We start from the raw sequence: 42,793 nt of genomic DNA on the forward strand, positions 1-42,793 counted from the left end.
AGCTCACCACCCAGTGCAGCATCAACGAAGCTTATCGGCACTTCGCAGAACAGGTGCTTGCCATCACGCTGGAAGATCGCGTGCTCGCGCACATTGATGACCACGTACAGGTCGCCAGTCGGCCCACCCTGAGTACCCGCTTCACCTTCGCCAGACAGGCGAATACGGTCGCCGGTGTCAACGCCAGCCGGCACTTTTACCGACAGGGTTTTGGATTCTTCGACACGACCCTGGCCATGGCAGGAGTCGCATGGATCGGCAATGACCTTGCCTTGGCCATGGCAACGCGGGCAGGTTTGCTGCACCGAGAAGAACCCCTGCTGCATCCGCACCTGACCAATACCACCACAGGTCGAGCAAGTGATCGGCGAGGAGCCCTTCTTGGCACCGGAACCATCGCAAGGCTTGCAGTTGACCAGTGTCGGAACACGGATATTCACGGTCGTGCCGCGCACCGCTTCTTCCAGGTTCAGCTCCAGGGTGTAACGCAGATCGCTGCCGCGCTGAGCGCCGCCACGAGAACCGCCGCGACCACCGCCGAAGAAATCACTGAACACATCACCAAAGATGTCCGAGAAATTCTGACCGCCAAAACCGGCACCGCCGCCCCCCATGCTCGGGTCAACGCCTGCATGACCATACTGATCGTAGGCAGCACGCTTGCTGGAATCGGACAGCACTTCATAGGCCTCATTGGCCTCCTTGAACAGATCTTCCGATGCTTTGTCATCGGGATTACGGTCCGGGTGGTGCTTCATCGCCAGACGACGGTAAGCCTTCTTCAGGTCCGACTCGCTGGAGCCGCGCTCCACACCCAACACTTCGTAATAGTCACGCTTTGCCATAATTCTTTGCACTCTTAAGGACGTTCGGCAAACCCCTCCTGAGCCTCGCCAAACTCGTTGAGCCCCAATACAGGCCCGGACCCAACTCACGTCAATTCAACGATCCTGGTCTTTGATTTGCGGCCAATAAACTGGCCCGCGGGTGCGGTATTTGTTGACCGAAAAGCAGGAGCATCCCGACCGTACCGCCAGCACCCGAACGTTGTCGCATGCTGTAAAAAATTCACTTACTCCAGACACGCCAACGCGGGAGCAAGCTCCCGCGCGGCGACATCCTACCAGTCACCGCCCGAACGCAGTCAACCGGCCGACCAACAAGCTAGCTTACTTGTGGTCTTTTACTTCTTCGAACTCAGCGTCGACAACGTCGTCAGCTTTTCCAGCGGATTCAGCTGGCTTGGCCGCTGCGTCCGCCGGATTGGCTTGCTCTGCGTACATTTTCTGAGCAATCGGGGCAGACAGCTTGGACAGCTCTTCAACCTTGGCATCGATGGCAGCCTTGTCGTCGCCTTTAACAGCGGCTTCAAGTGCAACCAGAGCAGCTTCGATCGCAGTCTTCTCTTCAGCAGTCACTTTGTCGCCAGCGTCTACGATCATTTTACGAGTCGAGTGAACCAGGGCATCACCCTGGTTACGGGCACTGGCCAGCTCTTCGAACTTGCGGTCTTCGTCAGCGTTGACTTCAGCATCGCGAACCATCTGCTGAATTTCGTCCTCGGACAGACCGGAGTTGGCCTTGATCACGATCGACTGAGTCTTGCCGGTAGCCTTGTCTTTGGCGCCTACGTGCAGGATGCCGTTGGCATCGATGTCGAAGGTCACTTCGATTTGCGGCACGCCACGTGGAGCTGGTGGAATCTCGGCCAGGTCGAACTTGCCCAGAGACTTGTTCTGCGCGGCTTGCTTACGCTCGCCCTGCAGTACGTGAATAGTCACTGCGCCCTGGTTGTCATCGGCAGTCGAGAACACTTGGGATTTCTTGGTAGGAATCGTGGTGTTTTTCTCGATCAGCGCAGTCATTACGCCGCCCATGGTTTCGATACCCAGCGTCAGCGGAGTGACGTCGAGCAGCAGAACGTCTTTCACATCACCAGCCAATACCGCGCCCTGGATAGCAGCACCCATGGCTACAGCTTCGTCCGGGTTAACGTCTTTACGAGCTTCTTTACCGAAGAACTCGGTCACCAGCTTCTGAACCAGTGGCATACGGGTCTGACCGCCGACCAGGATCACGTCGTTGATCGCGCCTATGTCGATACCAGAATCCTTGAGTGCAATACGGCATGGTTCGATGGTGCGCTGAACCAGGTCTTCAACCAGCGCTTCCAGCTTGGCGCGAGAGATTTTCACGTTCAAGTGCTTGGGACCGGTAGCGTCTGCGGTGATGTACGGCAGGTTGACATCGGTCTGCAGGCTGGAGGACAGCTCGATCTTGGCCTTTTCAGCAGCTTCTTTCAGGCGCTGCATCGCCAGCGGGTCACCCTTGAGGTTCATGCCGCTTTCTTTCTTGAATTCGTCAACGAGGTAGTCGATCAAACGAATATCGAAGTCTTCACCACCGAGGAAGGTGTCACCGTTGGTGGACAACACTTCGAACTGGTGCTCGCCATCGACTTCAGCGATTTCGATCACGGAAACGTCGAAAGTACCGCCACCCAGGTCATAAACGATCACGGTGTGATCGCCCTTGGCCTTGTCCATACCGTAAGCCAGAGCGGCTGCGGTTGGTTCGTTGATGATACGTTTTACGTCCAGACCCGCGATGCGACCCGCATCTTTGGTGGCCTGACGCTGACTGTCGTTGAAGTAGGCCGGAACGGTGATCACCGCTTCGGTCACCGACTCACCGAGATAGTCTTCGGCAGTCTTCTTCATTTTCTTCAGGATTTCAGCCGAAATCTGAGGCGGAGACATTTTCTGGCCGTTGACTTCGACCCAAGCATCGCCGTTGTCAGCCTTGACGATCTTGTAAGGGACCATCTGGATGTCTTTCTGTACGACTTCTTCGTCAAAACGACGACCGATCAAACGCTTCACCGCATACAGGGTGTTGTGCGGATTGGTCACAGCCTGACGCTTGGCCGATTGGCCAACCAGGATTTCACCGTCGTTGGCATATGCAATGATCGACGGCGTGGTACGCGCGCCTTCAGCGTTTTCGATGACTTTGGCTTTGCCGTTTTCAAGAACGGAGACGCAGGAGTTGGTGGTCCCCAGGTCGATACCGATAATTTTGCCCATGTTAACTCTCCTGAAACTTTGGATTTGGTTGCCGCAGCAGTGGTGGCTAACTGCGGTAGCACTAAAACGTTTGACTTCTAAATGGGGGCCTTGCGGCTAATTTCAAGCTTGCTCGTCAATCGAAGGCGAAACTGCCGCAGGCGCCTTGCTGACCACGACCATGGCCGGACGCAGCAAACGACCATTGAGCTGATAACCCTTTTGAAACACCTTGAGCACGCTGTTTGGCTCGACGTCGGCGCTTTCCTGCATGGCCATCGCCTGATGAAGTGCCGCATTGAAAGGCTCGCCTTCAGGATCAATCGCTTCCAACTGATAACGCTTCAGGGTGTCCTGGAACATTTTCAGGGTCAGTTCGATCCCTTCGCGCATCGGACGGATGCTTTCGTCGTCCGGGTTGGACATCTCCAGACCACGCTCGAGGCTGTCGATGATCGGCAGCAGATCGCCAGCAAATCTTTCCAAGCCAAACTTGTGGGCTTTTTCCACGTCTTGCTCGGCGCGACGGCGGACGTTCTGCAGATCGGCAGCAACACGCAAAGCCTGATCATGGGCGCCAGCCAGTTGCTCTTCGAGCAGTTGCACACGAGCCGCCAGGTCATCACCCGAAGCCTCGGGAGCCTGATCGGCGTCTAGATTTTGCGTATCCAGCGTCTGTTCGTCAGCCATAGTTTTCTCCTTTCAATTTCGTCCGCGAGCTCGACTCGCTCTTCTGCCCCGGTATATGGGGTCGCAATTTTCAGCTTCAAGGGCTGACAGAGCGGCAAAAGCCCTTAACCCTTCATAAAGCCCGGATATCACAATTCCCGAGTGCGCTAAAAAACATCGCGACTCAAACAAATCAAGCTAAGGGAGGGCATTGTCAGCCAGAAACAAAACACTGTATAAATATCCACACCTAAAGCCTGGGAGCGGCCTCTATGCTGGTTCACCTGTCTGTACATAACTACGCCATCGTTGAACATCTCGATCTGGAACTGGATCGCGGGATGAGCGTAATCACAGGCGAAACCGGCGCCGGCAAGTCGATCATGCTCGACGCCCTGGGCCTGACCCTGGGTGATCGCGCCGACAGCGGCGTCGTTCGCCCGGGCGCAGACAAGGCCGATATTCTGGCGACCTTCGACCTGGTGGACATTCCAGAAGCCAGCGCATGGCTGGCCGAACGCGACCTCGACAGCGACGGCCCGTGCATTCTACGCCGGGTAATCACTGCCGAAGGGCGATCGCGCGGCTACATCAACGGCAGCCCCTGCCCGCTCGGCGACCTGAAAGCCCTCGGTGAGCTGCTGATCGACATTCACAGCCAGCATGAACATCAGTCCCTGCTGAAAACCGACACCCATCGTCGCCTGCTCGACGAATACGCTGGCGCCACTGATCTGGCCCGCCAGGTACAGCTCGCCGCCCAACGCTGGCGCCAGACACGACAGGAACTGGAGCATCTCTCCAATTCTGGCGATGAACAGCGTGCCCGGCATCAACTACTCAGCTACCAACTCGAAGAGCTGGAAAACCTGGGTCTTGGCGAGAATGAGCTGGAGCAGCTGGAACAAGAACACAAAAACCTGACCAATGCCGAAACCCTGCTGGGCATTTGCCGGCAAGTTGTCGAACAGTGCAGTGAAAGCGATTCAGGAAATGTCCTCAATGCCCTGACGGCCAGCCTTAATCGTCTGTCGAGCGTGAATAATTCAACAGGCGCCTTGGGCGAGGCAACCAATTTGCTGACGAGCGCGCAGATTCAGGTTGAAGAGGCCGTTGGCGAACTGAATCGGTTTCTCGATCACTTCGACGCCGATCCGGCACGCCTTCAACAACTCGAGGAGCGCCTCGATGCGATTTACACCCTGGCCCGCAAACACCGTATCCAGCCCACCGAAGTCTCAGACATGCAGCAAAAGCTGCTGGATGAGATCGAAACACTGAACGCCAACGACGAATCCATCGAGCGACTGAGTGATGAGCTGGCGTCATTCGCCCGGCATTATCAGGAGAAAGCCAGAGAGCTGAGCGATTTGCGCCATCAGGCTGCAACGAGCCTGGCCAGCGCCGTCGAAATTGAAATTCAGCGCCTGGGAATGCCCGGCGGACGCTTCACCATTGAGCTGCACCCCAACACCAGCAATGAACTACTGCCTAATGGCCTGGAACAGGTGGAGCTACTGGTCAGTGCCAACCCCGGGCAACCGCTCAAGGCGCTGGCCAAAGTAGCGTCAGGTGGTGAGCTTTCACGCATCAGCCTGGCAATCCAGGTGATTACCGCGCAAACGTCCCGAGTGCCGACGCTGGTGTTCGACGAAGTGGACGTGGGTATCGGCGGGCCGACAGCCGAGATTGTCGGCCAGCTGCTGCGCCGACTGGGCGAGCGCGGGCAAGTCCTGACCGTCACCCACTTGCCGCAAGTGGCTGCCCAGGGCCATCAACACCTTTTCGTGCACAAAGTACGCGGCAGCGATGCCACCCACACCGCTGTATCCAGACTGGGCAAAACCGAACGGGTCGAAGAAGTGGCGCGCATGCTGGGTGGCATCGATCTCACCAAGGAGTCCCTGGCACACGCGAAAAAGATGGTTGTCACCGCCAAAATCTAAGACAGCAGAAAGCACGAAGGCGACCCTAGGGTCGCCTTCGATCGTTTCGCGGTTTCCCACGCGACATGCTTACTTTTTCTTGCGTACGTACAACACCAGATTGTGATCCACCATCTCGAAACCATGCTTCTCAACGATCGCCTTCTGAAGCTTTTCGATTTCTTCGTCGAAGAACTCGATCACTTCGCTGGTCTCAACGTTGACCATATGGTCGTGATGTTTGCCGTCATCGAGCTCGAATACCGCGTGACCGCCGTCGAAATTATGACGGACCACCAGTCCAGCTGCTTCGAACTGAGTCAGAACACGGTAAACCGTGGCCAGACCGACATCCTCGCCAGCTTCCATCAGCGCCTTGTAAACATCTTCGGCGCTCATGTGTCGCTGCTCGGCAGAATCGAGCATTTGTAGAATTTTGACCCGTGGAAGGGTCACTTTAAGGCCGGCTTTACGTAGTTCGCTATTTTCAACCATGGTCAGCTTTCTCGCGGATGCTGCTTCGCAGCTTCTCTTAATGCGGGTATGATCGGGGTTTACGTTGTCCCAGCCAAGATAGTGGAAGTCGCCCACCGATGCAAAACACCAAGCTCCTGCTAACCAGTTTCACCTTCGTGGGACTGCTCGCACTCGCCGGTTGTTCATTCCCCGGGGTTTACAAAATCGACATCCAGCAGGGCAATGTCGTCACACAGGACATGATAGACCAGTTACGCCCGGGAATGACCCGTCGGCAAGTACGGTTTATTATGGGCAACCCTCTGCTGACCGACACGTTCCACGCCGATCGCTGGGATTATCTGTATAGCCTGCAGCCAGGCGGCGGTGAACGCCAACAGGAACGTATCAGCGTAATCTTCAATTCCAACGACCAGCTCGTCAGCCTTTCAGGTGATTTCAGGCCTGGCGTAAGCCGTGACGAAGCCATTCTCGGCAAGAGCAGCGGCACTACGGTGGCGGCTCCAGCGGAAAACGCCGAGAAGCCGAAACCAGAGAAACCAGAAAAACCGGTCAAGCCGGGCTCCCTGCTGGACCAGATCCAGAAGGACGTGGACAAAGTAGAAACCACTCCAGTCCCGACTCCAGAACCACTGGGAACCTCGCCGCAATAATTTGCGACAGACAACAAAGCCCGGCATGCCGGGTTTTTTGTTGCCTGTCGTAAAATAAAAGCTATTGGTCCCGCGCTTTCACTTGCGCGGCCTTGGCTGCACGCAATCGGCGGACCTCTTTGGGATCGGCCAGAAGCGGACGATAAATTTCTATTCGATCCCCCGCCTGCACCGCACGACTGTCCGGATCGGCGACCACCTTGCCGAAAATCCCCAGCGGACAATTCATCAGATCCAGCTCGGGAAACTGCGCACCGATCCCGGAACGCAACAGGACCGCCCGCACAGTAGAACCCGCCGGCACACCGACCTTGAGTAACACCTGACGATCTACAGCGGCATACACCACCTCGACCTCAATCAATGACTCAACCATGCAGTTGCTTGGCGCGCTGGCAGAAAGCATCGACCAGGGTATTAGCGGCCTGGTTGAACAGCGGCCCCAAGGTTGCCCGGACAATCGGGCCGGCATAGTCAAAGGCCAGATCAAGACTGATCTTGCAGGCCTTCTCACCCAACGGTTTGAACACCCAGACACCGTGTAGCTGATTGAACGGGCCTTCTTCCAGATTCATCTCAATCGAATGCCCCGGGACCAAGGTGTTGCTGGTTACGAAATGCTGGCTAAGCCCGCCCTTTGCGACGGCAAGGCTGGCGCGCATATGCTCGTCACTGGCCTCCAGAACCTCGGCAGAAGAGCACCAAGGCAAAAACTCCGGATAACGCGCCACATCATTGACCAGGTCATAGAGCGCTTGCGCCGGATACGGCAGCAGGGCCGAACGTTGAATATGTGTCGTCATGTCAGCGTCACTTCCACAGCTGTTTGTTGCCAGATATTGAAGGAGAACACCGTCCCCAAACCAACGAACCAGCAGATAAATGCCAGCCAGAAAGTCACCCAACCGCGACGGATGCCGGTCGCAACGAGTATAGAGTCCCAGCGACTAGCCCATCCGCCGTGGACAGAAACCTTGCCTGTCGACATCGTTAACACGCCCAACCGATCAAAAAAGAGGGCGCATTGTCCGGGATTCACTCAACGTGCTCAAGCACGCAGCTTCACCGTAGCCGACACGCGTGCAACTCCCTATAATGCCGCCCCTATGGCTAAACAGAAGAAACACCCAACAGGGACCATCGCGCAAAACAAAAAGGCGCGTCACGATTACTTCATCGAACATCGGTTCGAGGCTGGCATGGTCCTGGCCGGCTGGGAAGTAAAGAGTTTGCGTGCGGGCAAGGCACAACTGGTCGACAGTTATGTGCTGCTCAAGGATGGCGAGGCCTGGCTGCTCGGTAGCCATATCTCTCCCCTGACCACCGCCAGTACGCATGTCATCGCCGATCCTACTCGCAGTCGCAAACTGCTGCTCAACCAGCGTGAGCTGGAAAAGCTGTTTGCCGCCGTGCAGCAAAAGGGTTACGCCTGCGTCTGCCTCTCGCTTTACTGGAGCAAGCACTTGATCAAGTGCGAGATCGCTCTGGGCAAGGGCAAGAAGGAATACGACAAGCGTCACACCGAGCGCGAACGCGATTCCGATCGTGAATTGCAGCGTGCAGTGCGATCCAAGGGTAAGGAAGATTAATCTCCTTACCTGATCGTTCCCACGTTCTGCGTGGGAATGCCGCCATGGACGCCCTGCTTCCGCTTTGTGGCGCGCAGCGTTACGGGATGCATTCCCACGCGGGCGCGTGGGAACGATCATGAGCCGAACCTACATCCCCTTACGCCGCTCCGCCCGCGCCATGCGCTGCACTTCCTGACGCACTTCTTCCAGCACTTCTTGCACATACAAAATGTGTCGGCTGGAGACTTCCCGCGCCTGCTCCGCTCGCCCTTCGATAATCGCCAGATACAATTCCCGGTGCTGACTGATCAGCATGTCGCGGGTTTCGGTGCGCTGTTTGTACATGCCGCCGATGTTGGTCACCACATTGCGCTTGAGCAAATCGAACAGACCGCGAATGGTGTGCAGCAACACCGCGTTATGACTGGCCTCAGCAATCGCCAGGTGGAATTTCGCGTCAGCTGCGCCCTCTTCCGCCCGGCTCACTTCATCAGAACGCGAATAGCAGTCCTGCAATTCGTCGAACGCCGCAGCCAATCGTTCGCGATCGACTTCGGTCGCCCGCAATGCCGCGTAGTAAGCACATGACCCTTCGAGGGTGTGCCGGAACTCCAGCAGATCGCGTTGCGCTTCGGGATTGCTTTCCAACAGATGCAACAGCGGATCGCTGAAGGTCGAACCCAGCGATTCCACCACATAATTGCCACCGCCCTGACGGCTGACCAGCAGCCCTTTGGCTGTCAGCTTCTGGATCGCCTCGCGCAATGAAGGACGGGACACACCAAATTGCTCGGCCAGCGCCCGCTCGGCCGGAAGCCGCTCACCCGACTTCAGCGTGCCCTCAAGGATCATCCCCTCGAGCTGCTCGACAATATCGTCAGACAAACGGCGCTGACGAATCTGATCAAACCCCATAACTCACTCCCCACCATCCCGACGACTCGCCGGGCTCTCTATTCTGGCCTATTGGCGCCGAGCCAGCACCTACCAGACAGCGCTTGATCGAGCTGCTCAGCAGGCACTTGCGCAGCCCCTACGACAAAAGTTTCAGGGCGACAAATTGACACGCCACTCATAAGGCTTTTAACCTAGCCCACAGCGATTGTAAATTGGTATTACCAATTATCCAAGAACGCTGACCAGTGCCTGACCAACAACAACTAGGGGCCATCCCATATGCAAACCTGGCAACAGCTCTACAGCCCGCTCGGCAGTCTCGGCTTGTCTGCTCTCGCGGCAGTTATCCCCATCGTATTTTTCTTCCTGGCCTTGGCCGTGTTCCGCCTCAAAGGACACGTCGCCGGGAGCATTACCCTGGCTCTGGCTATCCTGGTGGCGATCTTTGCTTTCCAGATGCCGGTAGACATGGCGTTCGCAGCGGCGGGCTATGGATTTGCCTACGGCCTCTGGCCTATCGCCTGGATCATCGTCGCCGCGGTTTTCCTCTACAAGCTGACGGTCAAAAGCGGACAGTTCGAAGTGATCCGCAGCTCGGTGCTGTCGATTACCGACGACCAACGCCTGCAAGTGCTGCTGATCGGCTTCTGCTTCGGCGCGTTCCTGGAAGGTGCCGCCGGTTTTGGTGCACCGGTCGCCATTACCGCGGCGTTGTTAGTAGGTCTGGGCTTCAACCCGCTGTATGCCGCCGGCCTGTGTCTGATCGCCAACACTGCGCCAGTCGCCTTCGGCGCACTGGGGATTCCGATCATCGTGGCCGGGCAAGTAACCGGTATCGATGCCGTCAAGATCGGCGCCATGGCCGGTCGCCAACTGCCACTGTTGTCGGTGTTCGTGCCGTTCTGGCTGGTGTTCATGATGGACGGCCTGCGCGGCGTCAAGGAAACCTGGCCGGCAGCATTGGTGGCGGGTTTGAGCTTTGCCGTGACCCAGTTCTTCACCTCGAACTTCATCGGCCCGGAGCTACCGGACATCACCTCGGCACTGGTCAGCCTGGTCTCTCTGACCCTGTTCCTCAAGGTCTGGCAGCCCAAGCGTTCGTTCGCCGAAGCGACCGCCAGCGTCGGTGCCGCAACCGTGAGAAGCGCCGGAGGTTTCGGCCAACCGCGTACGACCCAGCCTTCGCCCTACAGCCTTGGCGAGATTTTCAAGGCCTGGTCGCCGTTCCTGATCCTCACCGCGCTGGTGACCATCTGGACCCTCAAGCCCTTCAAGGCGATGTTCGCCGCCGGCGGTTCGATGTACAGCTGGGTGTTCAACTTTGCGATCCCGCACCTTGATCAACTGGTGATCAAGACTGCCCCGATCGTAGCCGCCCCGACCGCGATTCCAGCGGTGTTCAAACTCGACCCGATTTCCGCGACCGGTACGGCGATTTTCTTCTCCGCGCTGATCTCGATGCTGATCCTGAAGATCAACCTTAAAACTGGTCTGACCACTTTCAAGGAAACCTTCTACGAGCTGCGCTGGCCGATTCTGTCGATTGGCATGGTGCTGGCCTTCGCCTTCGTCACCAACTACTCCGGCATGTCGTCGACCATGGCCCTGGTGTTGGCCGCGACCGGTGCGGCATTCCCGTTCTTCTCGCCGTTCCTCGGCTGGCTGGGCGTGTTCCTGACCGGTTCGGACACCTCGTCCAACGCCCTGTTCAGCTCCCTGCAAGCGACCACCGCGCACCAGATCGGAGTCAACGACACCCTGTTGGTTGCGGCGAACACCAGCGGCGGCGTAACCGGCAAGATGATTTCGCCGCAATCGATCGCCGTGGCCTGCGCCGCGACCGGTCTGGTGGGCAAGGAATCCGACTTGTTCCGCTTCACGCTCAAGCACAGCCTATTCTTTGCCACTATCGTCGGCCTGATCACCCTGGCTCAGGCTTACTGGTTCACCGGCATGCTGGTGCATTAAGAGCCACACGCATTACGGTAAAAACCGACGCCCTGGGCGTCAGCTATTCACAACCCGGTCTGCAAGGCTGCTGAAAGCTCCACACTCTACATTTCAGCAGCTGCGCCAGACAGATAACCGGGACCACCCGGAGACGCGCCTGATGAGCGAGCTTTTTTACAACGCAGTGCCAAACGCGACCCGCCTCGCCCCGCCGCTGCCCGAACCGCGCCAATACCCGAGCGAGAAACCGCAAAAGGTTTATCTGTTCGGAACGTGCGTGGTTGACCTGTTTTATCCCGAAGCCGGGATGGACGCGATTCACCTGCTCGAGCGCGAAGGCATTCGTGTCGAGTATCCGCAAGGGCAAAGCTGCTGCGGGCAGCCGGCCTACACCTCGGGTTACACCGAGCAGGCACGGCAGGTCGCGCGCGCGCAATTGGCGCTGTTCGCCGGGGACTATCCCGTGGTGGTGCCTTCGGGCTCCTGCGCAGGAATGTTGCGTGAACACTACGCCGACTTGTTCAAGGATGAGCCGGACACCTTGAAACAGGTTCAGGCCCTGGCGGCGCGGACTTACGAATTGGCCGAGTTCCTGTTGTTCGTCTGCAAGGTGCAGCTCAAGGACCGCGGCCAGCCGGTCAAGGTGGCGCTGCACACCTCGTGCTCGGCGCGTCGTGAGATGAACACCCATCTGCACGGCCGGGAGCTGTTGGCGCAATTGAGCAACGTGGAACGGGTAGAACACAGCCACGAAAGCGAATGCTGTGGCTTTGGCGGGACTTTCAGCGTCCGAATGCCGGACATCTCCGGTGCGATGGTCGCCGACAAGACCCGTGCATTGAAGGAATCCGGCGCGCACCAGGTGCTGAGTGCCGACTGCGGTTGTTTGATGAACATCAACGGCTCGCTGGAAAAACAGAACGAAGCGTTACGCGGGCAGCATCTGGCCAGCTTCCTCTGGCAGCGTACCGGAGGTGCGAGATGAGCACGCCAAGGCTGATTCCTGTTCACCAGGAGCACGTAGAAACGCAGGAAGATTTCCGCGCCCGGGCTCGCCAGGCGTTGGGGGACACGCAACTGCGAAACAACTTTCGCAATGCGATGGATTCACTGATGAGCAAACGTGCGGCGTCGTTCAGCGACGCCCACGAAAGAGAACACTTGCGAGCGCTGGGCAATGCCGTCCGCGCTCGTGCGTTATCCAGGTTGCCCGACCTGCTCGAGCAGCTTGAACAGAACCTGACTCGCAACGGTGTGACAGTGCACTGGGCGGAAACGGTGGACGAGGCCAATGACCTCGTCCTCTCGATCATCCGGGCTCACGAGGCGCGGCAAGTGATCAAGGGCAAATCGATGGTCAGCGAAGAGATGGAAATGAACCATGTCCTCGCGGCTCAAGGCATTGAATGCCTGGAGTCGGACATGGGCGAATTTATCGTCCAGCTCGACCACGAGAAGCCTTCACACATCATTATGCCGGCGATCCACAAGAATGCCGGTCAGGTCGCGTCCTTGTTCCACGACAAACTTGGCGTGGAGTACACCAAGGACGTTGACCAACTTATTCAGATCGGTCGTAAGGTCTTGCGGCAGAAATTTTTCGAGGCGGACATCGGTGTCTCCGGCGTCAACTTCGCCGTGGCCGAAACCGGCACCCTGCTGCTGGTCGAGAACGAAGGCAACGGCCGCATGTCGACCACCGTTCCGCCCGTGCACATCGCCGTCACCGGGATCGAGAAAGTCGTCGAGAACCTGCGCGACGTGGTTCCCCTGCTCTCGCTGCTGACCCGATCGGCCCTCGGCCAGCCGATTACTACTTACGTCAACATGATCTCCGGCCCGCGCAAAGCCCATGAGCTCGACGGTCCGCAAGAAGTGCATTTGGTGTTGCTGGACAACGGCCGCAGTCAGGCCTTTGCCGACAGCGAATTGCGTCAGACCCTGAACTGCATCCGCTGCGGCGCCTGCATGAACCATTGTCCGGTTTACACCCGCATCGGCGGCCATGCCTACGGCGAGGTCTACCCCGGCCCGATCGGCAAAATCATCACCCCGCACATGGTCGGTCTGGCGAAAGTCCCCGATCATCCGAGTGCCTCATCGCTGTGTGGTGCTTGCGGTGAAGTCTGCCCGGTGAAGATTCCAATCCCGGCATTACTGCGCCGCCTGCGCGAAGAAAACGTCAAAGCCCCCGACAGCCCAAATCAAGTGATGCGCGGCCAAGGCAGCAAGTACTCGCGCAAAGAGCGCTTCATCTGGAACACCTGGGCGCGGCTCAACAGTTCGCCGACGCTGTACCGACTGTTTGGCTTCTTCGCCACCCGCCTGCGCGCCCTCACACCGAGCAATGTCGGCCCCTGGACGCAAAACCACAGCGCACCCAAGCCTGCCGCCCGTTCACTGCACGACATGGCCCGCGAGCACCTGGCCAAACAGGGAGATCGTTGATGAGCGCCAAACAGAACATCCTCAACAAACTGCGCAAAAGCCTGACCGGCACCACGCCGCTGGCCGACAACTTCGACGAAGCGCTGGTGACCGAGCCGTGGACTTATCCACCAGAACAACGCATCGCCCAACTGCGCAAACAGATGGAAGCGGTGCACACCGAAATCCACCTGACGTCCGAACAGGCGTGGCCCGAGCTGCTCGCGCAACTTTTGCGTGACCGCCAACTACCAAGCCTGTTGATCGCGCCGACGACGCCACACGGCAAGCGTGTGACCGAGCACTGGGCGAGCAAGCCGCAGCCCTCGACGCTCAAAGCCTATGACCGTCCCGTGGAAGAATGGAAAGCCGAGCTGTTCAACGACACTCCGGCCAGCCTCACCACCACCCTCGGTGCCATCGCCGCCACCGGCAGCCTGATCATCTGGCCGACCCGCGAAGAACCCCGCTTGATGAGCCTGGTGCCACCGGTGCATTTCGCCCTGCTCAAGGCCAGCGAAATCCATAACAACTTCTATCAGGTGCAGCAGCAATTCGAATGGGCCCAAGGCATGCCGACCAACGCCCTGCTGGTGTCCGGCCCGTCGAAGACCGCCGACATCGAACAAGTACTGGCTTACGGCGCCCATGGCCCGAAAGACCTGGTGGTACTGATCCTGGAGGACCAATGAGTCTGCCAGCCGCTTTTGTGCGTGATGCACAGCTACTGATTCCTCAAGATCGGCGTTTCGATGATCCGCTCTCGACACTCGCGTTCGGCACCGACGCCAGCTTCTATCGACTGATCCCCAAACTGGTGATCCGCGTCGAGTCTGAAGACGAGGTGGTCGCCCTGCTGAAACTGGCCCAGCGCGACCAGGTACCGGTGACCTTCCGCGCGGCGGGCACCAGCCTGTCCGGCCAGGCCATCAGCGACTCGGTGCTGATCGTCCTCGCAGACACCTGGGGCGGCAAAGAGATTCGCGGCCAGGGCACGCAGATCCGTCTGCAACCGGGCGTCATCGGCGCGCAAGCGAATGCCTGGCTGGCGCCGTTCGGACGCAAGATCGGCCCGGACCCGGCCTCGATCAACGCCTGCAAGATTGGCGGCATCGTCGCCAACAACGCCAGCGGCATGTGCTGCGGCACCGCGCAAAACACCTATCACACCCTGGCCGGCATTCGTCTGGTGCTGGCCGATGGCAGCTGTCTCGATACCGAAGACGCCCACAGCGTTGCGGCCTTCCGTGACAGTCATGCCGAGCTGCTGGAACGGCTGGCGACCCTCAGCCGCGAGACTCGCGCCAACACCGAACTGGCCGCGAAAATCCGCCACAAATATCGCCTGAAAAACACCACCGGCCTGTCGCTCAACGCCCTGGTGGATTTCGATGAGCCGCTGGATATTCTCAGCCACTTGCTGGTGGGCTCCGAAGGCACGCTCGGGTTCATCAGCGCGGTGACCTACGACACGGTCATCGACCATCCGAACAAAGCCTCGGCACTGATCGTGTTCCCTGATGTCGAGACCTGCTGCAACGCCGTCACCGTACTCAAAAGCCAACCGGTCTCGGCCGTCGAACTGCTGGACCGTCGCAGCCTGCGCTCGGTGCAGGACAAACCCGGAATGCCAGCATTCGTTCAGCAATTGTCCGCCAACGCCTGCGCCTTGCTGATCGAATCCCGCGCCGCCACCTCAACGCTGCTGCAGGAGCAACTGGCGCAGATCATGGCCTCGCTGGCCTCATTCCCGGTGGAAAAGCAGGTCGACTTCACCGAAGACCCTGTGGAAAACGCCAAACTCTGGGCGATCCGCAAAGACACCTTCCCTGCGGTCGGCGCGGTGCGCAAAACCGGCACCACGGTGATCATTGAAGACGTGACCTTCCCGGTGGAACAACTGGCCATCGGCGTGAACCGTTTGATCGAGCTGCTCGACAAGCATCACTATGACGAAGCGATCCTGTTCGGCCACGCGCTGGAAGGCAATCTGCACTTCGTCTTCACCCAGGGCTTCAACAGCGCCGAAGAAGTCGCGCGCTACCAGGCCTTCATGGACGACGTCGCGCAACTGGTGGCGGTGGAGTTCGGCGGTTCGTTGAAAGCCGAACACGGCACCGGGCGCAACATGGCACCGTTCGTTGAACTGGAATGGGGCAGCGACGCCTACCAACTGATGTGGCAGCTCAAACGCTTGCTCGATCCGCACGGGATTCTCAACCCGGACGTGGTGCTCAGCGAAGATCCACAAATCCACCTCAAGCACCTCAAGCCGCTGCCCGCCGCCGACGAGATTGTGGATAAGTGCATCGAGTGCGGTTTCTGCGAACCGGTCTGCCCCTCGAAAGGCCTGACCCTGAGCCCACGCCAGCGCATCGTGATCTGGCGTGATATCCAGGCGAAAAAACGCGCTGGCATTGATACCTCGGAGCTGGAGGAGGCCTACCAATATCAGGGCATCGACACCTGTGCCGCCACCGGTCTGTGCGCGCAACGTTGCCCGGTGGGAATCAACACCGGCGAACTGGTGAAGAAGCTGCGCGGCCGCAGCGCTAACCACACCAAAACCGCCGAATGGCTGGCGACGAACTTCAAGACTGCGCTGCAAAGTGCCCGCTTCACTCTGCACGCCGCCAACGGTGCACGCAGGTTGCTGGGTGCGCCGCGGCTGGCGAAGATGTCTGCTGCGCTGAGCAAACTGTCCAAAGGCAAAGTCCCGCAATGGACCAACGCCATGCCGCAACCGGAACGGGCGATTCGCTTCAGTCCGCCAGTGACGGATCAACGTCCGCGTGTTGTGTACCTGGCCGCCTGCGTGTCTCGAATCATGGGGCCAGCGGCGGGCGATAAAGAGCAGATATCGCTCTACGAAAAGACCCGCAGCCTGCTGGAAAAGGCCGGTTACCAAGTAGTGTTCCCGGACAATCAGGACAACCTTTGCTGCGGTCAGCCGTTCGCCTCCAAAGGCTACACCGAACAAGCCGAACACAAGCGTCAGGAACTGATCGGCGCTCTGCTGCACGCCAGTCGCGGCGGGCTCGATCCGATCTACTGCGACACCAGCCCCTGCACCTTGCGCCTGGTGCAAGACCTCGGCGATGTACGGCTGGACCTCTACGACCCGGTGCGTTTTATCCGCACGCACTTGATGGACAGGCTCGACTTCACGCCTCAGGAAGAACCCATCGCGGTGCATGTCACGTGCAGTACTCAACACCTTGGGGAAAGCCAGGCGCTGATCGATCTGGCCCGCCGTTGCAGCAACAACGTGGTCATTCCCGAAGGCATACACTGCTGTGGTTTTGCCGGCGACAAGGGCTTTACCACGCCAGAGTTGAATGCTCATTCACTACGCACATTGAAGGATGCGGTGCGGTATTGCAGCGAAGGCATCTCCACCAGCCGCACCTGTGAAATTGGCCTGAGCCTGCATGGCGGGATCGATTATCATGGGCTGGTCTACCTCGTGGACCGGGTCACCCAGGCCAGAGCGGTCTGAAAGCGAGGCACTGAAAAAGGGGCATTTTTGCCCCTTTTTCGTACCCGCTCCCCGGAAAAATCTTCACCTCATCGCAAGCAAAACAGAACCCTTACACGCCGCCACAGTCCATGTGTTAAGCCTCAACGAGTGTGGCTCAAAGACCATCTGTTCCAGGAGATACCCATGAAGCGTTCTGCCCTGGCTGGACTGCTCATCACCGCAACAATGCTGGCCTCGCCGGCATTCGCTTCAAACGATAGCGATCAATGTGTGATGAACCTTCAAGCAGTCAATAACAAGCTGGCCAGCACTACCACGCTGGACGCTGCCACCAAAGGTGTCGTCGTCACCAAAACCGAACAAGCCAAGGCCGCCCACAACGCAAACAATGACAAAGAGTGTGTTTCCCTGGCGCAGCAGGCGCTCCAGGACATTCAAAGTCACACGAATGGCCAATAGGGCCGGGCCAGAGCCAATCCAGAGCAGGCCCTGACGCACAGGCGCAGACAGAAGGTCGACTCGCCGCGCGCATTGGCGTACACTGCACCTACCTGCTGGTTATGCACAGCAGGTTCGGGGCCGTTTAGGATTCGACGCCGGTTGCGAAACTCTAGGTGCATGCCGAGTTGGTAACAGAACTCGTAAATCCACTGTTGCAACTACTTATAGTTGCCAATGACGAAACCTACGGGGAATACGCTCTCGCTGCGTAAGCAGCCTTAGCCCTTCCCTCCTGGTCACTTCGGTGCCAGCAATCATCAGGGGATGTCTGTAAACCCAAAGTGATTGTCATATAGAACAGAATCGCCGTGCAGTACGTTGTGGACGAAGCGGCTAAAACTTACACAACTCGCCCAAAGCACCCTGCCCGTCGGGTCGCTGAGGGTTAACTTAATAGACACGGCTACGCATGTAGTACCGACAGCGGAGTACTGGCGGACGGGGGTTCAAATCCCCCCGGCTCCACCAAACGAAGCACCAACGAAGCCCGCCTTGTGCGGGCTTCGTTGCATCTGGGGTTTAGGTGATCCCCGTACAGGAGCGAGGCTTGCCCGCGAAGAGGCCCGTACGGCTGGCATCCATCGTCGCCAACACAAGCCGCTGACGTTTACTTGCGTCGGCGGTCCGTTGCGCTCTGGCCAAAAGCACCGGTGACGACTGGCAGAGCTGGGCCAACAACCGTCTCTTACCCTTGAGTATCTTTCGCAGGGGGCGATCATGAAGCGATTCATTGAAGGTGACGGTACCTGCAAATCGACCGGCACATTCTCGAATGGGTTGTTGCCGACAACCCACCAACTACCGCGAAAGTGTTCGCGGCAGTTGGTACTGATTGACAGGCGAAACTGCACCACGACCCCAGTTGGGATGTTGCCTATCAATTAAAGGTGAACCTTCAGGAAGGCTTGCGAAAATGGGCTCCCTTAAAAAGGGGTGTCGTGTCGATTAGTACCGATATGTTGCCTGCACTGAAATTCCATTCGCACTGTTTTCGTAACTGGCACTGTATGCAGGTTGAAGACCGGAGGTGTTCCGCTGATTTACCGAGACTTTGGAATCCCAGAGATAACCATAAGCGAAGTCTATCGTCAGATCGGGATTCGGCAAATAAGCGCCGCCCAAGGTCACGGCTTGGCGGTTGCCAACCGGAATGCGCACGCTGCGATCGGCATTTCCTACTGGCGACGGATCATAGGCGTAGCCTGCGCGCATCAGCCATTGCGGGGTCAATTGATAGGATGCGCCAACCGCGGTGGACCAAGTGTCGTGCCAGTTCAATGGTTCGCCCACACTCCCCAGGCCGACACTCTGACCAGCGGCGGAAACATCGCTGTTGATTGCTTCGAACTTGTCGAGCCGGCTCCAACGTTTCCAGGTGGCCCCCAGGTATCCGGTCCAGCGACTATCGAAATGATGGGTGATGGACGTATCCACTGATTCGGGCATAACAATAGCTATCTTGGCGGGATAACTTCCGTCCACCGGGAGAACAGCCGGGGAGCCGGAAACCGTAGTATGCCCTTTGAGTTGATAGCTCACCTTCGAGTGATAGTTAATCCCCCAACTCGTTGCATCACTCAAGTCGACCAAGAGGCCGACGTTGTAGCCCAATGCCGTGTCATCGCCCTTGATGGTGACCCGTGTGTCCTGGCCGTTGTTCAGGGCGCCGGTGGCCAAGTAGTTCTCAAGTTTTGCATCGAAATGGTTTATGGTCGGTCCGCCACCAATGGACAAGTAATCATTGATCCGATAGGCAATGGTGGGCTGCAGGGTCACCTCCTTGGTCGAGCTATAGGAACCATGGTAGCGGCCCTGAAAAGTGCTCTCGTAGTCATTGATCAGTCCACTCGGAGCATAGAGGCCAAGACCAATCGAAAGACGATCATCAAGCGGCGTCGACATATAGAAGAAGGGCACTACCCCCAAAGGTACCGAGTTCCCCTTACTTGTTCCTGCAACTCTGCTCTGCGCATCACTGATGTCGTTGCTCACCGAGACGACCGCGGCCCCGCCGGAAATTTCACTGCGCTGCAACTTGGTCAAACCTGCAGGGTTTCCGTAGATGGTGCTGGCGTCCAGCGCGGATGACGACCTTCCCGCATAAGCAGTTCCCGCACTGCTGGCACTTTGTTCGTTAAGGGCAATGCCATTGGCTCCTGCAATTGTAGAGGCGCTGAGTAGTGCCATGGTACTGGTGAACTTAATCCACGCAGCACACTTTCGCTGAGCAGAGAGACACGGGATCGCACGGCTATTCAGTTTCATATTCCACCTCTTATTTATTGTTTTTGTTGATTGCACGCAGGCAAGGCTTCGCCTTCCTGTGCACTTGTCAGTGCCGGTTGGAGTTGATCGAAGTTGTGTAAAAGGCCCTGACTGATTAGTACCAGGGCATGTTTGCTGGACTTACGGAAGCGAATCCGGGCTCATTTAAGCCATTCCACTTGAAAGCTGTAGCGACCTAGAAGGAGGGCCAGGTTTTCCTCATCGGCCCCGGCCCGGATACATGCGACTAGCCCACGACGACCATCCTGTACCACCTCTACCGCAATCTCCCGCAGACACAGGCGCTCCACTTCCTGCTGGACTACCCTGCCAATCTCACGCTGCTGCAAGGCGGGCTTGAATATCTTGCCCACGGCAGTCAGTGGCAGCGTTTCGAGGATTTCAATGCGCTTGGGAACTGCAGCCCGCTCGCTGATGTTGAGCTGAGCGAACACCTGAAGGTCTTCGGCGTTGCAGGCTTGCCCGGGTCGCAGTTGAACGTAGGCGACCGGCACCTCGCCCGAGTAGGCATCCGGGCTGCCGATTGCAGCGGCTAAGGCTACGGCGGGATGTGCCTGCAGCGCCTCCTCGATTTGCTTGGGATCGATATTGTGGCCGCCACGGATGATCAACTCTTTCTTGCGTCCGGTCAGCCAGAAGTAACCCTGTGCATCCTGGCGACCCAAATCGCCCGTATTCAGCCAGCGCTGACCGTCGATATCGATCCAAAGACCCCGGTTATGACTCTCCTCCAGATAGCCATCGAAGAGGTTCGGACCACTGATCGTGATGACGCCGATTTCATCCACATTGGCGTCACGCAGGTACTCTCCAGAATCATTGAGCAAGACCGCGCGCATATTCTGATGGGCGATCCGTATCCCGATGGAGCCCATACGGCGCTCGCCATGGGGAGGATTGACCGAGGAGACACAGGCGCCTTCCGTGAGGCCATAGCCTTCGAGGATCTTCACCCCGGTCCGGCGCTCGAATTCTCGGAAAAGCTCCGCTGGCATTGGGGCGGCGCCACACATTGCATAGCGAAGACTGGATAGGTCGCGACCCTGCCATTCATTTTGCAAAAGTGCAGCATAGACAGTTGGCACGCCGGAAAAGAAGTTGATACCGAAGTGCTCGACCATCTCCCAGAATCGTGGGATCACCCCCTCGCCACGATACCCGTGAGGCGTCCCAAGGATCACATGGTCGCCTTGAGTCCAAGGCATCAGTCCAGTCACCAGTTGTCCATTGACATGAAATAGTGGCAGACCACAAAAGATAACCTGGCCACCATCGCGCGGCTGCAAGTGAGCGGCCACGGCCCATGCATTGAATACTTCAGAACCATGGGTGCGCGCGGCGATCTTGGGAAGCCCGGTGGTGCCACCGGTACAGATATAGGAGGAGCATTCATCCGGGCAGATTTGCCGACCGCTCTTCAGGTGCGTGTGCGGCTGAGTATTCATCAGCGATTGCAAATCGTGGATCGCGATACCGCTGTGTAAGTCTCGCTCCTTCAGGGCCGCTGCTCTCAGGGCCTCACGCACAGGTTCGACGACATAGTCCTGCATGCTGACCCAAACGACATGCCTGATTGTTGGTAATTGATCCAGCTGCGAGGCCAATTTGGGCCATAGATCGCTGCCCGCAGTCGGCGCAAGCGTCACCACCACGGTTGCCTTGGCGGCATTCAGCAAGCCAGCCATCTGCTTGGCCTCGAGCAGAGGATTGATCGCCATGACGATGCCTGCCGCCTCGCCGCCCCATATAGTGAAGTGAGTTTCCGGCAAGTTGGGCAGGATGAAGGCAAGCACCTCGCCTGGTTTAATCCCCAGGTCGTGGAAAGCATTCGCCGCGCGGGTTATATCCGCGAAAAGCTCAGAATAGGTCCACTGGTAGATGCGCCTGAAATCGGCGGCATCGGCGAAGAAGCTGAGGGCTGGCGCGTGGGGAGTGCGTTCGACCGCTTGTCGCAACGCGTCGTAGGTACTGGCCGCCAAGCCGCGCTCCGACAAGGGGACTCGTTCGAGACTCTTGATGTCGCTCAGGGTCTGTACCGTCATCAGACTTCCTCCACGACTCGGTTGCGTTGTACGCCGAGGTCGATCACGCCATCGGCGCTGCGAATGCGCGCCTCGACCATGTCACCTGGCTTGAGATACTGCGGCCGGCTCTCCTGCGCCTTGAGGAACAGCTTCCACTTGGTGGCTTCTGGCATCAGGGCCGCAATGCGCTGTTTGGCAGGCGAAGGTACCGTTAGAGCACAGCCGGCAGGAGTGCCGGTGGCGATCAGGTCTCCAGCGGCGAGATCTTGCAGGGAGGAGAGCTCGGTAAGGGTTTCAGCCGGGCCGTAAACCAGGTTGGCCGTGCTGTCGTTCTGTCGTACCTGATCGTTGACCGTCAGGCGCAGTTGCAGTGCTTTCAGGTAATGCATGTCCTTGGCACCCAGAAGGCAGAGGTAGGGGCCGACCGGGCCAAAAGTGCGGAAGCTCTTGCCCTTGTAGAACTGCATCTGGGGAATCTGAATGTCACGAGCCGAGTAGTCATTGACGATGACGACGCCTGCGATGAACTCATGCAGATTGGCGTCGGTGACAGTAACAGCGCCGGTGATCGCGCGTTTCATCACCAGCCCCAGTTCGATCTCGTAGTCAAGGAAGCGCACAGTGCGCGGCTTGATCAGGTCGCTGTCAGCCGCCACCAGGCAACTCGTCGCCTTGGTGAAGATCATGTTGAATTTCTTCGCATCCGGGTCCATGCCCGACTCGATCATGTGCTGACGGTAGTTGGCGCCCTGGCAGACGAACTGCTGGTTACGGGTCACCGGCGACAGCAGTTTCACTTCGCCTTCATCCAACTCCGCACCTTTCATTCGAGCGAGGTCGTCGAGACTGTTCTGGCGAATGAAGTCACCGGTGGTTTCAAAAGCACCGGGGACAACAGTGATACGGCCTTGGCGTAGCACGCCCCAGTGGATACCGTTCTGAAACTCAAAGCGGACTACGTGTACAGCAGACATTGAAGGTACTCCTGGAGCAGCGTTGTCCCGCGCGCGGCGGCGCGAGAACTGTGGTGTTGTTCTGAGGAAGGGCTGGCGGATCTACCCGAACATCCGCATAAGCGTTATCAACTTGCGAACTGTCAGGTCCGGGCTGCGTCGCAGGTTACGGATCAGCGCACGCAGATTGGTCAAGTTCATCTTGGGTTTTGTAAAACTCTTGGGCATGCGCTGCCCCCACTGCGCCATTGCCTCGGGGCTCACGGGATGAATGCCTGTAGGCTGTACGGCCGTGAAGATATCCCCGTCGCAGTAATGCTCGTGCTTATCGCCCCAAGGGTCTTGCCAGTAATCGAAGATCTGACTGCCCAGGATGTGCCGGCCAATTCCCCATGAGTGCTCCCAACCCCGCTCCCGCAGGACGCGCTGCCCCATGCCCACCGCGTCTGCATCGACGACCTCATAGGCGCTATGGCTATAGGTAGCCATGAACCCTTGCGCTATCGCGAGCGTATGGTGAGCCGTTGGAATATCACCGAGGTCAAGGCGCATGAAGGCGACGATAGGTGTGCCGTCGGGGAGTACCTGCACATCGCTGGGAATAAACCCGAAATGCTGCGTATACCAGGCACAGGTCGCCTGGTAGTCGGCCACTTCAATCACGACGTGGCCAAGTTTGAGTACTTCAGGCGGTGCAATCGGCGGGCGCTGCGTGGAGTTGATGCGCGGCTGCTCTTGCGCCAGATTCCAAGGAAGTGGGGCTCTGTGTACCAGCGTTTTACTTTGAGCCTGGTCGCAAACAGCTTCCACAATGAACCCGGAAGGATCGGTCAGCCTGACGTAATGTCCGCCTCCAGGATGTACCGATTTCTCGACCGCTGACGCGCCTGGGATTCGAGCCAGCTTTTCCAGATCCTTGAGAGACTGGACTGCCAGTCCGAACCCGACAAAGCGAGCATGTTCTGCACGATGAACACGGTAACAATAGGGAGCCGGTTCAGAGGCGCGCAGATAGAGCGTATCGGCGTTCTGATGACTGACCGTCAAGCCGAAGTCAGTCAGGAAACGCGCCGCCTCGCTCAAGTCCGGCCGTTGAAAGATCAAGTGAGTCAGATCCTGGGCCTTCACCGTCGGCTGCGGATGCCGGGCAGGATGTTGTGTCGCCAACTGGGGCATTTCATTTTTGTTGTTCATTGTTCTTGTTTTCCGGTTTTTCAGGGCAAAGCGATCCCGACCCCCTGAAAATGCCAGAGGTGTTTTTTGTTGAGTCGGTTACCGCGCTCAGTCGAGAGGGGGAAGTGCCGGCAACTCTTTGGTCGCCAGCGCTCGCGCCTCCCCTGCCGGCACACCCAATGCCCGCAGCACTAGCTCGGCCGTGTCAGAGCCCGATTCGCGCCACGTTCTGTGCCCTTCCAGCACCAGGAAAATTGAGCCGAGGACGCTGCTCGATATCAGCGTCAGCACTGAGAGCAATTGATCCTGCGCAAACGTGTACCGCCCACTGGATAGTCCGCTCAGAAGATCCGTAGTCGCTTGGCTGCTAAACATTTCGCGCAACGAAGAGTTGCTCATGGCGAATTTATGTATGAACGCCCCCCACTGGGGGTCCTCGTGAGCTCGACGAATGAAGAATCGAATGCCATTGGCAAGGCGCTGAGCCGGATCGGAGAGGGAATTGAAGCTCTTGTTGACGCGCTCATGCATCTCCCTCGCGAGATAGCCCGCGACCTCCTCGAACAGGTTTCCCATGCTGTCGATATTGCTATAGATCGTTCCGCGCGCCACTCCTGCCTCTTGCGCAAGGTCGAGGATGTTCACCTGAGAGGTGCCTTTTTCAGCGAACAGGCGGAAGGCGGCTTGATGAATGCGGCGCTGTATCGGATTTAGGGATTTCACGCTCTCTCTCTCCAGAATTACCTTATGGCTGAATTGAACACTCGTGTTCAGCTGCCGTCAACAAGGATTTTTGAATCAAGAGCGCGTCTCACAATAAAAACCGTTCTATGCCTCATGAATCTGGATGTTATGAGTGATATGGCAAGGTCCATGGAGGGTCTTTAGATTTCTACATATTGACTTAAATGAACACGCGTGTTCATCTGCGTCGTGCTTCTGGCCCATCTTCTCGGTAGGGCCATCAAACCGGCCCATCGATGTAAACCAGGACCTCAATAAACCTGAGGAGCACCGTGCCTGTGTTGCTCCTCAGGTATTGCCCCTTCGCGACGGCTGGCCGATTTTTCATTAACTGAAGGACAGAACATGACCGGCTCAAAGCTCTTCGAACCGCTTCGATTGCCTAACGGCACGGTGATTCCAAACCGAATCGCCAAGGCTGCCATGGAGGAGAACCTCGCCAATGAGGATCACGCTCCAGGGGAAGCGCTGGCCAGGCTCTATCGGCGTTGGGCGGACGGTGGAGCCGGTCTGATCATCACTGGCAACGTCATGGTTGATCGCCACGCCTTGACCGGACCGGCTGGCGTGGTGCTTGAGGATGATCGGAACCTGGGCAAATTCACGCTATGGGCCGATGCTTGCCGCAGTCGCGGAGCCCAGGCCTGGATGCAAATCAATCATCCCGGACGGCAGCTATTGGCTTCAATGGGGCAATCGGCACGAGGGCCCTCCGCGGTTGCCGTCGACATTCCCGGTCTTTCAAAGGCTTTTGTGCCGCCCCGGGCCTTGAATGAGCAGGAGATCGAAGAGCTGATTGAGCGCTATACCCATGCTGCAGTGCTGGCCGAGCGTGCCGGATTCACCGGCGTGGAGATTCATGCGGCGCATGGCTACCTGTTCAGCCAATTCCTTTCGCCCTTGACCAACCGGCGTAGCGACCGCTGGGGTGGCAGCCTGGAAAATCGTGCGCAAATTCTCCTGCAAACCATCGACGCCATACGTCAGCGAGTGGCACCGACCTTTTGCGTCGCGGTGAAGCTCAATTCCGCGGACTTTCAGCGCGGCGGTTTCGATGCCGAGGATGCGGCTCGCGTGGTGGAAATGCTCAACGCCAAAGCGGTCGACCTGGTCGAGTTGTCAGGTGGCAGCTACGAAAGCCCGGCGATGCAGGGACAGACCCGCGATGGCAGCCGTCTGGCTCGAGAAGCCTATTTTCTCGAGATCGCGCAGAGAATAGGAGAAATAGCGCGCATGCCGCTGATGGTCACCGGCGGCGTGCGTAGAAAGGAGGTCGCGGAGCGAGTGGTGAGCGGCTCGGTGTCGATGGTGGGGCTTGCCACTGCATTGGCAATCGAGCCGGCCCTGCCAAGCCAGTGGATGGCAGGTCAGAACACCGAAGTGGAGCCCATCGTCGTGCGTTGGAAGAACAAGGCGCTGGCATCGCTTGCATTGGCATCGGTGGTCAAGAAGCAGCTCGGCTTGTTGAGCCAAGGGAAGCGGACAAAACCCGGGACGTCGCCACTCTTGGCATTGATCGGCAATCAGCTGAAATCTCGTCGCCAGGCGAAGAACTATCGGCAATGGATTGGCCGGGCCTAGCGGGTCGAGGATGACATCAGGGTAGCGGCTTGCCGGCGATTCTCTTGGCTTTGGCAGGTGTTACGCCCAGAGCCTTGAGAATCATCTCGGCGACCCGCATATCGTGCTCCGCCACCGTGCGTCCCTCGACAACCGAGCGCATGGCTCCGGTTGTGCAGGATACGACCAAGTCCAGGGCGATCCCTTCGTCCTCGTAAGCGAAAGTGCCCGCGCGCAGACCTTCACGCAGGTCGCCCAGCACATGGTCAGCCAAGCGCGAGCGCATGGCCTGATCGGAATGGATGATGCGCAGCAATGCGTTGGCCCATTGATGGTCGTACGCGGCCCGGCATACGAACATGCGCACGCCAATCGAAAGCCGCTGTGCGCCGCAGTGCACGTCCGAGCTCAGGGCGGAAATGGCATCGGAGAACTCGGCCGCCATGGCGATGCCGACCGCCTCGAGTACTTCATCGCGAGTTCGAAAATAGTTGTAGATCGTGCCGTTGGATACCTCGGCCTCTGCGGCGACCTCGAGCAGTGCGATCTCCCCCACCTCCTTGCGTGCGACAAGACGCAATGCCGCGTCCACCAGGCCGCGACGGGTGCGTTCACGCTTCTTGTGGCCTCGAGTGAGAGGCTCTTGCGCAGTTGCTACTGAAGGAAAAATGGGGGACGGCATCTTCAGGCTCTTAATCGAGGTGGTTCGTTGATGGTAATGGAAACGCTTTCGGCAGTGACATCTTCGCTGGCCAAAATACCTCGGCAGTCTCTGAGGAAACTGGCCGCTTCTGCGCCAGGGGCGTGGTGCATGATGATACGGTCGGGGCGAACCGCGACCAGCGTCCCTTTAGCAGCCAGCGGCAGGATGTCATGGTTCAAGTCTTCGATGAAGTCGCAACTGCCGCCTGAGCGCTGGCCGCATGTTCTGATCTGTAAGAAGTGGCCTCCCATTTTTTCCCAGGAAACGATCTGAGCAGGTGTCAGCACTGACAGCGGGTCAACACCGAATCCAACCAGGGTCAGGTTGTCTCCAAGAGCATCGTCGCTCAGCTTGATCTGCTTTTGCATGTTGCGAACCCAGGCCTGGGGAAACAGGCTGCCACGTACCAGCTTGTCGCCCCGACGGTGCTTCACGAACAGGCCGTGTTTGAAGATGTTCTTCGGCTTGATGTCCAACTGTTCGAAGTACCTCCGGGTAGCGGGGGTCAACGTCAGCATGCGCATCAGGCCGTGGATGAAGAAAGCTGCGATCTTGTTCTTGGGCATCACCAGGCGACCCATGAGTTTGGCTAGATTGATCATCGCCTGAGCATGAGGACGGCGCTCTACGTCATAGGTGTCGAGCACCGCAGGCGCGGCATAGCCGCGAAGGACCCAGGCCAGTTTCCAGGCCAGGTTGGCGCCATCTCGAAGTCCCGCTACGAGACCTTGCCCGACAAAAGGGGGCGTGATGTGCGCTGCGTCGCCGGCGAGGAAAACGCGTCCCTTGCTGAATCTGTTGCAGCAGCGCGCATGAAATCGATACACAGCCTTGCGCTCGATTTCCAGCTCCCGCGGATTGATCCATGGCGCTATCAGCCGGGCGATGCTTTCCGGGCTTTCCAGTTCTTCGCGCGATTCGCCGGGTTGCAGCATGAACTCCCAGCGCTCCCTGCCGCCGGGTGCGGGCATGTGCGGCGTTGGGCGCCGTGGATCGCAGAGAAACTCAATGTGATCAATCGCCGACTTATGCCGGTTCATGACATCGACAATCAGCCAATCCTCCGCATAGGTCTGCCCTTCGAACTCCTGGCCAATCAGTGTTCTGACCCTGGAGCTTGCGCCATCCGCACCGACCAGGTACTGGGCGCGAACGGAGTGCGAGTGACCCTCCTGATCCCGTACGGAGGCGACGACGCAGTCCGACTCCTCGACCAGGCTTTCGAGCTCGAAGCCGCCCAGGCTGGTCACTGACTTCAGCCGGGAAACCTGGCTGCGCATCGCTCGTTCGAGGTCAGGCTGATAGAAGGTCACAAGCTTGGGGTGGCCGTCGATACACCCGGCAGTATTGGCGCGACCGAATTGCCCGAGAACCGGAGAGTGCATCCTCACTTCAGGGATAGCGATCTTCTCGAAAGCGTCCTCCGACAATCCGGCGAGTTGCAGGATACGCAGCGCCTCGTTGTCCAGGGCAATGGCGCGGGGCATTAGTACGACCTCATGGGTCTTGTCCAATACCAGTGTCTTTACCCCATAGCGGCCGAGCAGCGCTGCGATTGTCGCACCTACCGGACCGTTACCGACGACCAGCACATCGACGGCGGTGGGAGGCAGTTCGGATACTTTCTTGTTGTTGTTCATATCGAGCCCTTGTTGTGATTGAAGTCGTGGGACGCGCAGGTCTCATCGTCAGGCAATGTGAAGATATGTAAAATTGAGACAATTTTCAATATTGATGTTTTTGTCATTAATCTATGAAGTCATTACTACACCGGTATGAGGCCACGTGGGCTGTACTGAGAGTGTCAGGAGGCTTGCGAATCGAGCGGTCCGAAGAGATGAATCCCGGATGCCTGAGGAGTGAAGTCGCGCTTGCGTCAGTTTCCGACCGGTGAGGCTTGGCTTCTGAGCCGAACAGCGTTGTCATTGGAGCCATGCTTCACAGCGCACAACTATGTTTTAGTCTTCAGGAATCCAACGTGGCGCGTCCGCAGCCCCATCCGAACCCAGTCCAGCTCTGCTTCGTTGACTTCGAGCTCGACGAGGCCAACGCCTGCTTGTCACGTAATGGAGAAGCCGTGGCGTTGGCGCCAACGCCCTTCACCCTGCTTTGCGCACTTGCACGCCAGCCGGGATCGCTGGTGACCAAGGATGCTTTGCTCGATGAAGTGTGGGGGCATCGGTTTGTCAGCGATTCGGTGCTGAAGACGGCCATCAGCGATCTGCGCAAGGTGCTGGGCGACGACCCCAGGCGGCCCCGCTTCATCGAGACTGTGTCGCGGCGCGGCTATCGCTTCATCGCCGCGCCGTCCCCTGCCCCTTCGATGCCGCCTGCATCCACGACGTTACCCACGGCTGGCGCGCATCCGTCGCCGCCATTCATCGGTCGCACCGACGAGGTTTCAAAGCTGCAATGGGCGTGGGAGCGGGCTTACGGTGGCCAACGTGCAGTGGTCTGGCTCGCCGGAGAACCGGGGATTGGCAAGACCACGTTGATCGAACATTTCCTCGCCAGCCTTGGCGGCGGCATCGCCTGCGCACGTGGCCATTGCGTGGAACACTACGGTGCCGGCGAGCCGTACCTGCCGGTGCTGGAGGCGTTGGCCGATCTGTGCCGCAGCGACCCCACCCTGCCAACGCTGTTGCGCGCCGTGGCGCCGACCTGGCTGCTGCAACTGCCGTGGCTGAGCACTATGGAGGAGCGAGATGCATTGCGGCGCGAGCTTGCTGGCATCGGCCCGGACCGCATGCTCCGGGAAATGGGCGAACTGCTGGACCGCTACACAGAGCAGCGCCCACTGTTGCTGGTGACCGAAGACCTGCACTGGAGCGATCGGGCGACGGTCCAGCTCATCGACTATCTGGCGCGGCGACGTAGCCCCATGCGGCTTATGTGGCTGTCGAGCTTTCGCCTCGCCGAGGTGGTAGCGCTCGATCATCCGCTCAGCTCGTTGCGCCACGAACTGCGCCTGCAACGCCTGTGCGAGGAAGTGGTGCTCGATCCGTTCTCGGAAACCGAGGTCGCTGACTATATTGCGCTGCATTCCCTCTCGTTGGCGCGAGATGAAACTTTCGTACGTGCCCTGCACGAGCGTACTGACGGTGTGCCGTTGTTCGTATCGTCAGTCATCAGTGAAGTGATGGACCCAACGGACGACGACGCCACCATCGAGGCTCGGCTGGCGGGATTGGCGGTCCCCCAGAACCTCGCGGCCATCATCGATCACTACATCACCAAGCTCGGACAGGAGCAGCGTGCGCTGCTCTCGGCGGCAGCGGTGTGCGGAGTCGAATTCCGGGTCGAGACGGTTTCGCTGGCCCTCGAGCGCGACCTCGCATCTGTGGCCGACACCTGCGAAGAACTGGTGCGCGAGCAGGTATGGCTCACACGGTCGCGGGCCACCGACGTCGAAGAGACGGTAGAGCCACCCTACTCGTTCCGGCATGCCCTCTTCCGCCAGGTGCTGTACGACCGCACGCCACGCTCATTGCGCACCCACCTCCATCGCCAGGTTGGCACTGCCCTCGAACGCGAGCGCACGGCCGGCATGCCGGTCGCTGCCTCGGAGCTGGCAATGCACTTCGACCGGGCTCGGCAGCCGATGGTCGCGCTGCGCTACTACGCCGAGGCCGCAGAAGCCGCGCTGCTGCACTTCAGCCCGACCTTGTGCATCGCCCTCACTGAGCGCGCGTTGGTCCTGCTGACGCAGGCACCAGAAGGGACCGAGCGCGATACGCTCGAAATTACCTTGGCCACGCTGCAGGGCGTGTCGGCTTTTCACACGGTCGGTGTCGGCAACGAAGCCAGGAACGCGTTCGAACGCGCGTACACGCTGTTAGCGGATGTACCCGAACATCCAATGCGCGGTCGCCTGCTGCACGGATTCGGCTATCTGCTTGGTCTGCGCGGCGACTATGCGCTGGCGCTGGAGGTGGCGGAACGCGCCGAAGCCCTTTCGTGCGAGGCGAACGATCCAGCGCTCATGCTGGCAGCGTGCATCGTGCAGGGCGAGGTACATCATCTCCAGGGTCGCACGCAGACAACCCGCAGTTGGCTAGAGCGCGCCCTCGCGATTGCCGAGCCGCTGGACATCGGGGCGAACGAGATTTTTGCGGCCGATCCTCAGGTCATGCTGCACGGTATGCTGGCCATAGAGCTCGTGCGTTCTGGCCTGATTGAGCAAGGCCGAGCCCACATGCAGCGGGCGCGGACCCGCGCGCAGGTGCTTCGCCAACCCATGACCTGGCTGGTCGCCACCTGGCAGGAGGTGTTGATCGAGGTGCGGATGGGCAACCCTGTGCGTGTAGCAGCGCTGGCTGACGACATGCAGAAGCTGGTCGATGAGTATTCGCTCGCACTGGGGCGTACGGCTTGCCGCTGGTGGCGCGGCTGGGCCGATGCGCGCAATGGCGCGCCACGCGACGGCTACCGACGCATCCGCGAGGCCTACGAAGAACACACCGGGCTCGGCATGCGCTCCGGTGCCAGCGAGGTGCTCGGCTACGCCGCCGAGGCGTTGCTGCTGGCGGGTGATTGCGACGCCGCGCGAGTCGAGCTGGAGCAAGCACTACGGGTGGGGGAAGAACTGGGCGAGCGCGTATACCTGCCGCAACTGTTGCTACTGGAGGCAGCGATTGCGCGGACGCAGGGCCGCTTCGACGCCGGCAACACTGCGGTTCGGCATGCGATTGAGGAGGCTCGTACCCAGGAAGCACCATGGCTGGAGCTGCTCGCGCTGGTCGAGCTGTGCGGGCACCACAACGCCACGGCCGAGGACCACCAGGCATTGGCGACGCTGGTTGACCAGTCACCCGAAACTGACGGAACCGAGCTGGTGAAACGTGCACGCTCGCTGCTTCAGGCTGCAAAGCTGGCTTGAAGCGACACGACTTCTGTGCGGGGCAGGCGCAGTCCCGACCGAAGTCTGACCTTTCGCTTACGACTCGACCCAGGGGGCGGCCTACGCTGTCGTCGAACTTTCTTGCCCCCCTGGTCTGCAATGAGCCTGAACCCTGAATCCAAGTACCCGAACCGCCGCTCGTACGTCGTGAAGCTGCGTAGCGATGCCATGCCCGGGGCCCTCGTGGGCCGCCTCGAAAACCTGGTCACCGGGCGTCAGCGTGACTTTTCGTCCGCCGAAGCGTTGCTGGAGTCGATTGACTCGGACCTCGCGTCAGCGGCCGGCGAGCACACGGCAGATGCCGACGGCGAATGACGTCTCCAACATAAATGAGCGCTCGATATGGCGACCGAACGGCGACGCTTCGCTGACGACTTCGCGCACACCGGGCCCTACGCTGATGCCATCTCGAATCTACACGAGTCCAACCCAATGCAGCGACTTCCACCCCCCCATCCGCTGACCCGCTACGCCGGGCAGACAACCTTCCAACATGCCGAACGCCTGGTCGGCGTCGTCGTTGGTGCGGCGCTCGCCGCGTCTATCGCCCTGATCTTGACCGGTTGCTCCACGGAGGTCCTCAAGCCGTCGGTAGACCTGCCGGCAAAGTTCGCCGCAAGCACGGCCTCCGAGATGGAACCCGAAGCCGCGTGGTGGAAGACCTTCAACGACCCGGTGTTGACGGATCTGGTGCGCCGCGCGATGCGCGAGAACCGGGACATCAAGATCGCCGCCGAGCGCGTGCGCGCCGCACGCGCCGGCGAGACGATCAGTCGCTCCTGGCTGTCCCCGAGTGTTGGCGTGTCCGCCTTCGGCGCCAACGGCAGCACCAACTACGACACTGCCAAAAAGCAGGGTTTTCCAGACACCAAGACCGTCGGCGCGGGCCTGGACGTCTCGTGGGAGCTTGACCTGAGCGGACGCCTGCGCGCTGGCGCGACCGCGGCCGAGGCCGAGGCACTGGCCGCGGAGCACGGCGTGCGCGGCGTGCGTCTGCTGGTGATGAGCGACGTCGCCAGCAACTACTTCACGCTGGTCGGCGCGCTGCGCCAGGCCGAAACATTACGCGCGATCTCGGCGGCGCAGGACGAGACACTGCGCCTGGTTACCGCGCGCCACCGTGCAGGGCTGGCAACCTCCTTCGACGTCGAGCGCGCGCAGACTGATGCCGCATCGGCGCGCGCGCAGATCCCGCCGTTGGAAACGCTGGCAGCCGTATCGCGGCACCGCATCGCAGTGCTGATCGGTGACCAGGCCTTTAACGCCACGAGCATCCAGCCCTCGCCTGGCAACGCGGTGGCCCCCGAGGCCCGGCAGGGGCAGCCCGCCACCCTGCTACAGCGCCGGCCTGATGTATTGGCGTTGATGGCGCAGCTCGATGCCGCCAATGCGCGCCGTAAAGAAGCCGCAGCCGAGTGGTTTCCGCGGCTGTTCCTTGGGGCATCCTACGGCCGCCAGGGCCTTGAGATGAACGGTCTGGACTTCGGCGCCGCCCGCTTCACCAACGTGGCGGGTCTGCTCACCATGCCGATCTTCAACGCCGGGCGCACGCGCGCGATCAACGAGGTCGCCGAGAGCGGCCAGCGTGAGGCACTACTGCGCGCCGAGGACGGCATCGTACGGGCGCTCGAGGATGTGGAGAACGCCCTCGTCACGCAGGCGCAAGAGCGCCACCGCGCCGAGTCTTTGCAGTCGGCCACCGAGTCCGCGGAGGCTGCGCTGAGTCACGCGCAGTCGCTCTACGATAGAGGGCAGATTGATCTGTTGCCGCTGCTGGATTCGCAGCGGGCGCGCCTGGCGGCACGCCTGAACGCCAACGACAGCAACACCCGCCTGCTGCTCGACAGCGTGCAGCTCTACAAGGCACTGGGCGGGGGCTGGCAGGTGTTCGAACAACCCGCCACCTCCACCGCAGCCACCGCAGCCGACCGGCCACCACTTTCCTAAGAATCTGTCGTTTTTCAAAGAGGAACCGCCTTGAAAACCTCCCTTACTGCGGCCGGCGCCCTGGCCGTCGCCGTCATGCTGTCCGCGTGTAGCCCGGACCAGCCCACCGTGCAGGCACCACGGCCAGTACGCACCGTTGAAATCAACTATGACAATGCCCGCGACATCAGTCGCTACGTGGGCACCGTACAGTCGCGACATGAAGTCGACCAGGCCTTCCGCGTGGGCGGCAAGGTCGCCCAGCGCAAGGTCGATGTAGGCCAGTTTGTGCACGAAGGCGACATACTGGCTGCGCTGGATGACAGCGACTACCGCCTCGCTGAGCAAGCGTCGCAGCAACAGTGGGCGGTTGCCGTCGAGCAGACGCATCAGGCCGACTCGGACCGCCAGCGCCTGACCGCGCTAAAGGTTGACGGCTCGGTCAGTGCGGCCGACGACGAGCGTGCGCATACCAATGCCCAGACCGCGCATGCGACCGCCGAGGCCGAGGCGCGAAAGCTTGAGCTCGCGCGCAACCGGCTCAAATACACCGTGCTGCGCGCCTCTCGAAGCGGCGTCGTCACGGCTGTGCGCTTTGAGGCGGGGCAAATCGTGGCGGAGGGCCAACCGGTTGTCTCGATTGCGAATCCGGATGAATCCGAGATCGTCGTCGATGTGCCCGAGGATCAGCTGTCAGTCTTCAAGGAGGCGCGTTTCAAGGCCTCGCTGGCCAGTGCGCCAAACGAGACCTTCGATGTCACGCTGCGCGAGTTGTCGCCACAGGCTGCGGCGCAGACGCGCACCTATCGCGCGCGGCTTAAGCCGGTGCAGGCGCTGCCGCTGGGCGCCACTGCCACGGTAACGGCCGAGCGCATGATGACAAGTATCTCCGTGGCGGCGGTGCCGGCCACGGCACTGACGCAAAGTGGCGGCCAGCCAGCGCTGTGGGTGGTCACACCCGCGGGCAAGGATCCGGTAGGCACCGTCGAACTGGAGCGCGTGGCCGTTTGGGGCTACCGCAACGACGAGGTGCTCGTCTCCGGGCCGCAGGCCGGCGTATTGGTCGTCACTGCCGGGGTCCAGAAGATGACGTCCGGACTGAAGGTCGCGTTGCCCGGCGCGGCGATTGTTGACGCGAACACCACGCAGCAGGCCGCCCGATGAACAATTTCAACCTCACCGACTGGGCGCTGCGTCATCGCGCCATCGTCCTGTTCATGCTCCTCATTGTCGCAGTGGCCGGCGCCTTCAGCTTCACCAGGCTCGGTCAGCTCGAGGATCCGAACTTTTCCGTGCCCTCCATGACCGCGATCGTCATCTGGCCGGGCGCAACTGCCCAGCAGATGCAAGACCAGGTCCTCAATCGCATGGAGAAGAAATTCGAGCAGATCGACAACTTCGAGAAGGTGGTCACCTACGCGCGACAAGGCTACGCTGGCATGACGCTTACCGTGCGCGGCGGCACCTCCAAGGCCGACCAGCGCGAGGCCTGGTACCAGGCGCGCAAGAAACTCAACGACCTGAACCGTGAGCTGCCTGACGGCGTGATCGGCCCAATCGTAAACGACGAGTACGGCGACGTGTATGGCCTGATGTACGCGGTCAAGGGTGACGGCGTCGGCCACGCCGACCTGTCGGACGCGGCCGAGGACATCAAGCGCCGCATGCTGAAGGTACCGATGGTCAAGAAGATCGATGTCATCGGCAAGCAGGCCAAGCGTGTCTACGTCGAGTTCTCGCACGAACGCCTGGCAGCGCTGGGCATTACACCGCTGGCCATCGCCGAAAGCCTCAAGAGCCAGAACGCCCTGTTGCCCGCAGGCCAGATCGACACCAACGGCGACCGCGTCATGGTGCGCGTGAGCGGCCAGTTCGCCAGCGAAGAGGCTATCCGCAACGTGCCCATCGCCGCGGGCGGCCGGCTGATCAAGCTCGGCGACATCGCGACCGTCTCGCGTGGCTTTGAGGACCCGCCAACCTACACGGTCCGCCACAATGGCCAGCCGGTGCTGATGCTTGGCATCACGATGACCAACGACGGCAATATCGTAGACCTCGGCAAAGCGATGGAGACAGCGGTCGACAAGATCCAGTCCGAGCTGCCGCACGGCGTGGAACTGGAGCGCGTGGCCGACCAGCCCTCCACTGTGAAGGACGCGATCTGGGACTTCGAGCGGTCGCTGATGGAGGCGCTGATCATCGTGATCGCGGTGAGCCTGGCCAGTCTGGGCTGGCGCACAGGCCTTGTGGTCGCGACCTCGGTGCCGCTGGTGTTGGGTGGCGTGGCGTTGGTGATGCTGGCAATGGGCTGGAACCTTGAGCGCATCTCGCTCGGCTCACTGATCATTGCTCTTGGCCTGCTGGTCGATGACGCGATCATCGCTATCGAAATGATGGTGGTGAAGATGGAGGCCGGCATGGACCGCGTGAAGGCGGCCGCGTTCTCCTACCAGTCCACCGCCATGCCGCGCCTGACCGGTGCACTAATCACCGTCGTGGGCTTCTTGCCCATCGGCCTCTCGAAGTCCACCACCGGCGAGTACGCGGGTGGCATTTTCTGGATCGTCGGCGCCGCGGTGCTGTTCTCGTGGATCTGCTCGGGTATCTTCACGCCGTACCTGGCGGTCAAGATGCTGCCCAATGACTTCGGCAAGCACCAGCATGCCGGCGATCCGTATGACTCGAAGTTCTACCGCAAGCTGCGCGGTCTGATCGACACCGCCATTGAGCGTCGCTGGGTGGTCATCGGCGCAACGTTTGGCGCCCTGGCGCTTGCTCTGGCCGGTATGAAGTTTGTGCCCCAGCAGTTCTTCCCCAACAGTTCGCGCCCTGAGCTGGTCGTCGACCTGCGCATGAAAGAAGGTTCGTCCTTCGCGGCGACCACCGAGCAGGTGAAGCGGATGGAGGCGCAGCTGTCGAAGGACGAGGAAGTCAAGTACTTCACCGCCTACACTGGCGCCGGCGCACCGCGCTTCTATCTCTCGCTCAACCCCGAGTTGCCGAATCCTGGATTTGCCCAGTTCGTTGTGATGACCAAGGATCTGGATGCCCGCGAGCGGGTGCGTGCGCGGTTGATGGCCGCGGCCGACCAGCAGTTCCCGCAGGCGTGGGTGCGGGTAACCCGGCTTGAGCTGGGGCCGCCCGTCGGTTACCCGGTGCAGTTCCGCGTCGTCGGCCCCGATACCCAGGTGGTGCGCCAGATCGCCCGCGATGTGGAGAAGGTGGTCGGGGCCAGTCCGAAGGTGCGCGACCTCCAACTCGACTGGAACGACCCGGTGCGCACGCTGAAAGTGCAGCTTGATCAGGACAAGGCTAGCGCGCTGGGTCTCACGCCGGCTGACGTGTCACTGGCGACCCAGACCGTGATGAACGGCGCAACCCTGTCGCAGCTGCGTGAGCACGAGGACCTGATCGACATCGTGGCCCGTGCCGTGCCTGAGGAGCGCTTGAGCCTCGACACACTGAAAGACATCAACCTCTACACGCGCCAGGGCACGGTGGTGCCACTGTCGCAAGTCGCACAGCTGCGCTCCGAGCTGGAAGAGCCGGTGCTGTGGCGCCGCAACCGCGACATGGCGATCACGGTGCGTGCCGACGTGAAGGATGGCGAGCAAGGTGTATCGGTGACGCAGGAGATCCAGCCGTTGCTTAAGGACATCGAAGCCAAGCTGCCGACGGGCTATCGCATAGACGTGGGCGGAGCGGTTGAGGAAAGTGACAAGGCCAACAAGGCGCTGCTCGCCGTGGCCCCACTGATGCTGATCACCATCCTGTTGCTGCTGATGCTGCAACTGCAGAACTTTTCCCGCATGTGGATGGTGATGCTGACTGCACCGCTCGGCCTGATCGGTGTGGTGCCGGCGCTGCTGGTGTTCCAGTCGCCGCTGGGCTTCGTCGCGATCCTCGGCATCATCGCACTGGGTGGCATGATCATGCGCAACTCGGTGATCCTGATCGACCAGGTGCAAACCGAGATCGCCGAAGGGCGCGACCCGTGGAATGCCGTGCTGGATGCCGCCATTCACCGGGCCCGTCCGGTGATGCTGACGGCGCTGGCCACTGTGCTTGCAATGATCCCGCTAACGCGCAGTGTGTTCTGGGGACCGATGGCAATTGCGATCATGGGCGGCCTTACCGTGGCGACGCTACTGACGATCTTCTTCGTCCCGGCGCTGTACGCCGCATGGTTCAAGGTGGGTCGCCAGACGGCCGCTGACACCCAACAGCTACGGGGGGACGCCGCGCTCGCTTCTGAGTGATGAGTGCCGTAGCACGTGTGCAATTTCGCACGGTATTCCAACTAAAAAATCAAACCCGATATCAATGTTATAAATCAATAGGCTACTGAGCAGATTCAAATCACCCCGGCCCACCAAACAAGCTATACAAATCAGGCACTTAGCGTTTATCGCAAGTGCCTTTTTTGTGCCTGAATGGGTGGTTTTGGCTCGGTGATGCCGGCTTAATGACAGCATTTATGGAGTAGAGGATGCAGATAACTCGACGCGCGCTCACGCTCAGGACGGTCAGAAGAGACTTCTTGCAGGGCGATCTGACCAATAGGCTCGATGCGTACAAAGGCGGAGTGTCGGCGAGGTTTTCCGCAAAGATCGAAGCAGGGACAGATTGTGAGTTCGTGGTAAGCATCAGCACCGAAGAGCTTTTTGCCATGATTGATAAAAAGCTCTCGACTAGCATTGAGTCTCAAGAAGGGTTGGCTATCGGCAGGTCTTCAATCGAAGCACTCAAAGTGCTGCTTTGTGGAGCGGACCTGTAAGTGTACGGTTATCCGTATAGGATGAATGCCGCGACACGTTTTCAGAATCAATAAAACGTGTCGCGACACGACGCAACCCATTGATTTTGTTAGACCTTGAATCTCTCTAGACCGCCCTATGCCGCCCTATACGGTACAAGCTGGCTTGAATTTGGTATCGCCAATAGCCATAATCGGCTTGTCACCAGCGAAAGCTGGCAGGAGTCTGGATCCTTTTCGGGGTTGATCCAGCGGCGCAGAAGGGGCGATGCAAGCTCAGCTGCGTGTCGATTGAAGCCGCCTTCGGGCGGCTTTGCTTTATATGGGGATCAAGGATTGCCTCTCTACTACCACCCCAAGCAAGGCGATGTTCTTCTGTGCGACTTCACACGGGGCTTTGTTGCTCCTGAAATGCTGAAGATACGCAAGGTCGTGGTGATATCCCCTACCGCCACACATAATCGCAAGCTCTGTACTGTCGTCCCTATCTCCTCCACCACGCCGGAGATTCAGCAGGACTGGCACCATCTATTGCGTACCAATCCCCTTCCTACCGATGGCTACAAGGAGCTGTGGGTGAAGTGTGACATGATCTACACGGTCAGCTTTGAGCGCCTCGACAAGTTACACAGAAAAACTCGAAGCAGTGGTCGTGAATACTTTGTCCCCCGCCTAAGCGCCGAGGATATGCAGGGTGTGATTGCCTGCGTGAAGGCATACCTACCGCTTTAATATGCCGCTCCCCCCTATCGATTCAACTCCCTCACATACGCCTGGCACGCCGCCAGCGCAATCAATCTCCAGTGCCGTCGTCAGTGATGCCGATCATCGATTATGCGCGGTTCCACCTCGCGCCACTCAACAACACTGCTAGCCTCCTTGCGCAGTACCAACCCACACAAGGAAAAACAAAATGCCCGTTTTTTGGGTTGAAAGATATTTTAGGTAATTAGGGGGCAGGCCACGATCCCTGGCCTGAGGGATCACGCAGATGCGAAATAAATCGTGGTCTCCGATTTCCTTTGATAGCCACCTCGGCGTCCGGCTTTTCTGACAGCGACCAACCCACTAACGGGCCCGACCCCGCGTGGATTACAACTTGCCTGCCAACTCGATGATGACTTCGCGTACCCAGCGTTGGCCGCTATGGCCATGGTTGCGCTCGTGCCACAGCATGCTCACGGTGAAGCCCGGCACGGGGAAAGGGCATTCAACCACCGTGAGCGCCTCGCTACGATCGTGCACCAGCCGTTCCGGCACCAGGGCAATAAAGTCAGAGTTGGCGACGATTTCAGGTACGAGCAGGAACGATGCCGCGGAAAGCGCAACGTTACGTTTGTAGCCTAGCGCTGCGAGCCCGTCGTCCACTGGGGTTGTGAAGTCGCCACCGCGCAGCGAGACGACAATATGGTCCAGCCGCGCGAACTGTTCCACAGAAAGCCCTAGTCGCAGTCCCGGATGCCGATGCCTGCCGATAAGCACGTAGCGCTCGTCGTACAGATGCCGGCTGCGCAGACTGACTGGGCCATGCTCGGGCGTCATCAACGCCAGGTCCACTTCGCCACTGGCCATCTGCACTTCCAACTCTGGCGGATCAAGATGGCGCAAGGCAATCCGCACACCGGGTGCCTGCTTTCGTAGCGCAACCGCCAACGGCTGGACCACTGTCTTCTGCAGGTAATCGGTGCAGGCGATAGCGACAGTGAGTCGAGCCTTTATCGGGTCGAAGTGGCGGTGCCCGGCCACCGTGGCGCGCACCTGATCCAGCGCGAGGCGAAGCGGATCAAGCAGCTCAATGGCCTTGGCAGTGGGCGTCATGCCGCGCTGCACCGGTATCAGCAAAGGGTCATCGAACAGTTCGCGCAAGCGGTTCAACTGTGCGCTCACTGCCGGCTGGCTGAGGTGCAGGCGCTCAGCCGCGCGAGTCACGTTCTGTTCCACCAGAAGGGTTTCCAGAGTGACCAGCAGGTTAAGGTCCAAACGTCTTTTGGTATCCATTGCATGGATGGTAGCGGAAAATTATTTTGATTTCACGGATACCTTAGGCCAATACAGACTGCCACCTGTCTCATTACTCTGTGAAAACCAAGCCATGCACTCAACCAGCAGAAAAAAAGTTCTTATCGTCCATGCTCACCCCGAGCAGACTTCCGTGACCTGTCATCTTGTCGATATCTCCATCGAAGTACTGAAGGCCCAGGGCCACGAGGTAATGCATTCTGACCTGTACACCATGGGATGGAAGGCAGTGTTCGACGGCGAGGATTTTCCCAAACGTGCCAATCAGGAACGTCTGTCTTTCATCGAGGAATCGGGGCACGCCTTTTCCAACGGTTGCCAGACGCCCGACGTCGAAGAAGAGCAACGAAAGATCCTGGCGGCGGATGCGGTGATCCTGCTGTTCCCACTGTGGTGGTTCAGCATGCCGGCGATCATGAAGGGGTGGGTGGACCGAGTGTGGGCCTATGGTTTGGCCTACGGCTACCAAGGGGCCGGTAACGCCTATCGCTACGGCGAAGGCGGCTTTGAAGGAAAGCGCGCGCTGCTGGCGGTCTCTGTCGGCGGGCCGGCAGACGACTACTCTCCCCGTGGAATCAACGGGTCGTTGGAGCAATTGCTCTTTCCCATCACGCACGGTGCGCTGTTCTTTCCTGGCATGCAGGTGCTGCCCACCTTCGCGGTGTATGGAACGGGTAGAATCGACGCCCAAGCTATGGCCGAAGCGGCTGCAGCCTGGCGCGGCCGAGTGGAGCGTCTGTTCGACGACGCGCCGATTGCTTTCCGCCCACAGAACGGCGGTGACTATCCAGACCGCCACGTGTTGGCCGACCACATTGCACCGACTCAGACAGGATTGACGGCTCACATCGCCGATGCCCCTCAACCCGCTGCGGCCGAGGAATACAGCGCCCCTGTCCCTGCCACCATTCTGGAGCGCTGAGGTGAAAACGGTCGTGATCCTCACGCGCAAAGCGAACGCGTCTAGTGAAACGCTGGCGAGCCTTGCCGCGCCGGAGATGCAGGCCGTCTGGCAAGGCTTTGCAACCGGCTGCGTGCGCGCCGCACATGGGTTGCTGGAAGGCGCAGGCGCATTACTGGAACTGGAAACTGCCACTCCAGAAGAAGCGATGCATTTTGTAGAAGCCCTGCCATATGTGGCGCAAAAGCTGCTCGACGTGCAGTACTACGCCCTCAAGCCCTTTCCTGGCTTCGCAGCGCTGGCGGGGTGACTGCGTAAGCCCCACAACTTTCGGAGCCTACTGTGTTCTCGCACACGTTCATCGGCGTCAATAACTTCGAACGAGCACTTTCGTTCTACACGGCATTGAGTGGCGGTTGGGTTTGCGCTGTTTGATGCAGGGTTGCAGCCGACGTTGATTACGGATTTGACGGTGGGTTCGTCGCTGGATCGGACACAAAAAATCTGACAGTCCCGATTAGTCGCAATCTGTGAGCTTCAGACGTTTCCTGCAACCTATAACGCCTTGGGTGAACTTGCGCAGGATGACCCACGAAGATAATCTTCGCGGGCCGCTGCAAAATCAGCGACCGGTTTTGACAGACCGAATAAGATCAAGGCATGCAAGTGCCGCTATCCGATCAGTTGGCGCTTTTTTTGCGTCCGCTGTTTCGTATTATGGCGGCTGTGCGTGGGGCACCTTCGGGTGCGCCGGGTTCCTTGATCCTCGGTCTGTCAACCCGCGTCCAGCTGCCACCCATTCTTGTTTGACAGCAGGTAGTGGCTGCTCCATTTGATCAAGGAGCTTCACTATGAAAAAGATCACCCCCAATCTTCCCGAAATCCCAAGCCTCTCCACCTCCGAGGCCCTCGACTCCAGCAAACTCCACGAAGCCGCCGAGCGCGCCCTCGATTACCACCTGCGATCACCCCTCGATCAACCGAAGCTCGACAGACGTCCACGCACCATCTTCGCCGTTGCCCCCGACGTCGATACTGAAACGCTGTTGGTTCACGCCTGCGAGTCGCTCGCGTCGCTCAATGTCATGAGCACTGACCTGGCCTTCGAGCTTGAAGGCTCTCGCCGCAATGTCGCGCTGGCGATTCAGCAGATGGTTGTAGTGGTCTAATTTCCCCGGACACCTCGATAAGTGGAAAATGCATCTATCGAGGAGTTTTTCATGACCGACAAA

36 protein-coding genes, 1 other RNA gene and 1 pseudogene (1 of these 38 running past the window's edge) are annotated in these 42,793 nt (G+C 59.4%); 22 read left to right on the forward strand and 16 right to left on the reverse strand.

Annotation, left to right across the window (positions count from 1 at the left end; translation table 11 throughout):
• The 3 genes from dnaJ to grpE all read right to left on the reverse strand — a co-directional run.
• Nucleotides 1-845, reverse strand: partial view of a molecular chaperone DnaJ gene (gene dnaJ / locus AC07UI_RS27005; RefSeq protein WP_494995355.1) — the 5' portion only. It extends 280 nt beyond the left edge of the window; 845 of the gene's 1,125 nt are visible here — the first part of the coding sequence; the start codon lies at nucleotides 843-845; the stop codon falls past the left edge of the window.
• 324 nt (nucleotides 846-1,169) lie between these two features.
• Complete coding sequence (gene dnaK, locus AC07UI_RS27010; RefSeq protein WP_494995356.1) at nucleotides 1,170-3,086, reverse strand: molecular chaperone DnaK; 1,917 nt, start codon at nucleotides 3,084-3,086, stop codon at nucleotides 1,170-1,172.
• A gap of 102 nt (nucleotides 3,087-3,188) precedes the next feature.
• Complete coding sequence (gene grpE, locus AC07UI_RS27015) at nucleotides 3,189-3,755, reverse strand: nucleotide exchange factor GrpE (protein ID WP_494995357.1); 567 nt, start codon at nucleotides 3,753-3,755, stop codon at nucleotides 3,189-3,191.
• Nucleotides 3,756-4,006: 251 nt separating this feature from the next.
• On the opposite strand from grpE, the gene recN reads away from it, so the two are divergent.
• On the forward strand, nucleotides 4,007-5,680 hold the full coding sequence (gene recN / locus AC07UI_RS27020; protein ID WP_494995358.1) for a DNA repair protein RecN: 1,674 nt from the start codon (nucleotides 4,007-4,009) through the stop codon (nucleotides 5,678-5,680).
• A 69-nt stretch (nucleotides 5,681-5,749) separates the two neighbouring features.
• Here recN and fur read toward each other — a convergent pair whose 3' ends face one another.
• Entirely contained in the window at nucleotides 5,750-6,154 is a 405-nt protein-coding gene (fur, locus tag AC07UI_RS27025; RefSeq protein WP_150641005.1) for a ferric iron uptake transcriptional regulator, read from the reverse strand.
• A 98-nt stretch (nucleotides 6,155-6,252) separates the two neighbouring features.
• Here fur and AC07UI_RS27030 point away from each other — a divergent pair, with 98 nt between their 5' ends.
• Nucleotides 6,253-6,789 (forward strand): outer membrane protein assembly factor BamE, encoded by a 537-nt coding sequence (locus AC07UI_RS27030; protein ID WP_494995359.1) that lies wholly within the window; start codon nucleotides 6,253-6,255, stop codon nucleotides 6,787-6,789.
• Nucleotides 6,790-6,850: 61 nt separating this feature from the next.
• On the opposite strand, the gene AC07UI_RS27035 is transcribed toward AC07UI_RS27030, so the two are convergent.
• The 3 genes from AC07UI_RS27035 to AC07UI_RS27045 are packed head-to-tail and all read right to left on the reverse strand — an operon-like array spanning nucleotide 6,851 to nucleotide 7,828.
• On the reverse strand, nucleotides 6,851-7,165 hold the full coding sequence (locus tag AC07UI_RS27035) for an RnfH family protein (RefSeq protein WP_494995360.1): 315 nt from the start codon (nucleotides 7,163-7,165) through the stop codon (nucleotides 6,851-6,853).
• Nucleotides 7,158-7,592, reverse strand: coding sequence for a type II toxin-antitoxin system RatA family toxin (locus tag AC07UI_RS27040; RefSeq protein ID WP_419118805.1), 435 nt, complete (start codon nucleotides 7,590-7,592; stop codon nucleotides 7,158-7,160). Before AC07UI_RS27040 ends, AC07UI_RS27035 begins: the two co-directional genes overlap by 8 nt.
• A complete protein-coding gene (locus AC07UI_RS27045; protein ID WP_494995392.1) occupies nucleotides 7,589-7,828 on the reverse strand; it encodes a hypothetical protein in 240 nt (79 codons plus the stop codon). Before AC07UI_RS27045 ends, AC07UI_RS27040 begins: the two co-directional genes overlap by 4 nt.
• 67 nt (nucleotides 7,829-7,895) lie before the next feature.
• Here AC07UI_RS27045 and smpB point away from each other — a divergent pair, with 67 nt between their 5' ends.
• Entirely contained in the window at nucleotides 7,896-8,378 is a 483-nt protein-coding gene (smpB, locus tag AC07UI_RS27050) for an SsrA-binding protein SmpB (RefSeq protein WP_494995361.1), read from the forward strand.
• A 129-nt stretch (nucleotides 8,379-8,507) separates the two neighbouring features.
• Here the strand turns inward: smpB and AC07UI_RS27055 are convergent, their stop codons facing one another.
• Nucleotides 8,508-9,275 carry an FCD domain-containing protein gene (locus AC07UI_RS27055; RefSeq protein ID WP_494995362.1) on the reverse strand — a complete coding sequence of 256 codons (768 nt, stop codon included), beginning with the start codon at nucleotides 9,273-9,275 and terminating at the stop codon, nucleotides 8,508-8,510.
• Nucleotides 9,276-9,536: 261 nt separating this feature from the next.
• Here AC07UI_RS27055 and AC07UI_RS27060 point away from each other — a divergent pair, with 261 nt between their 5' ends.
• The 7 genes from AC07UI_RS27060 (at nucleotide 9,537) to ssrA (ending at nucleotide 18,084) form a co-directional block, all read left to right on the forward strand.
• Complete coding sequence (locus AC07UI_RS27060; protein WP_494995363.1) at nucleotides 9,537-11,225, forward strand: lactate permease LctP family transporter; 1,689 nt, start codon at nucleotides 9,537-9,539, stop codon at nucleotides 11,223-11,225.
• A 142-nt stretch (nucleotides 11,226-11,367) separates the two neighbouring features.
• Nucleotides 11,368-12,192, forward strand: a complete 825-nt coding sequence (locus AC07UI_RS27065) for a (Fe-S)-binding protein (RefSeq protein ID WP_494995364.1) — start codon at nucleotides 11,368-11,370, stop codon at nucleotides 12,190-12,192.
• Nucleotides 12,189-13,655, forward strand: a complete 1,467-nt coding sequence (locus AC07UI_RS27070; RefSeq protein ID WP_494995365.1) for a LutB/LldF family L-lactate oxidation iron-sulfur protein — start codon at nucleotides 12,189-12,191, stop codon at nucleotides 13,653-13,655. Before AC07UI_RS27065 ends, AC07UI_RS27070 begins: the two co-directional genes overlap by 4 nt.
• A complete protein-coding gene (locus tag AC07UI_RS27075; protein ID WP_494995366.1) occupies nucleotides 13,655-14,326 on the forward strand; it encodes a LutC/YkgG family protein in 672 nt (223 codons plus the stop codon). The genes AC07UI_RS27070 and AC07UI_RS27075 overlap by 1 nt, the downstream gene beginning before the upstream one ends.
• Nucleotides 14,323-17,133: an FAD-binding and (Fe-S)-binding domain-containing protein gene (locus tag AC07UI_RS27080; RefSeq protein WP_494995367.1), complete on the forward strand. Its 2,811-nt coding sequence runs from the start codon at nucleotides 14,323-14,325 to the stop codon at nucleotides 17,131-17,133. Before AC07UI_RS27075 ends, AC07UI_RS27080 begins: the two co-directional genes overlap by 4 nt.
• A 165-nt stretch (nucleotides 17,134-17,298) precedes the next feature.
• The gene (locus AC07UI_RS27085; protein ID WP_494995368.1) at nucleotides 17,299-17,574 is read left to right on the forward strand and encodes a PA2433 domain-containing protein; all 276 of its coding nucleotides are present in this window, start codon (nucleotides 17,299-17,301) and stop codon (nucleotides 17,572-17,574) included.
• A gap of 116 nt (nucleotides 17,575-17,690) precedes the next feature.
• Nucleotides 17,691-18,084: a transfer-messenger RNA gene (gene ssrA, locus AC07UI_RS27090) on the forward strand.
• A 477-nt stretch (nucleotides 18,085-18,561) separates the two neighbouring features.
• Here the strand turns inward: ssrA and AC07UI_RS27095 are convergent.
• The 5 genes from AC07UI_RS27095 to AC07UI_RS27115 form a co-directional block, all read right to left on the reverse strand.
• Complete coding sequence (locus AC07UI_RS27095) at nucleotides 18,562-19,881, reverse strand: outer membrane protein transport protein (protein ID WP_494995369.1); 1,320 nt, start codon at nucleotides 19,879-19,881, stop codon at nucleotides 18,562-18,564.
• Between the two features lie 161 nt (nucleotides 19,882-20,042).
• Nucleotides 20,043-21,944, reverse strand: coding sequence for an acyl-CoA synthetase (locus AC07UI_RS27100; RefSeq protein ID WP_494995370.1), 1,902 nt, complete (start codon nucleotides 21,942-21,944; stop codon nucleotides 20,043-20,045).
• Entirely contained in the window at nucleotides 21,944-22,900 is a 957-nt protein-coding gene (locus AC07UI_RS27105) for a fumarylacetoacetate hydrolase family protein (RefSeq protein ID WP_494995371.1), read from the reverse strand. The genes AC07UI_RS27100 and AC07UI_RS27105 overlap by 1 nt, the downstream gene beginning before the upstream one ends.
• Nucleotides 22,901-22,981: 81 nt before the next feature.
• Nucleotides 22,982-24,073, reverse strand: coding sequence for a VOC family protein (locus tag AC07UI_RS27110; RefSeq protein WP_494995372.1), 1,092 nt, complete (start codon nucleotides 24,071-24,073; stop codon nucleotides 22,982-22,984).
• An 87-nt stretch (nucleotides 24,074-24,160) separates the two neighbouring features.
• On the reverse strand, nucleotides 24,161-24,775 hold the full coding sequence (locus AC07UI_RS27115; RefSeq protein WP_494995373.1) for a TetR/AcrR family transcriptional regulator: 615 nt from the start codon (nucleotides 24,773-24,775) through the stop codon (nucleotides 24,161-24,163).
• Nucleotides 24,776-25,141: 366 nt separating this feature from the next.
• On the opposite strand from AC07UI_RS27115, the gene AC07UI_RS27120 reads away from it, so the two are divergent.
• Nucleotides 25,142-26,377, forward strand: a complete 1,236-nt coding sequence (locus AC07UI_RS27120) for an NADH:flavin oxidoreductase/NADH oxidase family protein (RefSeq protein WP_494995374.1) — start codon at nucleotides 25,142-25,144, stop codon at nucleotides 26,375-26,377.
• Nucleotides 26,378-26,393: 16 nt separating this feature from the next.
• Here AC07UI_RS27120 and AC07UI_RS27125 read toward each other — a convergent pair whose 3' ends face one another.
• On the reverse strand, nucleotides 26,394-27,038 hold the full coding sequence (locus tag AC07UI_RS27125) for a TetR/AcrR family transcriptional regulator (RefSeq protein WP_494995375.1): 645 nt from the start codon (nucleotides 27,036-27,038) through the stop codon (nucleotides 26,394-26,396).
• Nucleotides 27,039-27,040: 2 nt separating this feature from the next.
• Complete coding sequence (gene mhpA, locus AC07UI_RS27130; protein ID WP_494995376.1) at nucleotides 27,041-28,699, reverse strand: bifunctional 3-(3-hydroxy-phenyl)propionate/3-hydroxycinnamic acid hydroxylase MhpA; 1,659 nt, start codon at nucleotides 28,697-28,699, stop codon at nucleotides 27,041-27,043.
• A 338-nt stretch (nucleotides 28,700-29,037) separates the two neighbouring features.
• Between mhpA and AC07UI_RS27135 the strand changes: the two genes are divergently transcribed.
• From AC07UI_RS27135 to AC07UI_RS27165, 7 genes are all read left to right on the forward strand, one after another.
• On the forward strand, nucleotides 29,038-31,938 hold the full coding sequence (locus tag AC07UI_RS27135) for an AAA family ATPase (RefSeq protein ID WP_494995377.1): 2,901 nt from the start codon (nucleotides 29,038-29,040) through the stop codon (nucleotides 31,936-31,938).
• 120 nt (nucleotides 31,939-32,058) lie between these two features.
• Nucleotides 32,059-32,274 carry a hypothetical protein gene (locus tag AC07UI_RS27140; RefSeq protein WP_494995378.1) on the forward strand — a complete coding sequence of 72 codons (216 nt, stop codon included), beginning with the start codon at nucleotides 32,059-32,061 and terminating at the stop codon, nucleotides 32,272-32,274.
• A 117-nt stretch (nucleotides 32,275-32,391) separates the two neighbouring features.
• Nucleotides 32,392-33,906: a TolC family protein gene (locus AC07UI_RS27145; protein WP_494995390.1), complete on the forward strand. Its 1,515-nt coding sequence runs from the start codon at nucleotides 32,392-32,394 to the stop codon at nucleotides 33,904-33,906.
• A 30-nt stretch (nucleotides 33,907-33,936) separates the two neighbouring features.
• The gene (locus tag AC07UI_RS27150; protein WP_494995379.1) at nucleotides 33,937-35,049 is read left to right on the forward strand and encodes an efflux RND transporter periplasmic adaptor subunit; all 1,113 of its coding nucleotides are present in this window, start codon (nucleotides 33,937-33,939) and stop codon (nucleotides 35,047-35,049) included.
• The gene (locus AC07UI_RS27155; protein ID WP_494995380.1) at nucleotides 35,046-38,144 is read left to right on the forward strand and encodes an efflux RND transporter permease subunit; all 3,099 of its coding nucleotides are present in this window, start codon (nucleotides 35,046-35,048) and stop codon (nucleotides 38,142-38,144) included. Before AC07UI_RS27150 ends, AC07UI_RS27155 begins: the two co-directional genes overlap by 4 nt.
• 230 nt (nucleotides 38,145-38,374) lie before the next feature.
• Complete coding sequence (locus AC07UI_RS27160) at nucleotides 38,375-38,662, forward strand: hypothetical protein (protein WP_494995381.1); 288 nt, start codon at nucleotides 38,375-38,377, stop codon at nucleotides 38,660-38,662.
• A 96-nt stretch (nucleotides 38,663-38,758) separates the two neighbouring features.
• On the forward strand, nucleotides 38,759-39,373 hold the full coding sequence (locus AC07UI_RS27165; protein ID WP_494995382.1) for a type II toxin-antitoxin system PemK/MazF family toxin: 615 nt from the start codon (nucleotides 38,759-38,761) through the stop codon (nucleotides 39,371-39,373).
• 360 nt (nucleotides 39,374-39,733) lie between these two features.
• Here the strand turns inward: AC07UI_RS27165 and AC07UI_RS27170 are convergent, their stop codons facing one another.
• The gene (locus tag AC07UI_RS27170) at nucleotides 39,734-40,621 is read right to left on the reverse strand and encodes a LysR family transcriptional regulator (RefSeq protein ID WP_494995383.1); all 888 of its coding nucleotides are present in this window, start codon (nucleotides 40,619-40,621) and stop codon (nucleotides 39,734-39,736) included.
• Nucleotides 40,622-40,733: 112 nt separating this feature from the next.
• Here AC07UI_RS27170 and AC07UI_RS27175 point away from each other — a divergent pair, with 112 nt between their 5' ends.
• From AC07UI_RS27175 to AC07UI_RS27190, 4 genes and pseudogenes are all read left to right on the forward strand, one after another.
• Nucleotides 40,734-41,582 carry an NAD(P)H-dependent oxidoreductase gene (locus AC07UI_RS27175; RefSeq protein ID WP_494995384.1) on the forward strand — a complete coding sequence of 283 codons (849 nt, stop codon included), beginning with the start codon at nucleotides 40,734-40,736 and terminating at the stop codon, nucleotides 41,580-41,582.
• Between the two features lies 1 nt (nucleotide 41,583).
• Nucleotides 41,584-41,871, forward strand: a complete 288-nt coding sequence (locus tag AC07UI_RS27180; protein ID WP_494995385.1) for a hypothetical protein — start codon at nucleotides 41,584-41,586, stop codon at nucleotides 41,869-41,871.
• A gap of 99 nt (nucleotides 41,872-41,970) precedes the next feature.
• Nucleotides 41,971-42,069: pseudogene (locus tag AC07UI_RS27185) on the forward strand (hydrolase); the annotation flags it as partial.
• Nucleotides 42,070-42,412: 343 nt separating this feature from the next.
• A complete protein-coding gene (locus AC07UI_RS27190; RefSeq protein WP_494995386.1) occupies nucleotides 42,413-42,730 on the forward strand; it encodes a DUF6124 family protein in 318 nt (105 codons plus the stop codon).
• Nucleotides 42,731-42,793: the final 63 nt, after the last annotated feature.

This window comes from Pseudomonas sp. GW821-FHT04C07, from assembly GCF_059420325.1.

Coding starts and splice junctions, on each gene's coding strand:
- dnaK (WP_494995356.1), bottom strand. CDS start 3,086: ATGGGCAAAATTATCGGTATCGACCTGGGGACCACCAACTCCTGCGTC.
- grpE (WP_494995357.1), bottom strand. CDS start 3,755: ATGGCTGACGAACAGACGCTGGATACGCAAAATCTAGACGCCGATCAG.
- recN (WP_494995358.1), top strand. CDS start 4,007: ATGCTGGTTCACCTGTCTGTACATAACTACGCCATCGTTGAACATCTC.
- fur (WP_150641005.1), bottom strand. CDS start 6,154: ATGGTTGAAAATAGCGAACTACGTAAAGCCGGCCTTAAAGTGACCCTT.
- AC07UI_RS27030 (WP_494995359.1), top strand. CDS start 6,253: ATGCAAAACACCAAGCTCCTGCTAACCAGTTTCACCTTCGTGGGACTG.
- AC07UI_RS27035 (WP_494995360.1), bottom strand. CDS start 7,165: ATGGTTGAGTCATTGATTGAGGTCGAGGTGGTGTATGCCGCTGTAGAT.
- AC07UI_RS27040 (WP_419118805.1), bottom strand. CDS start 7,592: ATGACGACACATATTCAACGTTCGGCCCTGCTGCCGTATCCGGCGCAA.
- smpB (WP_494995361.1), top strand. CDS start 7,896: ATGGCTAAACAGAAGAAACACCCAACAGGGACCATCGCGCAAAACAAA.
- AC07UI_RS27055 (WP_494995362.1), bottom strand. CDS start 9,275: ATGGGGTTTGATCAGATTCGTCAGCGCCGTTTGTCTGACGATATTGTC.
- AC07UI_RS27060 (WP_494995363.1), top strand. CDS start 9,537: ATGCAAACCTGGCAACAGCTCTACAGCCCGCTCGGCAGTCTCGGCTTG.
- AC07UI_RS27065 (WP_494995364.1), top strand. CDS start 11,368: ATGAGCGAGCTTTTTTACAACGCAGTGCCAAACGCGACCCGCCTCGCC.
- AC07UI_RS27070 (WP_494995365.1), top strand. CDS start 12,189: ATGAGCACGCCAAGGCTGATTCCTGTTCACCAGGAGCACGTAGAAACG.
- AC07UI_RS27075 (WP_494995366.1), top strand. CDS start 13,655: ATGAGCGCCAAACAGAACATCCTCAACAAACTGCGCAAAAGCCTGACC.
- AC07UI_RS27080 (WP_494995367.1), top strand. CDS start 14,323: ATGAGTCTGCCAGCCGCTTTTGTGCGTGATGCACAGCTACTGATTCCT.
- AC07UI_RS27085 (WP_494995368.1), top strand. CDS start 17,299: ATGAAGCGTTCTGCCCTGGCTGGACTGCTCATCACCGCAACAATGCTG.
- AC07UI_RS27095 (WP_494995369.1), bottom strand. CDS start 19,881: ATGAAACTGAATAGCCGTGCGATCCCGTGTCTCTCTGCTCAGCGAAAG.
- AC07UI_RS27100 (WP_494995370.1), bottom strand. CDS start 21,944: ATGACGGTACAGACCCTGAGCGACATCAAGAGTCTCGAACGAGTCCCC.
- AC07UI_RS27105 (WP_494995371.1), bottom strand. CDS start 22,900: ATGTCTGCTGTACACGTAGTCCGCTTTGAGTTTCAGAACGGTATCCAC.
- AC07UI_RS27110 (WP_494995372.1), bottom strand. CDS start 24,073: ATGAACAACAAAAATGAAATGCCCCAGTTGGCGACACAACATCCTGCC.
- AC07UI_RS27120 (WP_494995374.1), top strand. CDS start 25,142: ATGACCGGCTCAAAGCTCTTCGAACCGCTTCGATTGCCTAACGGCACG.
- AC07UI_RS27125 (WP_494995375.1), bottom strand. CDS start 27,038: ATGCCGTCCCCCATTTTTCCTTCAGTAGCAACTGCGCAAGAGCCTCTC.
- mhpA (WP_494995376.1), bottom strand. CDS start 28,699: ATGAACAACAACAAGAAAGTATCCGAACTGCCTCCCACCGCCGTCGAT.
- AC07UI_RS27140 (WP_494995378.1), top strand. CDS start 32,059: ATGAGCCTGAACCCTGAATCCAAGTACCCGAACCGCCGCTCGTACGTC.
- AC07UI_RS27145 (WP_494995390.1), top strand. CDS start 32,392: ATGCAGCGACTTCCACCCCCCCATCCGCTGACCCGCTACGCCGGGCAG.
- AC07UI_RS27155 (WP_494995380.1), top strand. CDS start 35,046: ATGAACAATTTCAACCTCACCGACTGGGCGCTGCGTCATCGCGCCATC.
- AC07UI_RS27160 (WP_494995381.1), top strand. CDS start 38,375: ATGCAGATAACTCGACGCGCGCTCACGCTCAGGACGGTCAGAAGAGAC.
- AC07UI_RS27175 (WP_494995384.1), top strand. CDS start 40,734: ATGCACTCAACCAGCAGAAAAAAAGTTCTTATCGTCCATGCTCACCCC.
- AC07UI_RS27190 (WP_494995386.1), top strand. CDS start 42,413: ATGAAAAAGATCACCCCCAATCTTCCCGAAATCCCAAGCCTCTCCACC.